The organism is Lentzea jiangxiensis (assembly GCF_900104175.1).
Taxonomy (GTDB): domain Bacteria; phylum Actinomycetota; class Actinomycetes; order Mycobacteriales; family Pseudonocardiaceae; genus Lentzea; species Lentzea jiangxiensis.
On record NZ_FNIX01000001.1, the window covers coordinates 571,975 to 629,645 of the forward strand.

A 57,671-nucleotide genomic window follows, 5' to 3' on the forward strand; every position below is an offset into this window, starting at 1 on the left:
GCCTACGAGTCGGTGGGTGATCTGGGGCGGGCGGTCCCGCTGTACGAGGCCACCCTCACCGATCGGGAGCGGGTGTTGGGGCCTGACCACCCCAGCACGCTGATGTCGCGGAACAACCTGGCTTACGCCTACCAGTCAGTGGGTGATCTGGGGCGAGCGGTCCCGCTGTACGAGGCCACCCTCACCGACTGCGAGCGGGTGTTGGGGCCTGACCACCCGACAACAGCAGGGGTCCGCTCCAATCTTCAGGCCACGACCCGCGCAGATCATTGAGTTCCTGGCTGACAGTCACGGCCGGCGGGACAGTCGCGGGACACGAAACGGCTCGGCGGATAGACCTGCAGGTCAACCACCTGAATGCTCGTGCTCGGAACGCCGCACGATGGAACTTCGTAGCTAATCCGCTGTTCGGTGTTGGAGTAAAGGCCGGGCCTGCGGGCAAGATTCTATGCGTGAGGGTGAAGACCGTAAAACGGCATCAGTGCGACTCGTTCTATTGAAGTCGATCTGAAATTCTCGCTATCTCGTTCCCGAGGCGCGTGCTCTGCTCCCGCCAATTTAGAGATGGGTTGGAAACCGAGGATTCCACCGTGCGCCACTGATTATCCAGATATGTCCGGAAATGACCTGCTCTGCGGAGCCTGTCCATGATCGAGTGTGCGTCGGAAATGAGTCTCCTGTAAGCGTCATCGACTATCGGCGTATCGACCACAACGGCATCGAGGTACGCAAACATTCCTGCGAGCACCCGAGCGGTATAGACTCCGGCCGACGTAACTCGGATGTGTTCGACTCCACTCACATTGCGTGCGCGAGGGGACCGCTCCAAGATTCCTTTGCGCACCGCCCTCTCTACGGCCCAGGCAATCTGATCGGCGCTAAACCCGCTTTGTTGACCGTATGTGTAGACATCATCGCTGGAAACAAAGCCTTCGGTTCCTGCCCTGTCGCCAGATGTCTCAACGTATGCAAGAAGAAGTAAAAGCAAGAAGTGCTCTCGCCCGTCAGGCTCAGATATATCGAAGACGTTCGCAATCGGTGACGATTCAGGCTCGTAGTGCTCGTAGTCGCCGTAGATTGTTGCCCGTAGGAACTCGTGCAGTGGGATCGTGTAGTGGCCACTCTGGCTGTAAATATCAACGATCTTCCGGGTGTCAACGTGACCACTGCCGATAAAGGACGATACGAAGCTCAATGCGAGTCTGGTATTCCCTGCGGACAAATTATCGATAAGCCTGACGAGATTCTCGTTATTCTCGAAGTTGTTCAGGAGAACTTCAAGGCAGGCGGTCAGGGAGTCGGATTCGAGTGTGACCTGAGAGTTGAAGCTTGGAAGAATCGATGGATCTTTGAGTACGTCGAGGGCGAAGCTGGTTCGCTTCTTCAGGACGACGTCCACGCGGGGCGGTGCGATCGTGAAGACGCGTGGCTGGTACGCCGAAAGCGTCCCTTCGCTCCTGGATCGATAGAATGTGTCTGGACGGAGAGAAACAAACACTGTTGCGGGCCACTCGCTAGCGAGCGATTGGGCGATAAGGAAGACCTGCTCCTGGAGTTCTGACGCGTGTTGGTCGATGTTGTCCAGGAAGATAACTATCTGCTTTTGCATGCTTCCACGAAGATGTTCCATGGAGGCTAGGAGGTGAGATGCGCTGTCCGAAGTTAGGCGTGCAAGGTGGCTGAGACGTTCGCGTCGATAGGCAACTTCATCAATTTCGCGAAGCTCTCCGTAGATTCCCTTGTCGAATCGATTTAGTGCACCGTGATGAACTGCTTCAACGAACTTTCGATCGTTGATGTCAATGTTGTACTTCTCGCGGAACTGTCGAATTACATCCTCGATGACGAATTCGCGCAAATCTGACATGAGCGCCGACTTCTGCCCAAAATCGACATAGAACACTACCGACTGCTGAAATACTTCTTTCGCGTCTACATTGACCAGATGTCGAATGAACATTGTTTTGCCGACGCCTACGTCGCCAAGGAGAATGATAGGGCGTTTGCTGAGTCCCGATGCAAGGATGTCACCTGCGAGGTTCGGGCTGATCTGCCCTCCGCGGGCTGCCGCAGGTTCGGTTTCAAAGTTAGAGTCAGATTCATGGAGCAGCGAGTATCTGTTCTCCAGGATCTGCTTACTGAGCATGGCGTATTGTGATAGGGCGCCGCTTGTGGCGTAGGTCGCCCGCAAAAACTCTTCCTCAAGCTCGGCTGCTCGCGTTAGATCCTCAAGGAAGAGTTCGGCCAGGATTTGAAGTCCTACTTGAATATCATTTCTGCGCTTTATTCCGGGGTAGTGCGGAATGGATGCAGAGAGTGGTGCAGGTGCAGACTTCTTGCCGCCCTCTTTCAGGGTGACATGCAGGTTTCGCGCCTCAATCCCCGGCTTGGAAAGATTGTCCCAAAAGAGGCGAAAGTTCTCTCTCATGGCGGAGAGGCTGGGGAATACGAGCGCATTACCTTTTAGTGGCGGAACTCCGTCCGTTCGTACGCCGAGGAAGGCGACTATTTGCAGGCCATTGCATACCACCGCGAGGGACACTCCACGGGATGCGCAGTAGCCAGCCACTTGCTCTGCGGCGGCCTTGAGCGGTTCGCCAGCCTTGCCATCGGTGAGGTTGCTTAGTCGCTGGATCGAGGAAGTCAGCCCTGCTGGGATCGAGAAGTATGAACCTTCTCGTTTGGCCTCGACAATTAGTCGAGTAAAGGGTCGGCCAATGGCGTAGTCAACGTACTTTCCTTCATACGCCGTTTCGGCTTCTATCTGTGCTCGCGGCCAAGCGAGGACCTTGGTAAGAAGCTGATCAATAAGTTGCAGCCGCGTCGTTGCTTCGTTGCGTTGGACTTCCGCAACGTTCTCGGCCGCCCAGTCGATGAGTTCATCAAGTGCGGCTTTGCCCTGATCGTACGGCGTACTCACGATCGCCTGCTCCCACCTTTAGGCCGACGCGACCCTGGCCCTTGCTGAGGGCGCTGACGAGATGGTATCCCGATCGCGCACTGTGATCATCTGCTGACTGGCGCACCTGAACGGGTCGGGCGTACGTCCGCGGTAGGGCAGTCGCACTGCGCGGTCTCAGTCGCATCACTGATCTATGCAGACGGGGAGGTCCAGGGATCGGTCTGGTTGATGTGAGCGCTTGCCGGCCATCCCGGAGACATGCCTCGGCGCGCGGCGGCGATCATCCAAATAGGACTAACTTGGGCCGTCTGGGGGCCGTCGAGCAACCCTAAAGGACGACAAACGACGCTGACCGACGAACAAGGTTTTCGCTGGTCAGCGTCGTTTACAAGGCTCTGAACTCAGCCCTGCTTGGTCTCCCAGAAGATCTTGTCGATCTGCGCGATCAGGTCCAGCAGCTGCTGGCCCGTCGCCGGGTCCATCGAGCCCTTGGTGCCCGACGCACCCGCGGCCTTGGTGGCGCGGTTGAAGAGGTCGTGCAGCTCGGGGTACTTCTCGAAGTGCGGCGGCTTGAAGTAGTCCGTCCACAGCACCCACAGGTGGTGCTTGACGAGCTCGCTGCGCTGCTCCTTGATCAGGACGGCGCGCTCCCGGAACTCCGGGTCCTCGTTGGCCTGGTACTTCTCCTGGACCGCCTTGACCGACTCGGCCTCGATGCGGGCCTGAGCGGGGTCGTAGACGCCGCAGGGCAGGTCGCAATGCGCGGTCGCCTCGACGCGCGGGCGGAGAATGCGCGACACGAGTCGCATCGTTCCTCCCAGAGTGAAAACAGTGGATGCTCCGACAGGTAGGAACACTACTCCGGCCGAGCGAAAGGTGATCGTTGAGACCGCGTCTGTCGACGGTGCTCGTCAAGGGGCCGTCCATGGTGCCTGCCCTGAGGAACGACGACATCGTGCTGGTCAGGTGGGGTGCGAAGCCTCATCCGAACGACATCGTGCTGGTCCGGTGGGACAGTCGGCCGGGGCAGTTGTCGATCAAGCGCGCCTCCCACGAAGTGGACGGGGGGTGGCACGTGGTGGGAGACAACCCGTTCGCGAGCACCGACTCCGAACACCTCGGACCTGCGAAGGTGCTCGGAGTCGTCAAAGCTCGACTATGGCCGAGGCCGACTCTCAGGCCTTGAGAGACGCGTACAAGGCGAGGCAGTCCTCGTAGCGAGGCAGCGCGCCGGCCTCGTAGGCCTCGGACAGGGTGGGGGCCGCGGTGTCCTTCTCCGAGAGCAGGAACTCGAACTCGCGCGGCCACGGCAGGTCCAGCGCCGGGTCGAGCGGGGTCAGGCCGTGCTCGCCGGACGGGGTGTAGACCGTGGAGCAGAGGTAGTTCATGGTCGTGTCGTCCTCGAGCGCGATCATCGCGTGGCCGAGGCCTTCGGCGAGGTAGACCGCGTTGCACTTCTTCGAGTCGACGAGCACCGCGTCCCACTGGCCGAAGGTGGGGGAGCCAACCCGGATGTCGACGACCACGTCGATGAACGAGCCGCGCGGGCAGAAGACGTACTTGGCCTGGGAGGGCGGCACGTCCGCGTAGTGGATGCCCCTGATCGTCCCCGCGCGGGAGACGCTGTGGTTGGTCTGCGCGACCCGCAGGGGGTGCCCGACCGCCTCGACGAAGGCGGCCTCCTGGTACGGCGAGACGAACACGCCGCGGTCGTCGGGGAACGTGCGGGGGGTGAACTCCAACGCGCCGTCAATTTTCAGCGAACTCGCCAGCATGTCGTCACTCTAAGGCGTCATTCTTTCTTGACCGATCGGGTGCTTCCTGCCAGCGGAAACTGACCGGTCGGTTCAGAAAACCGGACGGACGTCTTGCTAAATGCCCTCTGACCTGCGGAAAAAGTGTGATCCCCGCCGCAGACAGAGAGGCGGGACCCTGCCACACTTCCCGTCACCCGCAGCACTCGGACAGTTCTCCGACGCAACTCGTCGGAGGTCGTCGACCGAGTTTCAAGGCCCCGTGTACTCGGCGTGACAACGCTGGGACGGTGCGCCGTTTGGTGATGAGCCCACGTTGGGCCACTACGCCGCCCGCACCGCAGGAGGGACGCCGTGACAGCAGTGAACGAAGCCCGTACCGAGAACTCCGATCCGACGACGCTGACGGACGAGGAGATCTTCAACGCGCACCTGGGCGGGAAGCTCGAGGTCGGCGCGACCGCCTCGCTCGCTGACCCGAAGGCGCTGTCCATCGCGTACACCCCCGGTGTCGCACGAGTGAGCCAGGCCATCGCCCGCGACGCCTCCCTGGCCGCGAAGTACACGTGGGCACACCGCCTGGTCGCCGTCGTGAGCGACGGCACCGCGGTGCTCGGCCTCGGCGACATCGGCCCGAGCGCGTCGCTGCCCGTCATGGAGGGCAAGTCCGCGCTGTTCAAGACGTTCGGTGGCCTCGACTCCATCCCGCTCGTGCTGGACACGACGGACGTGGACGAGATCGTCGAGACGCTCGTCCGGCTGCGCCCGTCGTTCGGCGCGGTCAACCTCGAGGACGTCTCCGCGCCGCGCTGCTTCGAGCTGGAGAAGAAGCTGATCGAGGCGCTCGACTGCCCCGTCATGCACGACGACCAGCACGGCACGGCCGTCGTGTCGCTGGCCGCGCTCAACGGCGCGAACACCGTCCTCGGCAAGAACATCGGCGACCAGCGGGTGGTCATCTCCGGTGCGGGCGCCGCGGGCATCGCGATCGCCAAGATCCTCCTCGCCGCCGGTGCCGGTGACATCACGCTGCTCGACTCGCGCGGCATCGTCCGCGCGGGCCGCGCCGGTCTCAACCCGGTCAAGGAGGAGATCGCGGCGGTCACGAACAAGGCGAACCTCGACGGCGGCATCGACGTGGCGCTGCGGGGCGCGGACGTCTTCATCGGCGTGTCGTCCTCCCGGGTCTCCGAGGACCTGATCGCGAGCATGGCGGCCGGCTCGATCGTCTTCGCGCTGTCGAACCCGGACCCCGAGGTGCACCCGGAGGTCGCCGCCCGGCACGCCGCGATCGTGGCCACCGGCCGCAGCGACTTCCCGAACCAGATCAACAACGTGCTCGCGTTCCCCGGCATTTTCCGCGGGGCTCTCGACGCGGGTGCGCGACGGATCACGGAAGGCATGAAGCTCGCCGCCGCGGATGCCATTCTCGCCGTCGCGAAAGATGATTTGGGTCCAGACCGAATTGTTCCCTCGGCATTGGACCCGCGCGTCGGACCCGAGGTCGCGGCGGCTGTGGCCGTGGCCGCGAAGGCCGACGGAGTCGCCTGATCAGGCCCTGATCAAGGGCCTTGCATTCGCCACCCATGTGCAAGTTCGCGAGGACCGGAACCACGAACGTGGCTTTTCGTTAACCCTTGCAGGGGTGGGCGATGACGCTTCGAAGCGCTACCGTCCCTCTCCTCGGGTGAACACCCGAGGAGAGGGTTCGTGTTTGCCGCCGTTCGGGTGCCGTTGTCGTGTCCACTCGAATTGCCGCGGGCGGCTAATGCGGGAGAGGGTGGGGCGGTGCCCAAGTGGGTGGGACGCGCGACGGTGGTGAACGGCCGTGCACGGGCGGCCGACAAACCTCCGATGACACTCGACGGGCTGACAATGCCCGACGCGCCGTCGTTGCTCGTCGACGCCAAAGGCGTCGTCATGCAGGCGAACCCCGCGGCCGTGGAGCTGGCCGGAGCGCAGGGGGCCGACGACCTCGTCGGGCACCCGCTCGGTGAGCTGCTCCTCGGGAACACCTCCGACCTGCGGCTGTGCCGTGTGGACGGCAGCGAGCTGCCGGTGCGCGTGGCGCGGCACGCCGTTGCGGGAACGGGCCTGCAGGCCGTCCTGCTGATCGACGTCTCCGACCTCTCGGCCGCCGCGGACGCGTTGCGCGACGAGCAGCGCCGCCTGCGCAAGGTGCAGCGGGTCGCGGAGCTCGGCTCCTGGGAGTTCGACCCCCGCACCGGCATGACCGTCTGGTCGGACACCCACTACGAACTGCTCGGCGTGGACCGCGCCACCGTCGTGCCGGGGGCGCAGGCCGTCCTCGACGTCGTGCACCCCGACGACTACCACATGGTCGAGACGTACTGGCACGGCCGCGAGATCACCGGCGACCCGATCGACATCGAGTACCGGATCGTGCGCCCGGACGGCCAGCTGCGGTGGATCCGCGGTGTCGCCGAGGCGCGGCTGGACGACGCGGGCGCCCTGGACAAGATCACCGGCTACATCCGCGACATCACCGAGTCGAAGCGCGCGGCCACCGAGCTCGCCCAGGAACGGGCGCGGCTGCTGGAGGCGCAGCGCATCGCCCGCATCGGCAGCTGGGCGTACGAGACCGGAACGCGCGCAGTGCACCGCAGCGAAGTGCTGATGGAGATGTTCGCCGAGCTCGGCATGACGCCCGACGACGACCTGCTCAGCGGCGTGCACCCGGACGACCGCGCGGCCGTCAAGGCACTGCGCCACCAGCTGCTGCACGCCAAGGACGACGCCCCGGTCGAGGCCGAGGTCCGCAGCGAGATCGGCGAACGCGTCTACATGTGCCGCGCCCGCGCCGAGATCGCGCCGTCCGGCCGCATCGAGCGCTACCACGGCACCATCCAGGACGTCACCGAGGCGCGGGCGCTGGAACGCCAGATGCGCGAGGACCGCCGAAGACTGGCGGACGCGCAGCAGGCCGCCCGCCTCGGCATGTGGGAGTGGAACCCGTCGACGGGCGAGGTCGTCTGGTCGGACATGCTGCGCGACCTCTACGGCATCCCCGCCGACGTGGACGGCAGCTACCACTACTACCTCGACCTCGTGCACCCCGAGGACCGCGCCTGGGTCGACGACCTGTGGCGCCAGCTCGCCGTCGACGAGGTCGCCGTCCAGTGCGAACACCGCGTGGTGCGGCCGCACGACGGTTCGACGCGCATCTTCCGCTGCCACGGCATGATCGTCCACGACGCGCACGGCAAGCAGCTCGCCGTCGGCACCGCCCAGGACGTCACCGAGCAGCGCGCCGCCGAGGCCCGCATGAAGCGCTCCTCGCAGCGCTTCACCGACCTCGTCTCCGTCACCCCGGTCGGCATCGGCCTGTTCGACGAGGGCGAGCGGCTCGTCGACGCCAACGACGCGCTGTGCGACCTGCTGGGCATGGAGCTGGAGCAGCTGCGCGGGATGACCGCCGAACAGCTCACCCACCCCGAGGACACGTCGCCCGGCCTGCAGTGGGCCGCGGAGCGCACGCAGAAGATCCCGCAGCGCATCCTCGTCCGCCCCGACGGCGAGAAGGTCTACTGCGAGCTGCACATCGCGCTGTCCGTGCAGGACGACGGCCGCCGCTTCTGGCTCATCGTGTTCCTGGACATCACCGAGCGCCGCCGCGCCGCCGAGGCGTTGCGCCACCAGGCCACCCACGACGAGCTGACCGGCCTGCCGAACCGCGCCCTGGTGAAGGAGATCCTCGGCAAGGCGCTGGAGGGACCGAACCGGTCCAAGGTCGCCGTCCTCTTCTGCGACATCGACAACTTCAAGCGCGTCAACGACTCCCTCGGCCACGACGCCGGCGACGAGCTCCTCGTCGCCCTGGCGCGCCGGCTGGAGGGAGGCCTGCCCGACGGCTGCACCGCGGCACGCCTGTCCGGCGACGAGTACGTGATCATCTCCGAGGACATCGAGGCCGTGGGCGGCGTGGACGCGCTGGCCACCCGGGTGGCGTCGTTGCTGCGCACCGCCGTTCCGGTGCACGGCCAACTGGTCCGGGTCTCCGCCTCGATCGGCGCCGCCGTCCCGAACGGCTCGCGCGCCAACGGCGCCGACCTGCTGCGGTTCGCCGACGCCGCCATGTTCGAGGCGAAGCGCGCCGGCGCCGGACGGGTGTCGCTGGCCTCGGCGGCGCTGATCGCGTCCGCCGACCGCCAGGTGCACCTCGAGGGCCAGCTCCGCGACGCCCTGCAGCACGACGGCTTGGCGCTGCACTTCCAGCCGGTCGTCGGCGTGGACGGCGCCGTGCTGACCGCCGAGGCGCTGGTGCGCTGGCCGCACCCGGACCGCGGCCTGCTGCCGCCGGACGTGTTCCTGCCGGTGGCCGAACAGGGCGACCTGATGCGCGAGCTGGACCGCTGGGTGCTGCGGACGGCGCTGCGCGAGGCCTCGACGTGGCCCGCGCCGGACGGCCGCCCGGTCTCGGTGGCGGTGAACCTCGCGGGCCTCGTGCCCGGTGATCCCGAGTTCGTCGACATCGTGTCGACCGCGATCATGGAGTCCGGCGTCCCGTGGGAACGCGTGGTGCTGGAGCTCGTCGAGACCGCGTTCGTCGACCTGCCCTCCCGCGTGCGCCAGTCGATGGACGAGCTCGTGAAGCGCGGCGTGCAGTTCGCCGTGGACGACTTCGGCACCGGCTACTCGTCGCTCGCCCGCCTGAAGGACCTGCCGGCGCAGATCATCAAGGTGGACCGCCGGTTCGTCTCGGGCGTGGGCAACGACTCCTCGGACTTCGCCGTCGCCCGCGCCGTCGTGGACATGGCCAGGGCGATGGGCCGCAAGTGCGTGGCGGAGGGCGTGGAGACCGCGACCCAGTTCCACGTGCTGCGCGGTGTCGGCGTGGACGCGTACCAGGGCTGGTTGTTCTCGCGTCCGGTGCCGCCCAAGGAGTTCCGCGCCGTGCTAGCCCTCGGGCCGCTCCACATACCCCGCGCTGGCTGAGATCTCCGGCAGCAGCGCCGCGATGCGGTGCTTGGGCAGGTCGACCAGCCTCACGTCGAGGTCGTCGGACGCCACCGGGGCGTTGTCCACGATCTCGGCCGCCTGCCGCTTGGTCAGCACGCCCTGCGACGCGGTGATCAACGCCTCGCGCCACACGTTGCGCAGCTTGCCGTGCGCCTTCATGAGAACCTCGCGGACCGTGCGCTCGCCGAGCGACAGCGTGCCGGTGAGGACCTGGTCGGCGACGACGATCGTGGTCTTGCCGTCCGGGTTGTTGCGCAGGAACTTCAGCTTGAACCGGGTCGCCACCAGCTCCTGCAGTTCCTTCTGCCCCGCCTCCGACGACACCGCGGGGTGGTTGTTCGCGACCAGGCACGCCAGGCGTGCGGGCGAGGAGGCGAGCAACGTGCGCAGCAGCCACGGTCCCGGGTCCGCGGACAGGTCGACGGCGAGCGACGCCGCGCCCTTGCCGACGGGCTCGGCCCACCCGGCCGCGCGGGGCTTGGGCGGCGGCGAGGACTCGGGGCGGGGAGCCAGTTCCGACAGGGCCGCCAGGGCTTCCTTCGACGGGCCGGAGGACTCCACGGACTGCGCGCCGTGGGTGTAGATGCGCGTGCCACCGGTCACCGCGCGGCGGCCCGTGGGTCGGCAGACGTAGAGGTCCGCCGCGGAACCGATGGCCTGCGCGCCGTCGAAGCGGTGGAACGCGGGCAGGATCGCCTCGAAGACCAGCCCGAGCTTCTGCAGTTCCTGCTGGACCTTCAGGCCCAGCGCGGGGGTGCGGTCGGAGAAGCCGTAAGCGAGCAGCAAGCGGCCCGAGGCGATGTCCTCCAGCGCTTCGACGCCGCGCCCGGCGAACAGGCCCATGCCCTCCGGCGTGTAGGGAGGGTCGCTGAAGACCAGGTCGAACGACTCGAGCACCGACGTCGGCAGCCCGAAACGCATGTCGCAGTGCAGGGTCCGGACGTCGAGACCGCGCGCCCGGGCCCGTGAGTCGATGAACTCCAGCAGCCGCTCGTCGAGGTCGACCACCGTGATGGACACCTGCGGGTTGACGGCGGCGACGGCCAGCGACGTCAGGTCGTGGTCGCCCAGGCACAGCAGGCGCCTGCCCGCGAGGTCGTAGGTGGAGTTCAGCCACACCGCGCGGTTGAGAGCGGTCTCCGCCGTCGCCTGGACGTGGTCCAACGAGGACAGCGGCGGCGGGACGTCCGCGACGTCCACGAGGATCTGCCGCAGCACGTCCGTGTGGTCCCTCACACCGGAGACGCCGAACTCCGCGCGGTAGGCCGCGACCAGGCCGGGGGCGAGGCGGTGACGATCACCTGAAGTTTCGGCGTCGTCGCCCAGGGCCTTGAGCAGGTCCTGCACCGTGCGGCGGGGTACCGCGGGCAGGCGCACGAGCTCCGCCAGCGGGTGCCAGTCCTCGCTGAGCAGGGACAACACCTCGCGAAGCTTGCGGGCGTGCACACCGCGCTCCGCCACCAACTGCCGAACCTGGTCGATCGTCACAAGCGGTAAACCATACGGCCTGCCACATCGTGGAACGTTGTGCCGGGGTACGCCGAACGAGTTAAGGTCAGTGGGATCTGCATCCAGGGCGGTCCGAATCGGGGAGGCCGTCGCGACCGGAGGGATCCGAAGGGTGATCGAGTTCCGGGCCGTAACCAAGCGGTTCGAGGACGGGACCATCGCTGTGGACGAGCTCGACCTCACGGTCGAGGCGGGCACCATCACGGTGTTCGTCGGCCCCTCCGGGTGCGGCAAGACGACGTCGCTGCGCATGGTCAACCGCATGATCGACCCCACGTCGGGCACGATCCTCGTGGACGGCAGGGACGTCCTGACCGTGGACCCGCCCACGCTGCGGCGCGGCATCGGGTACGTCATCCAGCAGGCGGGCCTCTTCCCGCACCGGACGGTGCTCGACAACGTCGCGACCGTGCCGCTGCTGTCCGGTTGGGACAAGCGCAGGGCGCGCACGCGGGCGGCCGAGCTGCTGGAGATCGTCGGGCTCGACCCGGCGTTCGGCAAGCGCTACCCGGCCCAGCTCTCGGGCGGCCAGCAGCAGCGCGTCGGCGTCGCCCGCGCGCTGGCGGCGGACCCGCCGGTGCTGCTGATGGACGAGCCGTTCAGCGCCGTCGACCCCGTGGTGCGCGAGGACCTGCAGAACGAACTCCTGCGCCTGCAAGCGGAACTCGACAAGACGATCGTGTTCGTCACGCACGACATCGACGAGGCGCTCAAGCTCGGCGAGCGCGTCGCGGTGTTCCGGAAGGGCGGGCACCTCGCGCAGTACGCGAAGCCGCAGGAGCTGCTCAGCGCGCCCGCCAACGACTTCGTCGCCTCGTTCGTCGGCAGGGACCGCGGCTACCGCACCCTGACGTTCCTGCACGCCGACGTGCCCGTGCACCCCGTCGCCACGGCCAAGCTCGGTGAGCGCATCACCGTCGCCGACTGGACGCTCGTCGTCGACGAGCAGAACCGGCCGAAGGGCTGGCTGTCCGGAGTGGACGGTGAGGTCGAGGTGGGTGAGGACGACCTCGTCTCCGGTGGCTCCCTCTACGACGGCTCGTCGCTGCGGGGCGCGCTCGACGCGGCGCTCAGCTCGCCGTCCGCGCTCGGCGTGGTGGTCGACGACGCCGGCGCCGTCACCGGTGTGGTGAAGGCGGACGACGTGATCCAGGCGCTCGCGAAGGCCCGCGCGGCGGGTGAGGTCCCGAAGTGACCTGGATCCTCGAGAACTGGGAGAGGTTCTGGGAAGTCACCGCGGTGCACCTCCGGCTCTCGATCGTGCCGGTGCTGGCCGGGTTCGCGCTCTCCATCCCGCTCGGGTGGTTCGCGAGCCGGTCCGCCAAGGCGCGCGCGGTCCTCTTCCCGCTCGCCAACGTGCTGTTCACGATCCCGTCGATCGCGCTGATCGTGATCACGCCGATCCTGATCGGCGTCAAGATCCTCGACGAGATCAACGTCATCGTGCCGCTGGTGATCTACACGGTCGCGCTGATGGTCCGCTCGGTCAGCGACGCGCTGGCGGCGGTGCCGGGCAACGTGATCGCCGCCGCGAACGCGATGGGGTACCGCCCGCTGCGGCGCTTCCTCACCGTCGACTTCCCGCTGGCGCTGCCGGTCACGATCGCGGGCCTGCGGGTCGCGACCGTGTCGAACATCAGCATGGTGAGCGTCGGCGCGCTCGTCGGGCTCGGCGGCTACGGCCAGCTCTTCACCGAGGGCTACCAGACCGACCACACCGAGAAGGTCCTCGCGGGCCTCATCGGGACGGTCGTGCTGGCGGTGCTCGCGGACGGCCTGCTGCTGCTCATCGGACGACTGCTCACGCCGTGGGCACGGGCGGGGAGGTGAGCTGAATGGGCGCCTGGCTCTTCGACCCCGCGCACTGGTCCGGCCCGACCGGGATCCCGGTGCGGCTGCTGGAACACCTCGGGTACACGCTGTTGACGTTGCTCATCGCCGCGGTGATCGCGATCCCCCTCGGCGCGTTCGTCGGCCACACCGGCAGGGGCGGGTTCGCGATCGTCGGGCTCTCCAACGCCTTGCGCGCGTTGCCGACCACGGCCGTGCTGATCCTCGTCGTGCTGTGGGCGGGCCTCGGCGACTTCCCGGTCTACGTCGCACTGGTGCTGCTGGCCGTGCCGCCGATCATGGCGGGCACGTACGCCGGCGTGCGCGCGGTCGACCCGATGGCCGTCGACGCCGCGCGCGGCGTCGGCATGCGCGAGTCGGGCGTGCTGCTCAACGTGGAGATCCCGAACGCGCTTCCCCTGATCTACGGCGGTTTCCGCGGCGCCGCGCTGCAGGTCGTCGCCACCGCCACCATCGCCGCCTACACGGGCGCCGGTGGTCTCGGCAGGTTCGTCTTCGACGGCCTCGCCCTGCAGGAGTTCGGACAGATGCTCGCCGGCGCGGTGCTCGTGGCACTGCTCGCCGTTCTCGTCGACCTGGGGTTCGCCGGCCTGCAGCGGCTGACGGTCTCGCCAGGGCTGCGTCCAGCAGGAACCGGAGGAAAGAGATGAAGCGCATCGCGACAGCAGTCGCCGCGGTCATGCTTCTGTCGGCGTGCGGTGGAGATCCGCTGGCCGGGAGCGGCAACAACGAGCCGGCCCCGACGGACACGATCGTCGTGGGCTCCGCCAACTTCCCGGAGTCCCGCCTGCTCGCGGAGATCTACGCGGAAGCCCTGTCCGCCAAGGGCGTCAAGGTCTCCAAGAAGCTGAACATCGGCAACCGCGAGCTGTACTACAAGGGCGTGCAGGACGGCTCGATCGACCTGATCCCCGAGTACACGGGCGTGCTGCTCAAGCACATCAACAAGGACGCCACCGAGGTCGGTTCCGACGAGGTGTACGCGGCGCTCAAGAAGGCCCTGCCGCAGAACCTGGTCGTGCTCGACAAGTCCGCTGCGGAGGACAAGGACGCGGTCGTCGTCACCAAGCAGATCGCGGCCCAGTACAGCCTCAAGTCGCTCGACGACCTCGTGCCGTACTGCAAGGACCTGGCCTTCGGCGGCCCGCCGGAGTTCCAGAACCGCCCCGACGGCCTGTCGGGTCTCAAGGCGAAGTACAACTGCGAGTTCAAGGAGTTCAAGTCCCTCGACGTCGGCGGTCCCGTGACCGTCGCCGGGCTGAAGGACAACACGGTGCAGGCCGCCAACCTGTTCACCACGGACTACGCGATCAAGGCCAACGAGTTCGTGGTCCTGGAAGACCCGAAGAACGTCTTCGCCGCGCAGAACGTGCTGCCGCTCATCAACGAGAAGAAGGCGTCGCAGCAGGTCCGCGACACCCTCAACGCCATCTCGAGGAAGATCGACACGAAGACGCTGCTGGACCTGAACCAGAAGCTGGCCGGACCGGACAAGCCGGAGCCGGAGAAGGTCGCCAAGGAGTGGCTCGCCGGCGCGGGCATCTGACGTCGTGCGAAGGGCGGGGCGGGCACCTCCGGGTGTCCGCCCCGTCGTTGTTTCCTACAGCGCGAGATCAGCCGTGCGAGCGCACAGGTCAACGGTGGTGATCCGGTCGGTGAAGCCGAGCGAGTGGTTGATCCGCCGCATGTGCTCGTTGGTGCTGTTCGTCTCGGTCTCGACGATCTCGATGCCGGTGAGCCGGCGCAGCAGGTGCGCTTTGACCAACCGGCCGATGCCTTTGCCGCGATGGGCTGGAAGTACGCCGGTGTAGCGCTGGTGGCCAATGGAAGGCCGCGAGAGAGTGCGGTGCACAACCGTCACTCCGGCAGCCTCGTCGCCGTACAGCGCGAGGACGACCCACACGTCTACACCGGCTGCGGACAGGGTGTCCTCCTCCTGCCTCACCCGCTCCGGTGTGTACGTGGTCAGCTCGATCGCGCTGTCGCCCATGGGCTGGTCCTTCGTGGTGTTGAGCGCGTCGGCGTACGCGTCGAGCAGGGCTTCCGGAGCCCGTCCTGTCCAGTGCGCGAGGCGGTAGCCGGCCGGCACCTCACCCGGCTCGGGCAGCGGGCCGGTGAGCACCAGGTCCTGCAGGGTGAGCGAACTGACGACGGCGAAGCCCCTGGCGGTTGCCCACCGCTCGCCCTCACCGCCCCGGGGAACCCACGAGGCCTCGGCGGTGTCGCGGTCCGCCAGGCGCACGGCGTGCCGGAGCAACGCGGTGCCGATGCCTTTGCCCCGCCGCCGCTCGTCCACCACGACCTCGCCCGTGACGAGATGCGCGTTGTCGCCCGTCGGCAGGTAGCCGCGCGCGTACCCGACGACCCGTCCGCGCTCCCGCGCGACCAGGAACCGCGAACGGCCCCAGCCGATCTCCGGCGTCCGCTGCCTGCGCACCCACCCGCTGAACTCCGGCAGCTCTCGCGACGGCAGGGCGGTCGTCCACCAGGCGACCTGCAGGTCGAACAGGGCGCGCTGGTCGGCTTCGGCGGCATCGGCGATGTCGAGCTCTTCGATGTCGATTTCCCCCATGCCCACCATGAAAGCAGGCCCGTGGCGGCTCGCCGGAGCAGTTACCCCGACGCCGCGTGACCGCCGATCCGCACCGTCAGCTCCTCCGCCGCCTTGCGGACCTCCTTGGCGAGGTCGGGCCACGTCTGCCCGCACGGCGTGTCGCACAGGTGCCGGAACGTCAGGGTGATGGCCGCGATCGGCCGCTCGCCGTGGTCGAACACCGGCGCCGCCACCGACGCGAACCCGGCCGTCACGAAGCCGTCCTCGACGGCCCAGCCCTGGCGGCGTTCCCGGGTGAGCAGCCTGCGCAGCGCCGGCAGGTTGTGCGGGCCTCGGCCGGTCCGGTCGACGAACGCCGCCACCGACGGCAGCAGTGCCCTGACCTGGGCCGGGGGCAGGTGGGCCAGCATCGCGCGGCCCGAGGCGGTGAGGTGCGCGGGCAGGCGGACGCCGACGTCGGAGACGATGGACTGCGGCTGGCGGGGCTGCTCGCGCACGAGGTACAGGGCTTCGGCGCCGTGCAGCACGCCCAAGTGGGCGACCTTCTCCATGCGGTCGGCGAGCTTGCGGAGCAACGGGCGGGCCAGGCGTTCCAGCGGGTCGTGGCGCAGGTAGGCGGAGCCGAGCTCGAACGCCGCGACGCCGAGGCCGTAGCGCTTCTCCTCGGGGAAGTGGGTCGCGAAGCCCGCCTCGGTGAGTTCCGAGAGCAGGTGGTAGGTCGTCGACCTGGGCAGGTTCAGCTCCCGCGCGACCGATGCCGCGGAGACGGGCCCCGGTCTGCCCGCGAGCAGCCGGAGGACCGCCAGCCCTCGCCGGAGCGCGGGAACGTCGCTGCTGCTGCCCACGGGGTGATTTTCCCATGTGATCCAGCCCACGCCGTTCCTCCATCAGGGCACACTCAACAGAACAGCCCCGAGCTGCGTCCTAGGGGTGTGACGGTTTTGAAGGGGGTCGGGATTGACACCGAGTTTCGATGACTTCGTGGCAGACCAGGTGACCCCGTTGCTGCGCTACGCCACCGTGCTCACGTGCGACCCGCACCTGGCCCAGGACGTGGTCCAGGAAGTCCTGCTGCGCGCGCAGCAGAAGTGGGACCGCATCGGTTCAGTCGACCTCCCTCACGCCTACGTCAAGCGCATGGTGACCAACGAGTACCTCTCGTGGCGCCGGCGCAGGGCCGCCAAGGACGTCGCCCTCTGCATGACTACCCTGGAGTCCGTCACCCCGCCCGTCCGCGACACGACCCACCACTACGACGAGCGGGAAGCCATGTTGCAGCGGATCGCGAAGCTGCCCCGCAAACAGCGGGCCGCGGTCGTCCTGCGCTACTACGAGAACTACGAGGACTCGGAGATCGCACAGATGCTCGGTTGTGCCGAGGGAACCGTGCGCAGCCACATCTCACGTGCGCTGGCCACACTCCGCATGGAACACACGCCGGAGCCCGCTGGTGTCGGGTTGCGGCTCGGGGAGGGCCTGTCGTGAACGACACCGAACAGCTGATCAAGGACGCGCTCGGCAAGCTCGCCGAACGCACCCCGCACCCGGGACCGACGCTCAACGCCCTGCGGCGCAAGCACAAGCGGCAGCGGAACAACATCTTCCTGATCGCGACGGCCGGAGTCGCCGCCGTCGCGGTCCTGGTCTTCGGCGGGCTCGTCGCGAGCGACAGGTACGCGCCGCCGACGGGCGGTGACGCGGCCGCCGCGCTCGTCCCGGACGCTGCGGGAGGCATCGCCCTCGAGTACGCGCCCCACTGGCTGCCGGACGGGTTCGTCGAAGGTGCCCGCGGCGTCAGCGGGGGGCTGTCCGCGCGCGTCTGGGTGCCGTCGAACGCCCCGGTGGACGCCGGCGACGGTGGCGGCCCGTCCGTCTCGGTCGGCAGCACCCCGGACCACCCGGACACCACCGGCTGGCAGGAGGTGTCGGTTCGCGGGCTGAAGGGCCACCTGCGGGTCGAGGGCCAGACCGCCACGGTGGCGTGGAAGGCCCAGGACGTCGTCCTCGTCAGCGTGCGCGAGGTGGGGGACGTGCGGGAGACGGCGCTGCGCGTGGCCGACTCGGTGAGGGCCGACGCCAAGCTCGCCTACCAGCCCGCTTTCCGGCTGAACGGTCAGCCGGCGGCCCGGGTGGGCGGAACCGGACCGGCGGACTGGGTCGCCCGTGCGGACACCCCCGCCAGGGTGCAGGTGTCGCCGCGAACCCCGCAGCTCGGCGGTTCCCGGACGCCCGTCTCCGTCCGCGGCAAGCAGGGCTTCGTCGAGAACGGGGACGTCGTGGTGCGGGACGGCGACGTCTGGATCATCGCGACCGGTGACCTGCCCGTCGACGAGCTGGTCGCCGCCGTCAACCAGGTCGAGTTGCTCAAAGCCGACACGAGCTGGATCCGCAAGAGGTAGCTCGTCTGGCATCCCAGACGCCATCATCCGCTCCGGGGTCGCTGAGGCGGCCCCGGAGCGCTGTGATGTCTGCATGCGACAACCGGTGGAGCTGGGTCCGAAGCCTCTGACCCTCGAGGACGTTCATGCCGTCGCCCGCGACGGGGCCCCGGTGGAGATCACCGCGGCCGCCCGCGAGGCGGTCACCACCGCCCGTGGCCACATCGAACAGCTCGCCACGGCCGAACGCCCCACCTACGGCGTGTCGACCGGGTTCGGAGCGCTCGCCGTCCGGCACATCCCGCCGGACCGCCGTGCCCAGCTGCAGCGGTCGCTGATCCGCTCCCACGCCGCCGGTTCGGGGCCCGAGGTCGAGCGCGAGGTCGTGCGCGCACTGATGCTGCTGCGCCTGCGCACGCTCGCGACCGGTCACACCGGCGTTCGTCTGTCCACCGTGGAGGCGATGGCCGGGGTGCTGAACGCCGGCATCACGCCGGTCGTGCACGAGTTCGGCTCGCTGGGCTGCTCGGGCGACCTGGCGCCGTTGTCGGCGAGCGCCCTGGCGCTGATGGGTGAGGGCATGGTCCGCAACGCGCGCGACGAGCTCGTCCCCGCCGCCGAGGCGCTCGCCGAAGCCGGGATCGAACCGGTGCGGCTGGCCGAGAAGGAAGGCCTCGCGCTGATCAACGGCACCGACGGCATGCTCGGCATGCTGTCGCTGGCGATCGCCGACCTCACCCGCCTGCTCGACATCGCCGACCTCACCGCCGCGATGAGCGTCGAGGCGCTGCTCGGCACCGACCGCGTCTTCGAGCCCGAGCTGCACGCGCTGCGCCCGCACCCCGGCCAGAACGTCTCCGCCGCCCGGATGCTCGCGTTCCTGCGCGGCTCCGAGATCGTCGCCTCGCACCGCGGACCCGACTGCACCCGCGTGCAGGACGCGTACTCGCTGCGCTGCTCCCCGCAGGTGCACGGCGCGGCGCGGGACACGGTGGCCTACGCGGCGACGGTCGCCGACCGCGAGCTGTCGTCCGTGATCGACAACCCGGTGGTGCTGGCCGACGGCCGCGTCGAGTCCAACGGCAACTTCCACGGCGCGCCCGTCGCGTACGTGCTGGACTTCCTCGCCATCCCGCTCGCGGACGTGGCCTCGATCGCCGAGCGCCGCACCGACCGCATGCTCGACGTCTCGCGTTCGCACGGCCTGCCGCCGTTCCTCGCGGACGACCCCGGCGTCGACTCCGGTCACATGATCGCCCAGTACACGCAGGCGGCGATCGTGTCCGAGCTCAAGCGCCTCGCGGTGCCGGCGTCCGTCGACTCGATCCCGTCCTCCGCGATGCAGGAGGACCACGTGTCGATGGGCTGGTCCGCCGCCCGCAAGCTGCGCAAGGCCGTGGACGGGCTCACGACCGTCCTCGCGGTCGAACTGCTCACCGCCGCGCGGGCGCTCGACCTGCGCGGGCCCCTCAAGCCCGCCCCCGCGACGGCCGCCGCCGTGGCGAAGCTGCGCGAGACGGTCCCCGGCCCCGGCCCCGACCGCCACCTCGCCCCCGAGATCGCCGCCGCCGAGGCCCTGATCCGAAGTGGAGCTCTGTCATGACCACCGTGCGCGCTGACCGCGGTACCGAACTGACCGCGAAGAACTGGTCGACCGAGGCCGCCCTGCGGATGTTCCACAACAACCTCGACCCGGACGTCGCCGAGCGTCCCGAGGACCTCGTCGTCTACGGCGGCACGGGCAAGGCCGCGCGCGACTGGCCGTCGTTCGACGCCATCTCCCGCGAGCTGAGGAACCTCGAAGCCGACGAGACGCTGCTCGTGCAGTCCGGACGCCCGGTCGGCGTCATGCGCACGCACGAGTGGGCGCCGCGCGTGCTCATCGCGAACTCGAACCTGGTGCCCGACTGGGCGAACTGGCCCGAGTTCCGCCGCCTGGAGGCCGAGGGCCTCACGATGTACGGGCAGATGACCGCGGGCTCGTGGATCTACATCGGCACCCAGGGCATCCTGCAGGGCACGTTCGAGACGTTCGCCGCGGTCGCCACCAAGCGCTTCAACGGCACCCTCAAGGGCACGCTGACGGTCACCGCGGGCCTCGGCGGCATGGGTGGCGCGCAGCCGCTGGCCGTGACGATGAACGAGGGCGTCGCGCTGTGCGTCGAGGTCGACCCGCACCGCGCCCAGCGCCGTGTGGAGACCCGCTACCTCGACGAGGTCGCTCCGGACCTCGACTCCGCGATCGAGCGCGTGCTGGCCGCGAAGGCCGCCGGTGAGGCCGTGTCCGTCGGTGTCGTGGGCAACGCGGCGGAGGTCCTGCCCGAGCTGCTGCGCCGCGAGGTCGCCGTCGACATCGTCACGGACCAGACCTCGGCGCACGACCCGTTGGCGTACCTGCCGGTGGGCGTCGCGCTGGAGGACTGGCAGGAGTACGCCGCCGCGAAGCCGGAGGAGTTCACCGACCGGGCGCGGAAGTCGATGGCCGCGCACGTCGAGGCGATGGTCGGGTTCATGGACCGCGGCGCCGAGGTGTTCGACTACGGCAACTCGATCCGCGGCGAAGCGCAGCTCGGCGGCTACGACCGCGCGTTCGCGTTCCCCGGCTTCGTGCCCGCCTACATCCGGCCGCTGTTCTGCGAGGGCAAGGGCCCGTTCCGCTGGGCCGCGCTGTCCGGCGACCCGGCCGACATCGCGAAGACCGACAAGGCGATCCTCGAGCTCTTCCCGGAGAACGAGCAGCTCGCCCGCTGGATCAAGATGGCGGGGGAGCGCGTCGAGTTCCAGGGCCTGCCCGCCCGCATCTGCTGGCTCGGCTACGGCGAACGGCACCTCGCCGGCCTCAGGTTCAACGAGATGGTGGCCTCCGGCGAGCTGTCCGCGCCGATCGTCATCGGCCGCGACCACCTCGACTGCGGGTCGGTGGCGTCCCCGTACCGCGAGACCGAGGCGATGGCCGACGGCTCCGACGCGATCGCGGACTGGCCGCTGCTCAACGCCCTGGTCAACACGGCGTCGGGGGCGACGTGGGTGTCGATCCACCACGGTGGTGGCGTGGGCATCGGGCGGTCGATCCACGCGGGCCAGGTGACGGTGGCGGACGGCACCGAGCTGGCGGCGCGGAAGATCGAGCGCGTGCTGACCAACGACCCCGGCATGGGCGTCATCCGGCACGTGGACGCCGGGTACGACGAGGCGAAGACGGTGGCCGCCGACAAGGGCGTGCGCATCCCGATGGAGGGCTGATGCTCGACCAGATCGCGGACGTCGGCCGTGACCCCCGGCGCGGCGGCTACTCCCGCCACGGCTACGACAAGCCCGAGCTCGAGCTCCGGCACTGGTTCGTCGAGCAGGCCGTCGAGCGCGGCCTGGACGTCGAGACCGACCGGAACGGCAACCTCTGGGCGTGGTGGGGCGAGCGCGGCGACAACGCCCTCGTCACCGGCAGCCACCTCGACTCGGTGCCCGGCGGCGGCGCGTTCGACGGCCCGCTCGGCGTGACCAGCTCCCTGCAGGCCGTCGATCTGTTGCAGGCCAAGGGGTTCCAGCCACAACGGCCGTTCGCGATCACGGTCTTCGCGGAGGAGGAGGGCGGCCGGTTCGGCGTCGCGTGCCTCGGCAGCCGCCTCCTGACGGGCGCCATCGACGCGCGGAAGGCCCTGAACCTCAAGGACCCGGACGGCGTCACGCTCGCCGAGTCGATGAAAGCCGCGGGCTACGACCCGGACCTGGTCGGCCGCGACGAACGGGCGCTGAGGCGCATCGGGCAGTTCGTCGAGCTGCACGTCGAGCAGGGCCGGGGCCTCACCGTGCCGGTCGGGGTGGCGAGCAGCATCCTCGCGCACGGCCGGTGGCGCTTCACGTTCTCGGGTGAGGGCAACCACGCCGGAGCGACGTTGGTCGAAGACCGGCGCGACCCGATGCTCCCGGCCTCGCACCTCGTCCTGGCGGCGCGGAGAGCCGCCAGGGGCGGTGGCCGCGCGACGGTCGGCAGGATCGTCCCCAACCCCGGCGGCACGAACGTCATCGCGTCCACCGTGGACGTGTGGCTGGACGCCAGGGACAGCGACGACGCGCGCACCCGCGCGATGGTCGCGGAGATCTCCGAGGCGGCTCGTCGGGCCGCCGAGGAGGAGGGGTGCGAACTGCGGATCACCGAGGAGTCGTACGGCGACACGGTGCACTTCGACGCGGCGCTCCGGGACGACATCGCGGGAGCGCTCGGCGGCGTTCCGGCGTTGCCGACCGGCGCGGGTCACGACGCGGGCATCCTCGCCGCGCACGTGCCGACCGCGATGCTGTTCGTGCGCAACCCCACCGGGGTGAGCCACGCGCCGGAGGAGTTCGCCGAGCAGGCCGACGTCGACGAGGGCGTCCAGGCCCTCGCCGCCACGATCGAACACCTCGGCTCGTGAACTACTGGTGCGAGCGGGCCTGGCTGCCCGGCGGACTCGCGGAACGCGTGCTGATCAGGGTCGAGGGCGGCAAGATCGCCAGTGTGTCCACTGTGGACACCATTCCGCTGGGGGTGCGCAGGCTGCACGGCATCGTCGTGCCGGGTTTCGCGAACGCCCACTCGCACGCGTTCCACCGCGCGCTCAGGGGCCGGACGCACGACGGCGGAGGCACGTTCTGGACGTGGCGCGAGGGCATGTACGCCCTGGCGTCGCGCCTCACCCCGCAGTCGTACTACCGGCTGGCCCGCGCGGTGTACGGCGAGATGGCGCTCGCCGGGGTGTCGGCCGTGGGCGAGTTCCACTACCTGCACGACAGGTCCAACGAGTTCGGCCACGCCCTCGCGGAAGCCGCGAAGGACGCCGGCCTCCGGCTCACGCTGCTCGACGCGTGCTACCTGGCGGGCGGCATCGACCAGCCCGTCACCGGGGTGCAGCAGCGCTTCTCCGACGGCACGGCCGAGGCGTGGGCGAGCCGGGTCGCCGAGCTGAAGTCCGACGACGTGCTGAAGGTCGGCGCCGCCATCCACTCGGTCAGAGCGGTTCCCAGAGCCGAGCTCTCCGTGGTGGCGCAGGCTTTCCCGGAAGCACCGCTGCACGTCCACCTCTCCGAGCAGCCCGCCGAGAACGAGGCCTGCCTCGCGGCGTACGGCCTCACGCCGACCGGTCTGCTGCACGAGGCAGGCGCGCTCTCGCCCCGCACGACGGTGGTGCACGCCACGCACCTGACGCCCGAGGACATCGCGACCCTCGGAGCCACGGGCACCGGCGCGTGCTTCTGCCCGACCACCGAGGCCGACCTGGCCGACGGCATCGGCCCGGCGCGGGAGCTCGCGGACGCGGGCAGCCCGTTGTCGCTGGGCAGCGACCAGCACGCGGTGATCGACCCGTTGCTGGAGAGCCGCGCGCTCGAACACGGCGAACGCCTCCGCACGGGCCGGCGCGGCCGTTTCTCGCCGGCGGAACTGCTCGGCGCCGCCACCCGCCACTCCGCGCTCGGCTGGGACGGCGGGCGCATCGAACCCGGCGCGCCCTGCGACCTCGTGGCGATCAGCTGTTCGACGCCGCGCACCGCGGGGTCGTTGCCGCAGCAGGTTCTCCTGTCCGCGACGGCGTCCGATGTGGACACCGTGGTCGTCGGCGGGCGGGTGGTCGCCTCCGGTGGCGTGCACGAGACCCTGGGAGACGTCGGCAGGCTGCTGGCGGCCGCGATCGAGGAGCTGTGGGCATGAGCGTGCTGATCACCGGCATCGGTGAGCTGACCACGAACAGCGAGTCCGCCGGTGACGCGCTGGTCGTCGACGGCGCCGGGATCGCCTGGGTGGGCACCGCCGCGAGCGCTCCGGCCGCGGACGAACGGGTCGACGTCGGGGGCCGCGCGGTGCTGCCCGGCTGGGTCGACAGCCACACCCACCTGGTCTTCGCGGGCGACCGCACCGCCGAGTTCGGCGCGCGCATGGCCGGCAAGCCCTACACCGCGGGCGGCATCGCGGTGACCGTCGACGCGACCAGGCAGGCCACCGACGCGGAACTGTCCGAGGTCGTCCGCAGGCACGTCGCCGAGGCGCTGAAGCAGGGCACGACGTTCGTCGAGACGAAGACCGGCTACGGCCTGAACGTGGCCGATGAGGTGCGCAGCGCGCGCATCGCCGCCGAGCACGTCGATGAGGTCACGTTCCTCGGCGCCCACCTCGTCCCGCCCGGCGAGGACGCCGACACCTACGTCGACCTGGTCCGCGGCGAGATGCTCGACGCCGTCGCACCGCTCGTGCGCTGGGCGGACGTGTTCTGCGAGAAGGGCGCCTTCGACTACGAGCAGTCCAAGGCGGTGCTGGAGGCGGCCGGGGCGAAGGGGCTCGGCCTGCGCGTGCACGGCAACCAGCTCGGCGAGGGGCCCGGCGTGCGGCTGGCGGTGGAGCTCGGTGCCGCGTCCGTCGACCACTGCACCCACCTGTCAGCGGACGACGTCGACGCGCTGGCGTCGTCGGACACGGTCGCCACGCTGCTGCCGGCCTGCGACCTCTCCACCCGCCAGCCGCTGCCGCCCGCCCGCGCCCTGCTCGACGCCGGTGCGACGGTCGCGCTCGCCAGCAACTGCAACCCCGGTTCGTCGTACACCTCGTCGATGGCGTTCTGCGTGACGACGGCGGTCCTGCAGATGCGGATGACCGTCGAGGAGGCGGTGTGGGCGGCCACGGCCGGTGGCGCGCGGGCGGTGCGCCGGGACGACGTCGGCGTCATCAGGCCTGGCGCGCGAGCCGACCTGCACGTGCTGGACGCACCCTCGATCACGCATCTGGCGTACCGTCCCGGGGTTCCGTTGACGCACTCGGTGTGGCGTCGGGGCGTACGAACCAATTGAGACGGTGGTGTCGGCACCCGTCGTGTGGGCCTGTTGGCGGAAGGGGCGGGACCGTACGGTGACCCCGTGGTGGATTTCGCCGAGGCCCTGACGAAAGCCGTCGACACCAGCGGCCTCAGTCTCGAACGCATCCAGCACCACCTGGCCGCGCGCGGCATGCAGGTGAGCATCTCGACGCTCAGCTACTGGCGCCGCGGCCGCAGCCGGCCCGAGCGCCCCGAGTCGTTGAAGGTCGTCGCCGCCCTGGAGGAGCTGCTCGACCTCGGCGAGGGATTCCTGACCGACCGGCTGGGCGACAAGCGGCCGCGCGGGCGCTGGGTCGACCAGTCGATGTCCATCGAGGACATGTGGGACTCGCGGGCCACCGACCTCGGCGAGGTCATGGCGAGGATCGACCGGTTGCAGCCGACGGCGTCGACGTACCTCAGCGTGCAGGACCGGCAGTTCATCGGGCCGGACCGCCGTGAGGTCCGCAACCACTGCACCGGCGTCATCCAGGCGTTGGAGGACGGCGTCGACCGCTTCCTCGCGATCCAGCTGGCCGACGCCACGGACCTCGGGGTGCCGGCGATCGAGGCGGGCCCGCCGTGCCGGCTGGGAAGGGTGCGCAGCGAGGACTCGACGGGCTTCCTCGTCGCCGAGATCCTCTTCGACCGGATGCTCAGGGCGGGCGAGACGGCGCTGGTCGACTACACGGTCCGGATGAGGCCGGGGGCGGACAGCGAGGTCTGCGACCGGCGGTTCCTGCGGCCCGTCAACGACTACACGCTGCAGATCAGGTTCCACCCGGACGCCGTGCCGGCCCGCTGCTACGAGTTCGCGAGGCCTTCGCTGCACGAGCCGGAGACCGCCTTGAGCGACCTGTGGATCGGGACGACGGCGTCGACGCACATCCACGTGCGGAACTCGAAGCCCGGGATCTACGGAGTGCGGTGGGAGTGGGAGTAGCCGCTACTCCCACTCCCACCGCAAGCGCCCCAGGTCGAGACGATGCGCTCGGCCGAGCCGCATTCGGCCTGCTCATCAGGGGCGCCCAGGATGGCCGTCGCCGCTGCAGGGAGGCGGCGACGGCAAGTACCTAGACCTTCGGCAACGCGTTCAGCGCACTGCTGCAGGCGTGCCGGAGGGTGCGCGCGCCGTCCTCCAGGACCACGGCGCGGCTGCCGTCGGCCGCCTGTGCGCCCGCTCCGGGCAGCACCGCCTCCTCGGCGACCGCGGTGGGCGTCAGCACCGCCGTGGAAGCGATGCCCGATGCCGCCGCGACGGCGGCATGACGCCGAAGAGCCATGGGGTTCCTCCTGGCAGGGAATGAACTGGGGAACACCAAGAAACTAACGCGACATGTGCGCCGGATAACAGGTTCGAAACTTCAGACCTCAATACTGTCAAAACTGTGGTCGTGCCTACCCCGCGTGCGGTCTGGGCCGAATTCGATCACTGGTCGTAGCATTCGACCGTGTCGGAATTCGCGGAGGCGCTGACGCTGGCCGTCGAGGCGAGCGGGCTCAGCCTGGAGCGGATCCAGCACCACCTGGAGTCCCGCGGCGTGCAGGTGAGCCAGTCGACGCTGAGCTACTGGCGCCGGGGCCGCAGCCGTCCCGAACGCCCCGAGTCGCTGCAGGCCGTCTCCGCCCTGGAGGACGTCCTCCGGCTCTCGCCCGGCTCGCTGACGAGCCGCCTGGGGGACCGGCGGCCGCGCGGCCGGTGGGTCGAGCGCACCACCGCGCTGGAGGGCATCTGGCGGGACGAGGCGATCGACCTCGGCCGCGAGATCGCCCGCGTGCACAGGTTGCTCCCGGCCCCCGCGCGCTACCTCAGCGTGCGGGACCAGGCGGTGATCGGTCCCGACCGGCGCGAGGTGGAGATCCGCAGCAGCGCGGTGATCGAGGCGTTCGAGGACGGCGTCGACCGGATCCTGCTCGCGAAGACCGCCGACGACACCGACCTCTCACCGGGCGACGTCGTGGCCGAGAGGTCGTGCCGCGTCGGCAGGGTGCGCAGGGACCCCGACCGCAAGCTGCTCGTCGCGGAGATCATCCTCGACCGCGTGCTGCGCGCGGGCGACACCGCCCTCGTCGACCTGCGGCTGATCTCCGACCCCGGCGCGGACAGCTCCACGGCGGACCGCACGTTCCTCCGCACGCTGCGCAACTACGTGCTGGAGGTGGACTTCCACCCCGAGGCGGTTCCCGTCCGCTGCCACAGCTTCAGCCGCACCGCGCCGGACGCGCCCGCCGTCGACACGGGCGAGCTGTGGATCGGCACCACCTCCGCCGCCCACCTGCTGGTGCACGAGGCGCAGGCGGGTCACGTCCACGGCATCCGGTGGGAGTGGGAGTAGCTGGAGCAGCTCCACGTGGCACCGCGGCCTCCCGCGAGGCAGGGTGGAAGGCATGGAGTACACCCAGCTCGGTCGCAGTGGCCTGTCCGTCTCCCGCCTGTGCCTCGGCACGATGAACTTCGGTCCCGAGACGTCCGAGGCCGACAGCCACGCGATCATGGACCGCGCCCACGAACACGGCCTGAACTTCTTCGACACGGCCAACGTCTACGGCTGGAAGAAGGGTGAGGGCGTCACCGAGAACATCATCGGCAACTGGTTCGCCAAGGGCGGCACGCGCCGCGAGCGGACCGTCATCGCCACCAAGCTGTACGGCAGCATGGGTGACTGGCCGAACGAGACCAAGCTGTCGGCGCTGAACATCCGCCGCGCCGCCGACGCGTCGCTCCGGCGCCTGCAGACCGACTACATCGACCTGTACCAGATGCACCACGTCGACCGGGACACGCCGTGGGACGAGATCTGGGAGGCCTTCTCCGTCCTGCGCCAGCAGGGCAAGGTCATCTACTTCGGGTCGTCGAACTTCGCCGGCTGGCACATCGCCCAGGCCCAGGAGGCGGCGCGCACGCGCGGGTTCCTCGGCCTGGTGTCCGAGCAGTCGATCTACAACCTGATGACCCGCTGGGTCGAGCTGGAGGTCCTGCCGGCGGCCAAGCACTACGGCCTCGGCGTCATCCCGTGGTCGCCGCTGCACGGCGGTCTGCTGGGTGGTGTGCTGCGCAAGCAGCGCGAGGGAGGCACGTCCCGCAGCGCCTCCGGTCGGTCCGCGGACGCGTTGGAGAAGTACCGCGACACGATCGAGGCCTACGAGAAGCTCTGCGCGGAGATCGGCGAGGACCCGGCCAACGTCGGCCTCGCGTGGCTGCTGCACCAGGACGGCGTGACCGCGCCGATCATCGGGCCGCGCACCGGCGAGCAGCTCGACAACTCGTTGCGCGCCGCGGAGCTCAAGCTCGACGCGGACGTCCTGGCGAAGCTGGACGAGCTGTTCCCGGCGCCGGGTCCGAACGGGTCGAAGCCGGCGCCGGAGGCCTACGCCTGGTAGGCCGGACCCGCTGTGGCGAGACCGCCGGCGGGTGACCTGGCCGGCCTGTGCCTCGTGGCCCGAACAAGCCGTGCCGAAGCCACCGGCTGACTCGCACGGGAACGCCCGGACGTGGTCGTCACGTCCGGGCGCGCGGGTCAGTCCTCGAAGTCGTCGTCGTCGCGCGCCAGGAACGTGGCGAAGCGCTCGACGGGCGTCTCGAACTCCGGGTTGGCGTCGACGAACTCCCGCAGCTTGTCGGCGAGCCACGCGAAGGTGACCTCCTCCTCGCCGCGCCGCTTCTCGAGCTCCTCGATGCCGCGATCGGTGTGGTACATGGCAGGGACTCCTGTGGTGGCCTGGAAGAGACGAGCCGCCGGACCCAGGTGGATCCGGCGGCTCGTTCGTTCACGCGGGATCTACTCGAACGCGCGGGTGATGATCTCGCGCTGCTCGACCTCGTGCACCTTGCTCGACCCGGCCGACGGGGCGGCCATCGGGCGGCGCGACACGCGGCGGACGGTGCCCAGGTGCTCGGGCAGCAGCTCCGGCAGGGCCAGACCGTAGAACGGCCAGGCACCCTGGTTCGCCGGCTCCTCCTGCACCCAGCGGACGTCCTTCGCGTTCGGGTAGCGCTCCAGGGTCTCGGTCAGCTTGCGGGCCGGGACCGGGTAGAGCTGCTCGACGCGCACGATCGCCACGTCGCCGTTGCCGCGCTTCTCGCGCTCGGCGTGCAGCTCGTAGGAGATCTTGCCGCTGCACAGCAGGACCTTCGTGACCGCGTTCGGGTCCTTGATCGTCGGGTCGTCCATCACCGAGTGGAACCGGTCGCTGATGAACTCCTCCGTGCCGCTGACGGCGGCCTTGAGGCGCAGCATCGACTTCGGCGTGAACACCACGAGCGGCCGGTCTACGCCGTCGAGGGCGTGGCGGCGCAGCAGGTGGAAGTAGTTCGCCGGGGTCGACGGCACCGCGACGGTCATGGAGCCCTCGGCGCACAGCTGCAGCCAGCGCTCGATGCGGCCCGACGTGTGGTCGGGGCCCTGGCCCTCGTGGCCGTGCGGCAGCAGGATCACGACGTCGGAACGCTGACCCCACTTCGCCTCACCGGACGAGATGAACTCGTCGATGATCGGCTGCGCGCCGTTGACGAAGTCGCCGAACTGCGCCTCCCACAGGACCAGCGCCTGCGGGTTCGCGACCGAGTAGCCGTACTCGAAGCCGAGCGCGGCGAACTCCGACAGCACCGAGTCGTAGACCATGAACTTGCCCTGGTCCGGCGACAGGTTCTGCAGCGGCGTGTAGTCGCCGCCCGTCTTGCGGTCGATCAGGGTCGCGTGGCGCTGCACGAACGTGCCGCGGCGCGAGTCCTGGCCCGCGAGGCGGACGTTGCGGCCCTCCAGCGCGAGCGAGCCGAACGCCAGCAGCTCGGCGAACGCCCAGTCGATGCCGCCCTCGCGCGCCATCTTGGCGCGGCGCTCGAGCACCGGCTTGACGCGCGCGTGCGGCGTGAAGCCCTCCGGCAGGTTCACGTGGGCGTCGGCGATCTGCTCCAGCACCTCGCGGCTGATGCCCGTGGGCAGCTTCGCGGGGATCTGCTGCTCGGCCTCCACCGACGGGCTGACCGTCACCGGGTGCTTCTCGAGCTCGCGGACCTCGTTGAAGACGTGCTCCAGCTGGCTGGAGAAGTCCTGCAGCGCCTTCTCGGCCTCTTCGACCGTGATGTCGCCGCGGCCGATCAGGGACTCGGTGTAGGTCTTGCGGACCGAGCGCTTCTGGTCGATCACGTCGTACATCGCCGGCTGCGTCATCGAGGGGTCGTCGCCCTCGTTGTGGCCGCGGCGGCGGTAGCAGACCATGTCGATCACGACGTCCTTGTGGAACGCCTGGCGGTACTCGACGGCCAGCTTGGCGACCCAGTAGCAGGCCTCCGGGTCGTCGCCGTTCACGTGGAAGACCGGCGAGCCGATCATCTTCGCGACGTCGGTCGAGTACTTCGACGACCGCGAGTGCTCCGGCGCGGTGGTGAAGCCGACCTGGTTGTTCACGACGACGTGGACGGTGCCACCGGTGCGGTAGCCGCGCACGAGCGCCAGGTTCAGCGTCTCGGCGACGACGCCCTGGCCGGCGAACGCCGCGTCGCCGTGCAGGGCGACCGGCAGGACGGGGAAGAAGTCGCCGCCCTTGTCGATCAGGTCCTGCTTGGCGCGCACGATGCCTTCGAGCACCGGGTCGACGGCCTCGAGGTGCGACGGGTTGGCGGTCAGCGACACCTTGGTCTCGCCGTCGCCGAACATGCGGAAGTACTTGCCCTCGGCGCCGAGGTGGTACTTCACGTCGCCGGAGCCGTGCGCCTGACCGGGGTCGAGGTTGCCCTCGAACTCGCGGAAGATCTGCGAGATCGGCTTGCCGACGATGTTCGCGAGCACGTTCAGGCGGCCGCGGTGCGGCATGCCGATGACGACCTCGTCGAGCTCGTGCTCGGCGGCCTTGTCGAGCACCGCGTCGAGCAGCGGGATGACGGTCTCGCCGCCCTCCAGCGAGAAGCGCTTCTGGCCGACGTACTTCGTCTGCAGGAACGTCTCGAACGCCTCAGCCGCGTTCAGCTTGCTGAGGATGTACTTCTGCACGGTGGCCGGCGGCTTCTCGTGCGGAACCTCGACGCGCTCCTGGATCCAGCGGCGCTCTTCGGGCTCGAGGATGTGCATGTACTCGACGCCGACGGTGCGGCAGTACGAGTTGCGCAGCACGCCCAGGATGTCGCGCAGCTTCATCCGCTCGTTGCCGGCGAAGCCGCCGACGGGGAACTCGCGGTCGAGGTCCCACAACGTCAGGCCGTGGCTCAGCACGTCGAGGTCGGCGTGGCTGCGCTGGCGGTAGTTCAGCGGGTCCGTGTCGGCCATCAGGTGGCCGCGCGTGCGGAACGCGTCGATCAGCTCGATGACGCGGGCCGTCTTGTCGACCGCGCCCTCGGGGATGTCGGCGACCCAGCGGATCGGCTCGTACGGCAGCCGCAGCGACGCGAAGATGTCGTCGTAGAAGCCGTCCTCGCCGAGCAGCAGCTGGTGCACGCGCTTGAGGAACTCGCCCGACTCCGCGCCCTGGATGATGCGGTGGTCGTACGTGCTGGTCAGCGTGATGATCTTGCTGACGCCCATGTCGGTGAGCGCCTGCTCGCTGGTGCCCTGGAAGTGCGCGGGGTACTCCATGGCGCCGACGCCGATGATCGCGCCCTGGCCTGCCTGCAGACGCGGCACCGAGTGGTTCGTGCCGATCGTGCCGGGGTTGGTCAGCGAGATCGTGGTGCCGGAGAAGTCGCCCGCGGTGAGCGAGCCCGCGCGCGCCTTGCGGATCAGGTCCTCGTAGGCCTGCCAGAACTGCGTGAACGTCATGTTCTCGCAGCCCTTGACCGACGCGACGACCAGCGTGCGCTGCCCGTCCTTGCCCGGCAGGTCGATCGCGAGGCCGAAGTTCACGTGCTCCGGCGTGACGACGAACGGCTTGCCGTCGACCTCGGCGTAGTGCCGGTTCATGTTCGGGTACGCCTGCAGCGCCCGGACCACCGCGTAGCCGATGACGTGCGTGAAGGAGACCTTCCCGCCGCGCGTGCGCTTCAGGTGGTTGTTGATGACGATGCGGTTGTCGGCCAGCAGCTTGGCGGGCACGGCGCGCACGCTGGTCGCGGTCGGAACGGTGAGCGACAGCTCCATGTTCTTCGCGATCGCGGCGGAGGCACCGCGCAGCTGCTTCTGCTCGGGCTGCGCGCTCTGCGTGACCGGCTTGGCCTTGGCGGCCTGCTGCGGCGCGGGCTTGCCGGTGGACGGCAACGAGGTCGCCGGCTTCGGCTGCGCCTGCTTGGGCTGTGACTGCGCGGCAGGCTTCGGCGCGGCGGCGGGCGCGGGCTTGGCGGTGTCCGCCGCCGGCGGCGTCACGGTCGCGGTCGTGGTGGCCGTGGAGCCCCCCGCGCTGGCCGTGGCGGCACTGCCGTTGCCACCCGCACGCTTGTAGTCGGCAAAGAAGTCATGCCATGCCGGGTCTACGGACGACGGGTCCGCGAGGAACTGCTCGTACATCTCCTCGACGAGCCACTCGTTCGGCCCGAATTGTGACGCAGGACTGCTGCTGGACACGGCTGGCGCTCGCCTCTATCCATCTCGCTCTTGGTGGTGACTCATGCGGTAGTCAGGTTAGTCCCCCCGGCGTGGGCCTTCACACGCTGGAGGCACCTGGCAAGGAGTGCTCTGTCACAGGATCGATCAGGACGGGCCTGTCGTCACGCGCAGTTGAGCACTTCTTGAGGTGCGTCTCATCGTGTCACCTCCTTTTCGGGCAATGCGTTGACCTGGTGGACGGGTATACGCACCGAGCGCACCCATGAGTTCACGATAGGTACAAGTCGCGGTCTCCACGGATGGATCTTGTTCGGTCGTGGTGCGGTTCAGGGGACTGGTTCGAAGTTCAGGTCAGTGAACTCCTGATCGAGTTCGTCATCGCGTCGACGAAGTTCTTCCTCGCCTCGCCGGTCGTGCGGTCCAGTGACAGGTACGGGTTCAGGTCTTCCAGTTCGACCAGCAGCAGGCCGCCGTCTCGCGTGCGGCAGGCGTCGACGCGCTGGACGCCGTGGTCGAGGTCGTTCCAGTGCACGAACTCCCGCGCGAATTCCAGGTCTTCTCCCGACGGCGCGTAGTGCGTCAGCTCCCAGCGCTTCGCCGGGTCCGGGGCGTGCAGCGCGTACTGGAAGTCGTGGTCCACGAAGTAGAAGGAGACCTCGTACCGGAAATCGATCTTCGGCTGCACGAGGAGGTCTTCACCCGCTTTTCCGGCGAGAGTGCTTTCCAGGTCTTCCGCTTTGACGAACTCCAGGCCGTGGGAGTCGGCTCCGGCTTTGGGCTTCACCGCGTATTCGGGTGCTTCGGGGAGCCGGTCGAGGTCGGCGGCGCCGGTCGTGGGGATGACCGGGAAGCCCTCGGCGGTCAGGTCGACCAGGTACTGCTTGCCGGCCATGTCGCCTTTGCCGGTCAACGGGTTGTAGACGCGTTGGTTCGCGGCTTTCGCCCGCTCTTTGAAGGCTTCGTGGGCGGCCTGGTGGCCGAGCACCGGGCCGCTGTTCCTGACGACCACCGTGTCGAACGCCGCCATCAGGTCCGCCGCGTTCTCCGGGTGGGTGATCGCGAGGTCGAAGTGGTGCCGCAGCTGGGAGGTCAGGTGGATGTCCTCGTCGCAGTAGCGGCGGCCCTTGGCCGGGTACGCGAGGTCGGAGACGTAGAGGACGGTGGGGCGGGAACGGGACATGGCTCGCCTTCGGGGTTCGGCGATCGGGTGGTCGGTCAGGCGGCTTCCTGGGTGCCGTGGTGCCACAGGCGGGCATAGGTGCCGTGCGCCGCCAAGAGGTCGTCGTGGGTGCCTTGCTCGACGATCCGGCCGTGGGCCAGGACGACGATCCGGTCGGCCTTCGCGGCCGTCGCCAGGCGGTGGGCCACGACGAAGGTCGTCCGCGAGCCCGCCAGGCGGTCGCTGGCCGCCAGGACCGCCGACTCCGTGGCCGGGTCGAGGGCCGCGGTCGCCTCGTCGAGCAGGAGCACGTCCGGATCGACCAGCTCCGCTCTGGCGAGGGCGACGAGCTGGCGCTGACCTGCCGAGAGTTGGTTGCCGCGCTCGCCCACGGGCTGGTGGAAGCCGTTCGGGAGCGTGGCGACCACCGGGAGGGCGCCGACGGCTTCCACCGCCTGCTCGATCTCCCGCCGCGTCGCCGTGGGGCGGCCGTAGGCGACGTTCGCGGCTATGTCGCCGCCGAACAGGTGGGCCTCCTGGGGCACCACGCCCAGGCGTTGCCGGTAGGCGCTCAGGTCGTAGTCGCGGACGTCCACGCCGTCGACCAGCACGGAGCCGCCGGTGGCGTCGTAGAAGCGGGCCACGAGCTTCACCAGCGTGGACTTGCCCGCGCCCGTCTCGCCCACCAGGGCGACCGTTTCGCCCGGCGTGACGTGCAGGGTCACGTCGTCGAGGGCCGGCTGGTCCGCTCCCTCGTAGGTGAAGGACACGTTGCGGAGCTCCACCTCGCCCCGCAGGCGCGCCGGGACCCCGACCGGGGCGCGCGGTGGTTCGACCGTGCTCGGGGTGCGCAGGAGGTCGGCGATGCGGCGCAGGCCCACCCTGGCCTGCTGGTAGCCGTCGAAGACGCCGGAGAGCTGCTGGATCGGGCTGAAGAACAGGCCCAGGTACAGCAGGAACGCCAGCAGGACGCCGGGCGTGAGGCTCCCCGTCGCCACGCGGTGGGCGCCCACGGCCAGGACGACCGCCTGGGCCACTCCGGAGAGCATCGACACGAACGGGAAGTACGTGGCGATGTAGCGCTGGGCCCGCAGGCGGGTGCGGCGGTAGGCGTCGCTGCGCTCGGCGAAGGCCTCCGCCGAGCGGCGTTCGCGGGTGTAGGCCTGGGAGACGCGCAGACCGGAGACGTTCTCCTGGAGGTCGGCGTTCACCGCGCTGACGCGTTCCCGCGCCTCGGCGTAGGCGGTGGAGGAGAGGCGCTGGAAGACCACCGTCGCCACCACGAGGACCGGCAGCACCGACAGCGCGATGAGGGCCAGCGAGGTGTCGGTGAGGACCAGCGCCGCGGTGATGCCCACGACGGTGACCAGGCTGATGACCGCGGTGACGAGACCTGTCTGCAGGAACGTCGAGAGGGCGTCGACGTCCGTCGTCATCCTCGTCATGATGCGGCCGGCCATCTCGCGCTCGTAGTAGTCGAGGCCGAGGCGTTGCAGGTGGGCGTAGCTGCGGACGCGGAGCAGGTAGAGCAGGCGTTCGCCCAACCGCGCGGCGAGGACGGTGCTGCCCGCCGTCGTCAGCCAGCCGACGACCACCAGGCCGACGCCCAGCAGCACGGCCTGCCACAGCGCGGACTCCGCGCCGCCCACGACGCCGCCGTCGATGCCCAGGCGGACGAGGGACGGCAGGCCCATGCCGACCAGGGCGTCGAGCACGACCAGGGCCGCCACGCCGCCGAGGGCCCAGCGGACCGGGCGCAGCAGGCGGGCCAGGCGGAAGCCGGGGTCGGGCGCGCGCGGGTCCTCGCCGTGCAGGACGGGGACCTCGGTGGCCGGGGGGAGCGTGCGGACCTGGGCCAGCAGCTCCGGCGTGGGCGGGCCGCCCGCCAGGGCCGCCGTGCTCCCGCCACCGGGACCGCCTCCGCCACCACCGCGCCTGCCGGACGCGGCCGGTGCGGAACTGGAGGGCCTGGCCTCGGCGATCAGGCGTTCGTCGAGGTCCTCCTGCGACAGGTCCGGCCACAGCTCGCCGCCGGCCTTGACCGGCGCGGCGGACTCGATCGCCTCACCGGGGCCCGCGAGCAGGTCGCGGTAGAGGGGGCAGCGGGCCGTCAGCTCCTCGTGCGTGCCGATGTCGACCACCCGGCCCGCGTCCAGGACCGCGATCCGGTCCGCCAGCGACAGGGTGGAACGGCGGTGCGCCACCAGGACGGTCGTGCGGTTCGCCGTGACCGAGGCGAGCGTCGCGTGGATCGCGGCCTCCGTCGCGTTGTCCACCGCCGACGTCGCGTCGTCCAGCAGCAGCACGCGCGGGTCGGAGAGCAGGGCGCGGGCCAGGGCGACGCGCTGGCGCTGGCCACCGGACAGCGTGAGACCGCGCTCGCCGACCACGGTGTCGTAGCCGAGCGGCAGGGCCTCGATGAAGTCGTGGGCCTCGGCGGCCTTCGCGGCGCGCTCGACCTCCTCGCGCGACGCGTCCGGGCTGCCGTACGCGATGTTCGAGAACACCGTGTCGGAGAAGAGGAACGCCTCCTCGAAGACCACGCCGACCGCGTGCCGCAACGACTCCAGCCGCAACGTCCGCACGTCCGCGCCACCGACCCGCACCGATCCTGAGTGCACGTCGTAGAAGCGGGGGAGCAGCAACGACACCGTCGACTTGCCGGAGCCCGCGGTGCCGACCAGCGCGAGGGTCTCGCCGGGCGCGACCGTGATCGAGAAGTCCCGCAGGACCGGTTCGCTGCGCGCGTAGCCGAAGGTGACGCCGGAGAACGACAGGGAGAGCGGCCCCTCGGGCACCTCGTCGGGGCCGTCGGTGACGTCGGGCTGCGAGTCGATCAGCTCGTACACGCGCTCGACGCCCGCCCTGGCCAGCTGCGCGGACACCATCAGGCTCGACAGCAGGCGCGTCGGCCCCACGAGGTTCGCCACGTACGTCGTGAACGCGAGGAACGTGCCCAGGGTGACCTGGCCGTGCAGCGCGAGCCAGCCGCCCAGGCCCAGCACGCCGACCTGGCCGAGCAACGGCAGCGCCGTCACCGTCGCGAGGGGCTTCGACGACAGCCCGGCCGCCCGCATCCGTTCCGCGAACAGGGCCTTCGCGTGCTTCTCCAGCCGCGCGACCTCCCGCGCCTCCTGGCCGAAGCCCTTCACCACGCGGACGCCGGTGACGGTTTCCTCGACGTGCTGCGCCAGGTCGGCCGCCCGCTGCTGCGCGGACCAGGTGGCGGGGAACAGCGTCAGCCGGGTGCGCCCGGCCAGCCACGCCACCAGCGGCAGCACGACGATCGCGATGATCGTCAACGGCACCGAGAGGTAGAGCATCGCGGCGAGCGCGGCCAGGGCGAACACCACGGTGCCCACGGCCAGCGGCACCATCATCAGCAGCGACTGCACCAGCTGCAGGTCCGTGATCGAGCGCGACACGATCTGCCCGGTCCGCAGCTCGTCCTGCTTCGCGCCGTCGAGCCGCTGCACGGCCGAGAACACGCCGAGCCGCAGGTCGTGCTGCACGCCCAGCGCCAGCCGCCCGCCCAGGTAGCGGCGCAGGAACGCCGACCCGAACGTGAGCAGCTCCAGCCCGACCAGCGCCACCACGAGCGGCCACAGCCGGTCGGTGCGGCCCACCGCCGAGTCGTCGATCGCGGTCTTGAGCAGCAACGGCCCCGCCGCTTGGAAACCCACGCCGACGACCGCGGCGACCACCGACAGCACCACCAGGCGGGGGTGCTGCCAGCACGCTGCGGTCAGTCGGCGGATCCAGCCCTTCGTCACGGGACCCACCCTACGTTCGGGGTCCGACACAAAAGTGTGACGTCAGGAACCGCAGGTCAGGTGATGTCCTTGGACTGCGTGACGGCCCAGCCGCCCGCGAAGACGATCCCGGCCCAGCCCAGGAACACGAGGCCCGACCACCACCAGTCGAGCGCGCCGCCCGCGCCCGCGATCGCCCGCAGCACGTCCTCGATCTCCGGCGGCACCACGCCCGCCGTGGACAGGAAGAGGTCGACCGCGACCGACCCGGTGAGGCCGTTGATCGAGCCGTTCGGCAGGAAGCCGGCCACCGCCGGCACCTCCAGGTACACGAGCACGAAGTGCAGGACGTTCTCGATGACCAGGAAGTACAGCAACAGCAGCACGACGCTGCCCGCGACGTTCGTGACCAGCGCCCCGACGCCCACGCCGAACATCGTCATCAGGATCGACGACAGCACGCAGACCAGCGTGAGCATCGCCCAGCCGCCCGCGTCCGGCAGCTGCCCCGCGTCGCTGGTGACGACCACGCCGATGCCGACGAACAGCATGATCGCGAGGCCGTAGACCGCGCCCCACAGCACGTAGACCAGCATCTTCGCCAGCATCGCGTGCATGCGCGACGGCGCGGTCAGGAACGTCGTGGTGATCGTGCGGCGGTTGATCTCACCCGAGATCGCCATCGCGCCGAAGACCATCGGGAAGATCGTCGAGATGTTGATCGCCCGCGCGATGCCGAACAGCGAGACCTTCCACTGGTCCGGCGTGACGCCGAGGAAGTCCGACACCTCGTCGACGTCGCTGCTCGACGCGAAGTCCACGAAGAACTGCCCCAGCAGGCCGGTCGCGAGCCCCCAGCCGAGCGCCAGCACCACCGTCGGGATCAGCAGACCCCACCACAGGCCGGTCGTCGTCGTCTTGCGGAGCTCCGCCTGGACGAGATTTCCCATCAGGCCCACCCACCCTGCTGCTTGAAGGGAGCCGGAGCCGGCGCGTACCCGGCGTACTGGCCACTGGTGAGCTGGAAGAACAGCCGCTCGAGGTCGACCTGCTCCTCCTGGATGCCGTAGATCGACACACCGGCCTTCAGGGCGCTGTCCGCCACGCGCCGGGAGTCCACACCGGACACCGCGAGCCGGCCGTCCGGCAGCTGCTCGATCGCCTGCACGCCCTCGGCGCGCAGAGCGGTCGCGAGAGCATTGATGTCCGACGGCTGCACGAGAACGCGCTTCTGCTGCGACTGCCGCAACTGCTCCAACGGCCCGTAGAACATCGTCTGCCCGCGGGAGATGATCACGACCTGGTCGACGGTCTGCTCGACCTCGGCCAGCAGGTGGCTGGAGATGAGCACCGTGCGGCCCATGCGCGCGTACGACTGCAGGAACGTGCGCAGCCACGCGATGCCCTCGGGGTCGAGGCCGTTGGCCGGCTCGTCCAGCACGAGGACCTGCGGGTCGCCGAGCAGCGCCGTGGCCAGCGCCAGCCTCTGCTTCATGCCGAGCGAGAACCCGCCCACCTTGCGGTCGGCGGCGCTGCCCAGGCCGACCAGGCCGATGACCTGGTCGGCCTGCGCGTCCGGCACGCCGATGGCCGCCGCGTACACGCGCAGGTGGTCGCGGGCCGAGCGCGCGGGGTGGAACCCCTGCGCCTCCAGCACCGCGCCCACCACGCGGCCGGGCTGGCCGAGCTGGTGGAACGGTCGTCCGTTGATCGTCGCCGTGCCGCCCGTGGGCCTCACGAGACCCAGCAACATCCGCAGGGTCGTCGTCTTGCCCGCGCCGTTCGGGCCGAGGAAGCCCGTAACGCTGCCGGGTGACACGGTGAAGCTCAGGTTCTGCACCGCGACCACCGGACCGAACTGCTTGGTCAGGTTCTGGACCGCGATGAGGCCGCTGCCGTCATGCATGCGGCCCATCCTGCCTGAAAGGTCACTCCGGCAAGGCGTGCTTCGGCAGGGACACGACGGGCGCCCGGTGCACCGGCGGTGGTTCGGGGGTCGGGACCGGCGGTTCGGTGGTCATCCCGGTGGGGGCCTCCGCCGGAATCTCGATCACGCCTGATCGGGTGAAAGAACTGCGCAGCGGCCGGCGCCGCTCGCGGTGCGGCAGATCCTCGCCGATCAGGTGCTGGTGCGTCGTGGCCCAGACCCGGCACGGCCACCGGCGGCGGCGCGGCCAGCCGGGACACGCCCGGCAGCGGCCGTCCTCGTCGGGCTGGTGCAGCGTGAGCAGCAGCCGCCAGCCGTCCGCCAGGCGGTGGATCTCCGCGCGGACCAGCGCTTCCGCCTCTCCGTGCCCGGCGACCTCGTCCAGCAGTGCCAGGCGGTGCAGCACCGCGTCGCGCAGGACCTCGTCCATCACATCTTCGCCGTGGCCTGGTCGAGCAGGGAGCCCAGCCGCCGGGTCTGGGTGGCGGACATCACAGCGGTCTCGCCGGGTGGCGTGACCAGCAGCACCCGGTCTTTCTCCACCAGAACGGTCATCGACCTGTCGCGACCGAACGGGTCGTGGCAGTGGATCCATCCCTGTGGTTCAGCCATGGAATCTCCTATCGAGCGACACCCGACTCCGTGTTCATCGGCCGTAGGCCCTGCTCGCCGCACCGCGCACCGGGGAATTCACTCGTTTGCCAGCCGGGTGGGAGACGGGCAGTGGTCCAGCCGGGAAACTTTTGGATCGCGATTCGGTGGGGTCGCTGGGCGCGGAGCGCGGAAGCCCGCTATATTTGGCGACGGCGGCCCCGCTCCCAGTGACCCCCAGGCTGGTTGAGCGCGGCCGCCCTTTACGTTCGCGGGCTCCGGCGCACTCGGCATTCGGCCGGTTCGCCGGAGCCCGCAGTGCTGTTCGGGGTATCCCCCGGCTCATTTCTGAAATTCCTTCATTTCCAGAAAACCGACTTGCGCTCGGCCCACTCGTACGCTGTAAGTTTCTCGTACACCGTAAGGGGGACGAGATGACTTCGACGACCGGGGAGGTCGGGGTGCACCCGCACCCGCAGCGCTGGGCCGTGCTCGGCGTGCTGTGCCTGTCCGTGATGGTCGTGGTGCTGGACAACACCGTGCTCAACGTGGCGATCCCGTCGATCTCCACCGGTCTGGGCGCGAGCACCGCGGACATCCAGTGGATGATCAACGCCTACTCGCTCGCGCTGGCGGGCCTGCTGCTCACGACCGGTTCGCTGAGCGACAGGTTCGGCCGCAAGCGCGCGCTCCTGGCCGGACTCGTGCTGTTCGGCACGGGTAGCGCCGTCGCGGCCTACGCGAACTCGTCCGAGGCGTTGATCGCGGCCCGCGGCTTCATGGGGATCGGCGCCGCCGTGCTGATGCCGGGCACGCTCGCCGTGCTCATGCAGTTGTTCGACGACAGGGAACGCCCGAAGGCCATCGGCATCTGGGCCGCCGTCACGAGCCTCGGCTTCGCGGCGGGTCCGGTGATCGGCGGCGCGCTCATCAAGCACTTCTGGTGGGGTTCGGTGTTCCTGATCAACGTGCCGGTGGCGGTCCTCGCGATCGCGGCCGTCGCGGTGCTCGTGCCGGAGTCGAAGGACCCGGCCGTGCGCAGGCCGGACGTGGCCGGCTCGATCCTGTCGATCATCGGCATGGTGTCGGTCGTCTACGCCGTGATCGAGGTGCCGGAGCACGGGTTCGCGTCGGCCGAGTTCGGCGTTCCGATCGCGATCGGCCTGGTGACCATGACCGGCTTCGCGTTGTGGGAACGGCACACCACCGACCCGATGCTCGACCTCGCGTTCTTCTCCGACCGCCGCTTCACCGGCGCGGTGGCGTCGGGCGTGCTGGCGGCGTTCGGCATGGCGGGCTCGCTCTTCCTGCTGACGCAACACCTCCAGGGCGTGCTCGGCTACAGCCCGCTGGAAGCGGGCGTGCGCGTCGCACCCATGGCGATCGCGCTGCTGATCACCAGCAACACGCTGGGGCAGCTCGTGGTGAAGCTCGGCGCGGGCAGGGCGATGCTGCTCGGCATGACCATCGTCGCGAGCGGCGTGGCACTGCTGTCGGTCGGCACCACCTACCCGCCGACGCTCGCCGGCCTGGTCCTCATCGGCGTCGGAGTCGGTGTGTCGCAACCGGTCGCGGTCAACGCGCTGATGGGCTCGATCCCGCCGGAACGCGCCGGCATCGCGTCCGGGCTCTCGGGAACGCTGACGGAACTGGGGTCCTCGTTCGGCATCGCCGTGCTCGGCGCGCTGCTGTCGGCGCGGTTCGTGGCCTCGCTGCCCGACGGCGTTCCGGGACGGTCCCTGAGCGAGGCGCTGCACAGCGGTGCGGACATCGCGGTCGTGCGCGAGGCGTTCTCGAACGGCATGACCGTGAGCCTTCTGACCGGTGCCGCGGCCGTCTTCCTGGGAGGTGTTGTGGCCAGCGTGTTGCTGCGGCGTGCTTAGGATCGTCGACGTGGACAGCGTGTGGTTCAGCAAACCCAGGCCCAGCAGCGGGCAGCCCCTCGGCCTGAGCCGTGAGGCGATCGTCCGCAAGGCCCTGGAGCTGCTGGACCGGCACGGTCTGCAGAAGCTGTCGATGCGCAAGCTGGCCGCGGAACTCGGCGCGGCCCCGATGTCGCTGTACTGGCACGTGCCGACGAAGGACGCGCTGATCGAGCTGTGCCTCGACGAGGTCTACGGCGAGTTCACCCTCCCCGATCCCGAGTCCGACTGGGAGACCGCGGTGCGCGGGATGATGCACGAGCTGCGCCAGCTCGCGCTCAAGCACCCGTGGTGGATCCGCGGGATCGGGGAGTTCAACACCATCGGCCCGAACGCCGTGGCCTACGCGGACGCCATGTTCGGGCCGATGTTGCGCGCCGGGCTGTCGACCGTCGCGGCCGCCCAGTCGATCGCCACGGTGGGCAGCTTCGTCAACGGGTACGCGATCGCCGAGGTCAACTTCATCGCTCGCGGCGGGATGGACTCGCCACCGCCGGACATGGACAAGATCGCCGACCTGTACCGGGACAAGCACCCCCGGTACGTCGCGATGCTGGACGAGGGCGAGCTGTGGTCGCTGGAGCGCCAGTTCGAGTTCGGGCTGGACTGCGTGATCGAAGGCGTCAAGGCCCGCGTCGAAGCCCTCAGGTAGGCGAAACCCCCGCAGCGGTTCACGCGTGCGGGGGCCTCATTCATCAGGTTGGCTCTCAGATCACGGACTCCAGCGGCGTGTGCGCGAGGCCGGTCGCCTCCGCCACCGGGCCGTTGGTCAGCTTGCCGGCGTGGGCGTTGAGGCCCAGCGCGAGCGAACGGTCGTCCTTCAGCGCCTTCTCCCAGCCCTTGTCGGCCAGCGCGACGGCGTAGGGCAAGGTCACGTTGGTCAGCGCGTAGGTCGAGGTGCGCGGGACGGCGCCCGGCATGTTCGCGACGCAGTAGAACACCGAGTCGTGGACCTCGTAGGTCGGCTCGGCGTGCGTGGTGGCGCGCGAGTCCTCGAAGCAGCCGCCCTGGTCGATCGCGATGTCGACGAGCACCGAGCCCGGCTTCATCTCGGCGACCAGCGCGTTCGAGACGAGCTTCGGCGCGGCGGCACCGGGGACGAGCACGGCGCCGATGACCAGGTCGGCCTCGCGGACGGCCTGCTCGACGGCGAACGAGTTCGAGGCGAGCGTGCGCAGGCGGCCGGAGAACTGGGCGTCGATCTGGCGCAGCCGGTCGACGTTGGTGTCGAGGATCTGCACGTCCGCGCCCATGCCCACGGCGATGGTCGCGGCGTTGAGGCCGGCCACACCGCCGCCGATCACGACCACGCGGGCCGGGGCGACACCGGGGACGCCACCGGGCAGCACGCCGCGGCCGCCGGAGGGCTTCATCAGCGAGAACGCGCCGACCTGCGGGGCCAGGCGGCCCGCGACCTCGGACATCGGGGCGAGCAGCGGCAGCGCGCGGTTCGGCAGCTGCACGGTCTCGTAGGCGATGGCCGTGGTGCCGGACGCCAGCAGCGCCTCGGTCAGCGGCTTGTCGGCGGCGAGGTGCAGGTACGTGAAGAGGGTCTGGCCGGCGCGCAGGCGGGGGTACTCCTCGGCGATCGGCTCCTTGACCTTGAGGACCAGGTCGCCCTCGGCCCAGACGTCGTCGGCGGTCGCGAGGACCTTGGCACCCGCGGCGAGGTACTCCTCGTCGGTGATCGCGGAGCCCAGACCGGCGCCCTGCTCGACGAACACGTCGTGCCCGCGGCTCGTCAGCTCGTGCGCACCGGCAGGGGTGAGAGCGACGCGGTACTCGTGGTTCTTGATCTCGCGGGGAACTGCGATCCGCACGATGACTCCTCCGTTCGGTGGCCGACATCTCACAATGTGGGGCAGTGGGAAGGTCATGTCACTGTGCGAATCGCACTATCGAGCACGTGTGCGGTTGTGCACTTGGGACAGACCGACCTGGTTTGCGCTCGCGTGTGACTCGACCCGTCCGCGTTGACACCCGGCGGGGGCCGCACATAGCGTCGCCCCGAGAACTGAAGACCGGCCGCGGCGCGACAGCGCCAGAACCCGAGTGGGAGAGACCCCGACGAACGTCGGTCGGGGCGCCGAAGGGGCAAGCTCCCGCACACTCTCAGGCAGCAAGACCACTCGGGGTAGGCAACTCTGCACGGCGGAGGGGGCGCAAGTGTCCTGACCCGTCACAGCCAGAGGAGTCGCGCCGTGCAGTTCCCCGAGAACCTGCTCTACACCGCCGAGCACGAGTGGGTCGACTGGACGCCGGGTACCCAGGACCCGCTGACCTGCGGGATCACCGAGTACGCGGCGGACGCCCTGGGCGACATCGTCTTCGTGCAGCTGCCCGAGGTCGGCGCGAAGGTCGTCACCAACGAGGTGTGCGGCGAGCTCGAGTCCACCAAGTCCGTCAGCGACCTGTTCTCGCCCGTCACCGGTGAGGTGATCGAGGTCAACAGCGCCGTCGTCGACGACCCGGCGATCGTGAACAACGACCCGTACGGCGCCGGCTGGCTGTTCAAGGTCCGCGTCGAGTCGGCCGAGAACCTGCTCACGGCGGCCAAGTACGCCGAACTCACCCAGACCGGCTGACATGGGCCCGACTGACCGCTCCACCACCACGAAGGACTGATCAGTGGCGATCAGCGTTTTCGACCTGTTCTCCGTCGGCATCGGACCGTCGAGCTCCCACACCGTCGGCCCGATGCGCGCGGCGGCGATGTTCGTCGAGAAGCTCGGTGCGCGTGCGTCCGAAGTGGACCGCGTGCACGTCGAGCTGTTCGGCTCGCTCGGCGCGACCGGCCACGGCCACGGCAGCCCCAAGGCCGTCTTCCTCGGACTCGAGGGCAACCTCCCCGAGGAGGTCGACCCCGCCGTCGCCGCCCACCGCGTCGAGGAGATCGTCGGCGGCGGACGGCTCCGGCTCGGCGGCACGCACGAGATCGAGTTCGTGCACGACCGCGACCTGGTCATGCACCGCCGCAAGTCACTTCCGTTGCACCCCAACGGGATGAGCTTCGAGGCGTTCAGCGGCGGCAAGTCCGTCGAGCACGCCGTCTACTACTCGATCGGCGGCGGGTTCGTCGTCGACGAGAACGCCTCCGGCACCGACCGCATCAAGCCCGACTCGACGCCGCTGCCCCACCCGTTCCTCACCGGCGACCAGCTGCTCGCGCGCTGCCGCGAGACCGGCCTGTCGATCAGCGAGATCATGATGGCCAACGAGCTGTCGTGGCGGACAGAAGAAGAGGTGCGGTCGGGACTGCTGCACATCTGGCACGTCATGCAGGAGTGCGTCGAACGCGGCTGCACCGAGCACGGCGTCCTGCCCGGCGGCCTGAAGGTCCGCCGCCGCGCCGCCGAGATGCGCAAACGCCTGGAGGGCGAGCACTTCGTCACCGACCCGCTGCGCGTCATGGACTGGGTCACGCTCTTCGCGCTGGCGGTCAACGAGGAGAACGCGGCGGGCGGCCGCGTCGTCACCGCGCCGACCAACGGCGCGGCCGGCATCGTCCCCGCGGTCCTGCACTACTACACGAAGTTCGTGCCGGGAGCCTCGGACGACGGCGTGGTCCGCTTCCTGCTGACCGCCGGTGCGATCGGCGTGCTGTTCAAGGAGAACGCGTCGATCTCCGGCGCCGAGGTCGGCTGCCAGGGCGAGGTCGGCTCCGCGTGCTCGATGGCGGCCGGCGGCCTCGCGGAGGTGCTCGGAGGCACCCCCGAACAGGTCGAGAACGCGGCCGAGATCGCGATGGAGCACAACCTCGGCCTCACCTGCGACCCGATCGGCGGCCTGGTGCAGATCCCGTGCATCGAACGCAACGCCGTCGCGTCCATCAAGGCCATCACGGCCGTGCGCATGGCTTTGCGCGGAGACGGTTCGCACTTCGTGTCGCTCGACAAGGTCATCAAGACCATGCGGGACACCGGCAAGGACATGTCGGTGAAGTACAAGGAGACCGCGCGCGGCGGTCTCGCCGTGAACGTGATCGAGTGCTGACTCAGCGGGCGTCGTAGGCCTGCTGGGCCTCGAGCACGTCGGGCATCCGCGCTTCCAGCAGGTGGATCAGCGACAACAGCCGCTCCGCCGTCTCGCGCCCGAGCGGTGTGAGGCTGTAGTCGACTCGCGGCGGGTTCGTGTGCTGGGCCTCCCGGTGCACGAGCCCGTCGCGCTCCAGCGCCTGCAACGTCTGCGACAGCATCTTCTCGCTGATCCCGTCGACGCGGCGGCGCAGCTCGTTGAAGCGCAGCGGGCCGTCCACGAGCACGCCCAGCGTCAGGCCGCCCCACCTGCCGGTGACGTGCTCCAGCAAGGGACGTGACGGGCACGCCTTCGCGAACACGTTGTACTCCATGTCCGCATCATAGCTGGTCAAGGCGCTAACTGATAGTAAGTGGGAGAGCTCTCCGCGTCAGGGGGAGCTCTCCTGCCTCAGAACGGCCAGGCGGCGTTCCGGCCTGCTTCGAGCAGGGGCACCATGCGGAAGGTCGCGTCCGTCAGACCCCCGAACTCGTGACGGCCGGCCCCACCGGTCGCGAACGCCGCGTGCCGGTACCCGTTCAGGTTGAACCCGTAGACCGGCACGTGCCGCGGCACGACGTCCGGGACGCCCTCCCCGTGCGGCGCGCTGATCGTCTGCATGTCCGAGATGACGAACACGCGGTCGTGCCGCCGGTAGGTGCGCTTCAGCGAACCGATGATGTCCGTGCCGTGCCCGACCTCGCCGATGCGCTCCAGGAACCGGCCGACCTCCCGGATGACCGACGCCCCGCGCGGGACCTCGTGCCGGAACGTGCCGTCCGCGAACCCGACGACGTCGACCTGCTCGCCCTTCGCGCCGAGCGCGACGCCGAAGACCGCCGCGGCCTTGGCCGGGGTGACCTTCGACCGGGCCGAGATCGTGCCGTGCGTCATCGACGCCGAGGTGTCGATGAGGACCAGCGACCGGCCCGGCAGCGCGGGCAGGTTGCTCAGCGACGCCTGCAGCGCCTGGTCCAGGGCGTGGCCCCAGCGCAGGCTCGGCGCCGCCTCGTAGGCGGACAGGAAGCGGAACGGGAACTGGCGCGAGCGGGCGACCTGGCCGGGGTCGGCCAGACGGGTCGCCACGGCCGCGGCGGCCTCGTCGGACATGCCGGCCTCGTCGAAGTTCCTGAGGTTCCGCAGGCAGTTGCCCGTGACCACGCCTGCCGCCACGAACAGGTTCGACGGTTCGACGGTCACGCAGTAGGTCGGGCGCTCGCCTCCATCCTCGATCGACACGATGCGGTCCATCGCGACCGCCTCGTCGTATCCGTGCATTTCGCTGCAAGCAGGCCGAACGTGCGCCAGGAGTTCCGCGAGTCGAGCGAGCTTCGCAGCCTTGTACCCGATCCGGAGATCCAGCAGTTCTGCAAGCCGTACCAACGCGGTCGCCCGGTTCACCTCCACGACGTGGACCGGGTACCTGCTCTGGATGGGACCGGCGCTCATACGTACCGCGTGCTCCCGGACGAGGTTGGTGACGCCGAGCCGGAGCAGTGCGTCCGAGACCTGGTCGGCCAGCCTGCGCGACACCGTCGCGTACTCGACTGAACCGTGCGCCGTGCCCCTCGGGTTGACGCGCTCACGGACGCAACCATCCGTGTCGATCAGGCCGGACAGCGCCCCGATCCAGAACTCCCTGCTGAAGGGCTTGTTCGGCAGCGCCTTTACCTCGCAGCGCTTGCCCCACACCTCGTAGCCGCGCAGAACCTCGGTGAGGGGGTTGCGCTTCCACTGCTTGAACGGGAACCGCATGCGAACGATTCGGCCGTTCGCGGTCTCGGTCGTGCTGCACCCGTGCTTCGCCGCGTACTCGCGCATGAACGCCGCCGCGCCGTCGTCGGGATCGCAGTAGAACTCGGGCGTGAGTGCCGTCATTCCGCCGTCGCCCAGCATCGCACCGACGAAGTACCCGTCCCACGCATCGCCTTCGTCCCCGAAGTAGCCGGCGGTGAGGGGGACCGGAATGTGATCGCCTGGACGGAGCTCGGCGGTGGTGGTCCATTCCCACGCCTGGCGCCCGGCACGACGCCGGCGGATCCAGCGGTGGTCGGTCGTCGCATCTACCGCACGGCCGGACGCGAACCGGATGGTCGTCACCGGCCGGATGCCCGTCTCGAGCCAGGCGGAAGGGACGGTCGGGACGAGGTTGCCCACCGAGTGGTCGCGAGGGCCCTGGTTCGCGCCGTACTTGACCGATCGCGTGTCCCAGCTCTTGTCGTAGGAGAGAACCGGCAGACGACGGGCCACCACGTCTTCGATCGGAGCCGAGGTGCCGTCGGCGAGCCACACCGGGGTGCCTTCGGCCAGGCACGCCATGTACCCCATCGACGGTGCCAGCGCCTCCCACACCTCGCGCGTCAGCGGACCCTGCAGCCACCCGGCCACCGACTCCCACGTCATCCCGGCCCGGCGCAGCACGTCGGCCGCGTCCGGACGCGAGAACAGCGCGCGCCGCTGCTCCACCGGCCACGCCATCAGCTCGCGGCGTGCCGCGATCACGCGCAGCTCCCGCGGAACCGCGGTGTCGGCGGAGCGGCGGCTGTCCAGCACGTACTGGAACAGCGAGCCCTGCCAGGCAGCGGCGGGGGACGGGTGGGCGAGGTTCAGGACGTCGGCCATGCGGAAGCCGCGGGCGTCGCTGTCCCACTTCAGGACGGCGCGCTCGTCGTAGAGGCGCGCGACGGCGTCGGCGATGCCCCGCTTGATCGGCTTCGGGACGCGGCGGCCGTGCGTGCCGGTCCAGTGGGCGAGGAGCTCGCCCGGCTCGTCGGCTCGCTGGAGCACCGAGTCGACGACGGCGCGGTTGGTGACGCCGGCGTCCGAGGAGGCGGTCAGTCGTGCCTGGACGAACTCGGCCGCGCCCACGAGCGACGCGGTGCGCATGTTGGCCTCGCTGCGCAGCCACCCGAGCAGGCGTGCCGTCCACTCGGGATCGGTGAGCGCGGCGGCGTGCACGAGCTGGGCGAAGCGGGTGTCGCGCCGGGTGCCGGACTCGTAGAAGGTGGCCTCGCCGCCCATGTTCGACACGGCGAGCAGGAACAGCTCGGACTTCGTGTCGCGCTCGTGGCCCGCGCCGCCCTCGTGGGTGAGTGCGGTCGGTCCGGGCGCCGCGGCGACCGGGCTGGTGCCCGCCGGACGTGCGCGGAAGATGTTGAACTTCGCCATCGGCTCTTCCCCCTCGGGACAAAAGAAGGGGAGCACACGAACGCCACACGTGTCCGAGGTCAAAGGCGCGGAAGGTACGTCGCCGCTCTACCAGTTGAGCTACGGCCGGTTTCCCGGCCGACGGGACTCGAACCCGCAACCAGCCCATCCCGAATGGAAGTAACCCTCTGCTTCGCACCGGACACGTGTGGAGTTGTGCGCTCCCGAGATCAAGCCGCCGACGGCACATTTGCGTTGTGAAGACGAAGTAACCGTCGGCTTCGCACCGGGTGCGATTTCAATGCAACCACACCGCGCCAGCGAATTTTCCCGGCGGATGCGGGGTGTGGACGCCCGAGATCAAATCGCGGAAGGTGACGTGCTCACCGAGGTGAGCGAGACCGGCCGGGGCCGGCCTCAGGAATCGAACCTGAGTATCACCAGAAGTAACCCTCCGCTGCGCACCGGGCGCCCATTCATGCAACCACGACGCGCAAACCGTTTTCCTAGGGCGCCACCTTCACGAGCCGGCGCAGCAGGTAGAACAGCCCGACGGTCAGCAGGAACCCGACGGCGCTGATCATCACGATTTGTTCGACGGTGTCGGCCTGCGCTCCCGCGAACACGTAGGCGGCGCAAATCGGCACGGTGCCGACGAGCGTGAACGCCATGAAAGTCCGGAACGACACCCTGGACACGCCCGCGGAGACCGACACCGTTTCCGCCATCATCGGGATGCCGCGCGCGACCCCGAAGAACCAGGGCCCGAACTGGCGGCCCCACCGACGCATCTCGGTCAGCTCCTCGATGGTCACCACGCGGCGCACGAGCACCGGGCCCGCGAACCGGCCGAGGGCGTACCCCGCGGCGGAGGAACCCAGGGAGCCGACGACCGCGAGTGCCAGCCCGAAGGGCAGGCCGAGCGCCGTTCCCGCCAGCACGATGAGCGGGGTGGACGGCACGGGCAGCAGCACGTCCACGACGAGCAGGGCGAAGATCGCCACCGCCGCCCACGCGGGGTCGATGCCGCGCACCCACGTCACGACCCCGTCGAAGTCGATGAGGTCGAGAGCCTCGAACACGATCCAGCTCAGCAACACGAAGCCGAGCACGACGGCCGGTATCCACTTCCACCGGACGCCCGTCTCATAACTCATCGGGTGATGGTCGCCCACGTCGATGCGCCGGACAATCCTCCAGTGGCGCAGGTTCCGCGAAGGAACTCACATGAGTGAAGATCTCGTGTCGTTTCGGGGGCACTGGGTGCTCGATCCGGCCCGTTCGGCACACGCGGGCGGCACGCCTCCCCGCTGTGGTCACCACGACCTGCGCCTCGACGGCGACCGGCTGGTGGTGAGCATCGAGAGCGTGCTCGGGTCCGGTGATCCCGTCCGGACGGAGTTCGTCTTGGACCTGTGGCAGGACACGCCGATGGCCGTCGGCAAGGTCGACCGCGTGCGCACGGTCATCGAGCCGCAGCGGTTCTGCACGATCGCATACGCGGGCTCGCAAGCGGTTGCGCGGGCGTGGCGGATCCTCGGCCACCTCGACGAGATGACGATCGTCCAGTCCGCACCGGACCAGCTCGGCGTGTGACGCGACGACGTGTCGGTCCACCGCGGCAGTCCTAGGACCGGGGCCGGAACACCGCGACCACCACGCGCAGGCCGAGCAGCACGCTGATGATCAGCAGGTTGTAGCCCAGCACCTGGTAGAGGCCGATGTCCTGCGAGATCCGCGGCCCGCCGGAGGAGCCGAGCAGCAGCACCGCCATGACACCCGCGGTCGCGCCCAGCGCGGTCAGCATGACCTGGTGCAGCAGGCTCGTGACGAACATCCGGTCGCGTTCGTCCGCGAACAGCCTCATCGACATGCTCAGGCGTCCCTGCTCCATCGCGCCGGTGATCCGGTCGACGCGCCTCGGCAGGCGGCGCAGCATCGGCAGCACCGCTTGGAGCTCCTCGGCCATCGTCCGCCGCACCGACTCCGGCGTGAGCCGTTCGGAGATCTGCTCGGCGGCGAACGACCGCGACTCGACCACGATGTTGAAGTCCGGCGCGAGCACCGCCAGGGTGCCCTCCAGGGTGGCGAGGGCCCGGAAGACCGCCGCGATCTCCGGCGGGATGCTCAGGCCGAACCGCGACACGATCAGGAACAGGTCGCCGAACATCTCCACGTCCGGACGCATGCCCGCGCCGAGGTGCCGGGCCATGAACTGGCCGAGCGCGCGCTCCAGCCGTTGCTCGTCGATGTCCTCGGGCCGTGAGGTCAGCTCCAGCAGCGCGTCGGTGAGGCTCGCCGGATCGCCGCGGTCGATCGCGAGCAGCAGGCGTTGCAACGCCGAGCGCAGCGCGGAGTCGATCCGCCCGACCGAGCCGAAGTCGAGCAGGCCGAGCCGTCCGTCGGCCAGCAGCAGGACGTTGCCGGGGTGCGGGTCGGCGTGGAAGACGCCGTCGAGCATCACCTGGCGCAGCACGAACCGCAGCAACGTCCGCGCGAGGCCCTCGTCCTCGGCGGCGCCGCGCAACGGCACGCCGTCGAGCCGGTCCATGACGAGCACGCGGGAGGTCGACAGGTGCACGTGGGGGAGTCCGACCGACGAGTCCGAGGCCGCCGCGACGGCCGTGATGTTGCGAGCCTCGATCTTGAAGTCGAGCTCCTCGCGCAACGCGGCCGCGAAGCCCGCCGCCAGGTCCCGCACGCCGAGCGCCGAGCCCCAGCGCGTGCGGTGCAGCGTCTCGGCCAGTCGGGACACGATGTCCAGGTCGCCCTCGGCCGTAGCGCGCACATCAGGCCTTTGCACCTTCACGACGACCTCGGCGCCGGACTTCAGCACGGCCCGGTGCACCTGCGCGATCGACGCCGCCGCCAGCGGTTCCGGATCGACCTCGAGGAACGCGTCGAGCCCGACCTCGGCGTCGAGCACCGCCCTGACGTCGTCCCACCCGGCCGGCGGCACCTTGTCCTGCAACAGGCTCAGCTCGTCGACGAAGTCCTGGGGCAGCAGGTCGGCGCGAGTGGACAGCACCTGCCCGAGCTTCACGAACGTCACGCCCGCGTCCTGCAACGCGAGCCGCAGCGAGCGGGAGAGCCCCGTGGCGGTCCGTTCGCGGCCCCGCAGGTAGGGACCCAGGCCGTGGCGGAACGCGATCGCGGTGATCCGCGAGTACCGCCGGGTCCGCGCGATCCGGCGCCGCGCCATGCCCCACCACTCGGTGGGAGGCGGGATCGAGCCGGTCGGGACGATGATCTCCGCGAACGCCAGCAGGGCGATCACGGCGAGGATGGACAGTCCGAGTTGGAGCGTCACCAGCCCCGCGGACGGCTCGGTGCTCGTCTCGCCGAAGGCGCTGCGGGCGGCGGACATGGCCAGCAGGCAGGCCAGCGCCGTGCGGACCAGGCCGATGCGCAGGCCGAGGATCCTGCGGGCCGCCAGGGCCATTCCCAGGACGAGCAGCACGAACGTGACCGGAACACCGATCGTGTAGATCAAGAAGTCCCCCATGCTCCGCAGCCTAGGTGCTGGAAGCTGGGCGTCACCGGTGTTCCGGCGCGACGGCGGTGCGCCGGAACACCGGTGACGCGGTCAGGGGGTCAGAAGTCGAAGACCTTGCCGGTGTTCGCGCGCAGCACGCACGGGTTCGAGTACACCTGCTGGAAGTCGATCCTCTTGGCGCGCCACTTGCCGCGCAGCGTCGCCTTCGTCGGGTTGAGCTCCATCGTGCACATCGCGCCGGCCTCCCGCAGCTTGCGGAAGTCGCCTTCGACGGGCATGAGCTGGTCGCACGCCTGCCGGGCGTGGCGGTGCGCGCCGCCTGCGGGCTCGCAGTTCAGCTGCGTGGTGCTGGGGGTGCCCCTCTCCGGCTGCACCGACAGCGTCAGGCCGGAGGCGGGGAGCAGTGCTGTCAGGGGTGCCGCCTGGGCCGTCGCGGGGACGAGCGGTGCGGCGAGCGCGAGACAGGCAAACAGAAGTCGGGTCCTTGCCATGCCACCACTGTGGCGCGGCGAGGACCCGCGGTTCCATTCAACCGAGCGGTAACACCGGATCGTGTAAACCGTCGGAACTGCGTGCAACTAGACGCCCGCGGACTCCGTCCCGGCGAGCGCCTTCGCCACCTGGTCACCGACCGCGGCCATGCCCTTGGCGTTCGGGTGAACCGGGAACGCGGGGCTCGTCGGGATGATGCCCTCGACCCACTTGTCCCACGGCGCCGCGCACGTGTCGCGACCGAGGCTGATGTCGTAGGGGTTCACGAACGTGGCACCGGCGGCCTGCGCCTGGGCGCCGAGCATCCCGTTGAGCCGCTGCTGCACGGCGTCGAGGTACGGCACGTCGCCCCGCGAGATCGGCACGACCGGCCAGCAGCCGCCGGACGGCGGCAGGATGCGCAGGTAGCCGACGACCACGACCTTCGCCCCGGGGCTGCGCTGCTTGATGCCGGCGAGCACGGCGGCCACCTTGGCGGCGGTGGCGTCGACGCGCTGGGCGAGCTCGTCGCCGTAGCTCGCCTTGCAGGGAGCGCCGTTCGGGTCGAGCACGCTCTTGCCCGCGCAGGTCAGGATGATGTCGGAGAAGCCGATGTCGTTGCCGCCGATGGAGATGGTGACGAGGTCGGTGTCGGCTTTCAGGGCGGAGAACTGCGGCACGGACTGGCCGGGGAAGCCGCTCTGCACGCCTGCCATGTCCTTGGTCTGGGCGCCACCGCAGGAGATGTCGGTGAAGCTCGCGATGCCGAGCCTCTTCGCGAGGACGGACGGGTAGTTCTGCGTGGACTTGAAGCAGCTCAACGGGTCGAGCCGCTGCAACGGGATGAACGGACCGGACACGAACGAGTCCCCGAGCGAGACGTAGTTCCGGTACTGCGGGGCGGCTGCGGCGTGCGGAGCCAGCAGGGCCGCGAACAGGGCCGTGAGCAGGGAAACAACAGTCACTCGGCGCGTCATTGCTACCTCGTTACCGAAGAGTAGGAACGTAGGACGAAGGGTGACCGGACCACTGCGCAGTGTCAATCCCTCGACCAGGCTGGAACGATGACGGGCAGCGTGAAGCGGCGGGCTTGTCATTGGCTCGAACGGGTGCCCTGCCGGCCCCGGCGCGGGTCAGCGCACGAGGCGGAGCCGGCGCGCGGCGAGCCCGATGCTCAGCCGCTGGCCCCAGCCCAGCCGCAGCGCGTCGCTCTCGATGCCGTCGCCGAACACCACCAGTCCGTCGGACTCGACCTCGACGTCGAGCGGCCGGTCGGTGATCTCGCCCTCGGTGTGCTCGATGCCGGTGCTCGGCGACGGCCAGGCTTCCCGCACGAACCAGACGAGCCTGCGTTCCGCCGGGCCCGGCAGCGCGAGCGGGCTCCTCCGCTCGCGGTGGGCCGAACTGCACCAGCCCGTCGCGCCCGTGCCGGTGCCGACGAGGATGCCGGACGAGGCCTGGCGTTCGCCCAGGACGCGGTAGCGGCTCGTCTGGTGGCCGGGGTGACCGACGTAGACCTCGTTGAGCGCGTGGAGGGTCTGCCCGTCGTCCGACCGCGCCTCGACCATCGTGCGGTCCTCGGTGTTCCCGGTGCTGCGCAACAGTTCCGCGGCATCCGCGGGTGAGTGCTTCGCGAGCACGCCCCGGTCCGGGTTGATGCCGATCACGGGCTGGCCGTCGAGGTACTTGGCGACGTTCGCGACCAGCCCGTCCTGCCCGACGACGACGACTACGTCCTCGGGCGCGAACAGGAACCGCGACAGGTCTTCCCTTTCGACCACGCCGCGGCGCCAGTCCAACGGGATCGCGGAGCTGACGTCTCCCAACGCCTTGCGGGTCTGCTGGTCACGGTCCACCACCTCGTCCAGGGTCCTGCCGCGGGACCTCAGGAAGAACTCCACCTGCCCCCGCGTGCCATGTCGTGCCAGCAACTCTGTCAGTTCGGTGCGCCGGTGCACCAGCACGATTCGCGGAGCGAGGCTCATCGCGCGAGCCGCTGCAGGATCGGCTGGACGATGTCCGGGGTCAGCGTGATGCTGCCTATCTCGGGCAGGTTGCCGGCGAGCTCCTTGACGGCCAGCGCGTACAGCGTCTCCTGCGGGACGTCCCGGTAGGCGTCGAGACGTGCCTTCTCGCCGGCGGCCTCGGCCTCGGCGAGCTTGCGGATGCCCTCGGCCTTGGCGTCGTCGGCGATGCGGCTCGCCCTGGCGTTGTCCTCCGCCTTCCTGAGCGCGTTCGCACCTCGTTGCACCACAAGCAGTTCCTCGCGCTTGGCGAGCTCGATCTGGTTCTGCAGCTCGTTCTCGCTGATCGACCGCTCCCGCTCGACCGCCATCGCCCGGCGCTCGTAGGTGGCCTTGTCCGCCTCCTGCTGGACCTTCTCGCGGACGGTGGTCCGGAGCGCCTTCTCGAGGTCGGCGTCCGGCCGGATGGCGACCACGCGGACGTCGATGATCTCCAGGCCGATGTGGTGCGCGGTCAGGTTCTCGGCGACGCTGAGCTTGACGCGTTCGACACCGGTGCGGATGGCGGTGTCGAGGTCCAGCGTGCCGAGGATCTCGAGGGCGTGCTGCTGGGTGCTCTCGGTGAGGGTGTTCGCGATCTGGCTCAACGGGTCCTGCCGCCAGGTGCCGGTGTCGGGGTCGATCGAGAAGTCGATCCTGCTGGTCGCGACCTCCGGGTTGGTGCAGCGGTAGGTGATGGTCAGCTGGACCGTGACGTCCTGGTAGTCGTGCGTCCTGGCGTGGAAGAGCATCGGGAGCTCCCGGTCGTCCACCGGGACCTCGCTCAGGACGGCGGTCCTGGGGCGGAACCAGAAGCTCAGTCCGGTGCCCTCGTGGACGACCTGGCCGTTCTTCACGTGTCTGATGTGGACGGTGGGGGCTCCTCTGAGGTGGCGGAGTCCGGGGTAGGTGCTGATGTCGGCCATGTGGAGTGGGCTCCTGTTCGCGTCCGGTCCGGTCGGGGACCGGTCGCCGGGTGGGCTCGTCGGGTTTCGCCGGGCTTCGTCCGGCTTGTCGTCGATCTGACGATAAGCCTATGCTCTGTGTCGTGTACTCGCCAAGTGATTTCCCTCCCTTCGCGGTCACGGTCGACCTCGTGGTGCTGACCGTGCGGGCGGACGCGCTGTGCGCGCTGCTGGTCAGGAGGGGGGAGGCGCCGTTCCGGGGGCGGTGGGCGCTACCCGGCGGGTTCGTGCAGGTCACCGAGTCGGTGGATGCCGCCGCCGCCCGCGAGCTGGTCGAGGAGACCGGGGTGTCCGGGCTGCACCTCGAGCAGCTGGGGACCTACGGGGAACCTCGGCGGGATCCCCGGATGCGGGTCGTCTCCGTCGCCTACCTGGCGTTGGCGCCTGACCTGCCCGTGCCGGTGGCCGGGACCGATGCCGCCGCGGCGTCCTGGGTTCCGGTGGCGGAGGTGTCGTCGCTGGCCTTCGATCACTCGGTGATCCTGGGGGACGGGGTGGAGCGGGCCCGGGCCAAGCTGGAGTACACGTCGCTGGGGACCGAGTTCTGCCCCGCCGAGTTCACGGTGGCCGAACTGCGGCGGGTCTACGAGGTGGTCTGGGGCGTGTCGCTGGACGCCCGGAACTTCCACCGGAAGGTGACGGGGGTGGAGGGGCTGCTGGAGGCGACCGGGAGGAGCACCTCCCGGGACGGGGGACGGCCGGCTGCTCTGTACCGGCGAGGGGCGGCTTCGGTGTTGCACCCGCCGTTGGTTCGGGGGGTTGGGGCGTGAGGTTGGGGGCTTCGGGTCGTCGGGTCGGTTTGCGTTGGTGGGGTGGCTTCGCCACCAGTCGAGTCAGGAGTGGGCCACCTCTGAGAAGGGGTGTCACGACTCGTGACGAAGCCACCCCACCCGAGGTGTCCGGAAAAGACGGCTCGGCTTCGTCTTCGCGGTGGTCCGGCCTCAGCGCTGCTCGCCTGCGGCCTCGTCCCGCCCCCGTCGCGCGTCAGCCTCGCCCCGGCCCCACCTCGCGTCGGCTCTCGGCCTTCGCTCTCGGGTTCGCCGGAGTGTCAGACCTCGTCGCTGAGTTGGGTCGCGGGGGTCCCGGGTCCAAAGGGGACCCCCGCGCGAGCGTGCGCGGGGGTCAGAGGCGGACGGAGTCGCCTGTCGCGGCGGACTGCTTGGCTGCCTCGATGATCTCCAGGCCCGTGACGGCGTCCTGTGGTGAGACGGGGGCCTCGCCTGCGGCTACTGCGGCGTAGAAGGCTTGGTAGGCGCCTGGTTCTGTGCGGTGGGGTTTGCCGCCGAGGGTGCCCCAGGCCGACTCGGGTTCTTCGCCCCAGCCCGGGCCGGCCGGGGTGTCGCCCGCTTTGAGGCGGTCTTCCTGGGGGTCCATGCCGTACTTCACGTAGGCGGCGTCGTGGCCCAGCACGCGGAAGCGCGGGCCGAGGTCTGCCGCCAGCGCGCTCATCCAGAGGTGGGAGCGGACGCCGCCCTCGTGCTGCAGGGAGAGGAAGACGTCGTCGTCCGCCTTGGCGCGGGGACGGACGGTGGCGATTTCCGCGTGGACCGACGTCGGGCGGCCGAAGAGGGCCACGGACTGGTCCACGAGGTGGGTGCCGAGGTCGAAGAGGATGCTGCCGAGGTCGGCCGGGTCGCCGGATTCCTTCCACGAGGACTTGATCTCCGGGCGGTAGCGCTCGAAGCGGGACTCGAACCTGTGGACCGTGCCCAGGGCGTTGTCGGCGAGGAGGCGGCGGACCGTCAGGAAGTCGCCGTCCCAGCGGCGGTTGTGGAACGGGACGAGCATCAGGCCGCGTGCGGCTGCGATCGAGGCCAGGGCTCTCGCTTCCATCGCCGAGCCCGCGAAGGGCTTGTCGACCACGACGTTGAGGCCGTGTTCGAGGACCTGGCGGGCGTGGGTCGCGTGGAAGCGGTTCGGGGTCGTGATGACGACCAGGTCGAAGTCGCCGGCCCAGACCTCGTCGAGGGAGGACAGCAGGCGGGCCGCGGGGTAGCGCTCGGCCA

At 69.8% G+C, this 57,671-nt stretch carries 49 protein-coding genes and 1 riboswitch (1 of these 50 running past the window's edge); of the genes, 24 read left to right on the forward strand and 25 right to left on the reverse strand.

Annotation, left to right across the window (positions count from 1 at the left end):
* On the forward strand, positions 1 to 273 hold a 273-nt coding region (locus tag BLQ91_RS03030), incomplete at its 5' end, for a tetratricopeptide repeat protein (RefSeq protein WP_143022556.1).
* Positions 274 to 493: 220 nt separating this feature from the next.
* Here BLQ91_RS03030 and BLQ91_RS40070 read toward each other — a convergent pair.
* Positions 494 to 2,920 carry an ATP-binding protein gene (locus BLQ91_RS40070; protein WP_143022500.1) on the reverse strand — a complete coding sequence of 809 codons (2,427 nt, stop codon included), beginning with the start codon at positions 2,918 to 2,920 and terminating at the stop codon, positions 494 to 496.
* Positions 2,921 to 3,303: 383 nt separating this feature from the next.
* Positions 3,304 to 3,711, reverse strand: a complete 408-nt coding sequence (gene sodN, locus BLQ91_RS03035; RefSeq protein ID WP_065916284.1) for a superoxide dismutase, Ni — start codon at positions 3,709 to 3,711, stop codon at positions 3,304 to 3,306.
* A 95-nt stretch (positions 3,712 to 3,806) separates the two neighbouring features.
* Here sodN and BLQ91_RS03040 point away from each other — a divergent pair, with 95 nt between their 5' ends.
* On the forward strand, positions 3,807 to 4,088 hold the full coding sequence (locus BLQ91_RS03040; protein ID WP_281199302.1) for a S24 family peptidase: 282 nt from the start codon (positions 3,807 to 3,809) through the stop codon (positions 4,086 to 4,088).
* On the opposite strand, the gene BLQ91_RS03045 is transcribed toward BLQ91_RS03040, so the two are convergent.
* Complete coding sequence (locus BLQ91_RS03045) at positions 4,078 to 4,677, reverse strand: dTDP-4-dehydrorhamnose 3,5-epimerase family protein (protein WP_090094994.1); 600 nt, start codon at positions 4,675 to 4,677, stop codon at positions 4,078 to 4,080. The two genes, BLQ91_RS03040 and BLQ91_RS03045, sit on opposite strands and share 11 nt — an antisense overlap.
* Before the next feature lie 333 nt (positions 4,678 to 5,010).
* Here BLQ91_RS03045 and BLQ91_RS03050 point away from each other — a divergent pair, with 333 nt between their 5' ends.
* On the forward strand, positions 5,011 to 6,207 hold the full coding sequence (locus tag BLQ91_RS03050; RefSeq protein WP_425412404.1) for an NAD(P)-dependent malic enzyme: 1,197 nt from the start codon (positions 5,011 to 5,013) through the stop codon (positions 6,205 to 6,207).
* 237 nt (positions 6,208 to 6,444) lie between these two features.
* A complete protein-coding gene (locus tag BLQ91_RS03055) occupies positions 6,445 to 9,612 on the forward strand; it encodes a bifunctional diguanylate cyclase/phosphodiesterase (protein WP_245733044.1) in 3,168 nt (1,055 codons plus the stop codon).
* On the opposite strand, the gene BLQ91_RS03060 is transcribed toward BLQ91_RS03055, so the two are convergent.
* Positions 9,574 to 11,124 (reverse strand): bis-aminopropyl spermidine synthase family protein, encoded by a 1,551-nt coding sequence (locus BLQ91_RS03060; RefSeq protein ID WP_245733046.1) that lies wholly within the window; start codon positions 11,122 to 11,124, stop codon positions 9,574 to 9,576. The two genes, BLQ91_RS03055 and BLQ91_RS03060, sit on opposite strands and share 39 nt — an antisense overlap.
* Before the next feature lie 133 nt (positions 11,125 to 11,257).
* On the opposite strand from BLQ91_RS03060, the gene BLQ91_RS03065 reads away from it, so the two are divergent.
* Genes BLQ91_RS03065 through BLQ91_RS03080 form a run of 4 tightly spaced genes read left to right on the forward strand, consistent with a single transcriptional unit; the run spans position 11,258 to position 14,542 of the window.
* Entirely contained in the window at positions 11,258 to 12,340 is a 1,083-nt protein-coding gene (locus BLQ91_RS03065; RefSeq protein ID WP_090094997.1) for an ABC transporter ATP-binding protein, read from the forward strand.
* Positions 12,337 to 12,975 carry an ABC transporter permease gene (locus BLQ91_RS03070; protein WP_090094998.1) on the forward strand — a complete coding sequence of 213 codons (639 nt, stop codon included), beginning with the start codon at positions 12,337 to 12,339 and terminating at the stop codon, positions 12,973 to 12,975. Before BLQ91_RS03065 ends, BLQ91_RS03070 begins: the two co-directional genes overlap by 4 nt.
* Positions 12,976 to 12,980: 5 nt before the next feature.
* The gene (locus BLQ91_RS03075; RefSeq protein ID WP_090094999.1) at positions 12,981 to 13,646 is read left to right on the forward strand and encodes an ABC transporter permease; all 666 of its coding nucleotides are present in this window, start codon (positions 12,981 to 12,983) and stop codon (positions 13,644 to 13,646) included.
* The gene (locus BLQ91_RS03080; RefSeq protein ID WP_090095000.1) at positions 13,643 to 14,542 is read left to right on the forward strand and encodes an ABC transporter substrate-binding protein; all 900 of its coding nucleotides are present in this window, start codon (positions 13,643 to 13,645) and stop codon (positions 14,540 to 14,542) included. Before BLQ91_RS03075 ends, BLQ91_RS03080 begins: the two co-directional genes overlap by 4 nt.
* A 54-nt stretch (positions 14,543 to 14,596) precedes the next feature.
* Here the strand turns inward: BLQ91_RS03080 and BLQ91_RS03085 are convergent, their stop codons facing one another.
* Both BLQ91_RS03085 and BLQ91_RS03090 read right to left on the reverse strand, forming a co-directional pair.
* Complete coding sequence (locus BLQ91_RS03085) at positions 14,597 to 15,568, reverse strand: GNAT family N-acetyltransferase (RefSeq protein ID WP_176959543.1); 972 nt, start codon at positions 15,566 to 15,568, stop codon at positions 14,597 to 14,599.
* 41 nt (positions 15,569 to 15,609) lie between these two features.
* Complete coding sequence (locus tag BLQ91_RS03090; protein ID WP_090095002.1) at positions 15,610 to 16,395, reverse strand: IclR family transcriptional regulator; 786 nt, start codon at positions 16,393 to 16,395, stop codon at positions 15,610 to 15,612.
* A gap of 112 nt (positions 16,396 to 16,507) precedes the next feature.
* On the opposite strand from BLQ91_RS03090, the gene BLQ91_RS03095 reads away from it, so the two are divergent.
* From BLQ91_RS03095 to BLQ91_RS03130, 8 genes are all read left to right on the forward strand, one after another.
* Complete coding sequence (locus BLQ91_RS03095; RefSeq protein WP_090095003.1) at positions 16,508 to 17,035, forward strand: SigE family RNA polymerase sigma factor; 528 nt, start codon at positions 16,508 to 16,510, stop codon at positions 17,033 to 17,035.
* Positions 17,032 to 17,949: a hypothetical protein gene (locus BLQ91_RS03100; protein WP_090095004.1), complete on the forward strand. Its 918-nt coding sequence runs from the start codon at positions 17,032 to 17,034 to the stop codon at positions 17,947 to 17,949. The genes BLQ91_RS03095 and BLQ91_RS03100 overlap by 4 nt, the downstream gene beginning before the upstream one ends.
* Before the next feature lie 73 nt (positions 17,950 to 18,022).
* Positions 18,023 to 19,531 carry a histidine ammonia-lyase gene (gene hutH / locus BLQ91_RS03105; RefSeq protein ID WP_090095005.1) on the forward strand — a complete coding sequence of 503 codons (1,509 nt, stop codon included), beginning with the start codon at positions 18,023 to 18,025 and terminating at the stop codon, positions 19,529 to 19,531.
* On the forward strand, positions 19,528 to 21,171 hold the full coding sequence (gene hutU / locus BLQ91_RS03110; protein ID WP_090095006.1) for a urocanate hydratase: 1,644 nt from the start codon (positions 19,528 to 19,530) through the stop codon (positions 21,169 to 21,171). Before hutH ends, hutU begins: the two co-directional genes overlap by 4 nt.
* Positions 21,171 to 22,340, forward strand: coding sequence for an allantoate amidohydrolase (locus BLQ91_RS03115; protein WP_090095007.1), 1,170 nt, complete (start codon positions 21,171 to 21,173; stop codon positions 22,338 to 22,340). Before hutU ends, BLQ91_RS03115 begins: the two co-directional genes overlap by 1 nt.
* Positions 22,337 to 23,611, forward strand: coding sequence for a formimidoylglutamate deiminase (locus BLQ91_RS03120; RefSeq protein ID WP_090095008.1), 1,275 nt, complete (start codon positions 22,337 to 22,339; stop codon positions 23,609 to 23,611). Before BLQ91_RS03115 ends, BLQ91_RS03120 begins: the two co-directional genes overlap by 4 nt.
* The gene (gene hutI, locus BLQ91_RS03125; protein ID WP_090095948.1) at positions 23,608 to 24,741 is read left to right on the forward strand and encodes an imidazolonepropionase; all 1,134 of its coding nucleotides are present in this window, start codon (positions 23,608 to 23,610) and stop codon (positions 24,739 to 24,741) included. The genes BLQ91_RS03120 and hutI overlap by 4 nt, the downstream gene beginning before the upstream one ends.
* 66 nt (positions 24,742 to 24,807) lie before the next feature.
* Positions 24,808 to 25,689: a hypothetical protein gene (locus BLQ91_RS03130; protein WP_143022501.1), complete on the forward strand. Its 882-nt coding sequence runs from the start codon at positions 24,808 to 24,810 to the stop codon at positions 25,687 to 25,689.
* 130 nt (positions 25,690 to 25,819) lie between these two features.
* Here BLQ91_RS03130 and BLQ91_RS41020 read toward each other — a convergent pair whose 3' ends face one another.
* Entirely contained in the window at positions 25,820 to 26,029 is a 210-nt protein-coding gene (locus tag BLQ91_RS41020; RefSeq protein ID WP_176959544.1) for a hypothetical protein, read from the reverse strand.
* Positions 26,030 to 26,197: 168 nt separating this feature from the next.
* On the opposite strand from BLQ91_RS41020, the gene BLQ91_RS03135 reads away from it, so the two are divergent.
* Both BLQ91_RS03135 and BLQ91_RS03140 read left to right on the forward strand, forming a co-directional pair.
* Entirely contained in the window at positions 26,198 to 27,082 is an 885-nt protein-coding gene (locus tag BLQ91_RS03135; RefSeq protein WP_090095010.1) for a hypothetical protein, read from the forward strand.
* 52 nt (positions 27,083 to 27,134) lie between these two features.
* Positions 27,135 to 28,127 (forward strand): aldo/keto reductase, encoded by a 993-nt coding sequence (locus tag BLQ91_RS03140; protein WP_090095011.1) that lies wholly within the window; start codon positions 27,135 to 27,137, stop codon positions 28,125 to 28,127.
* A gap of 137 nt (positions 28,128 to 28,264) precedes the next feature.
* On the opposite strand, the gene BLQ91_RS03145 is transcribed toward BLQ91_RS03140, so the two are convergent.
* From BLQ91_RS03145 to BLQ91_RS03180, 8 genes are all read right to left on the reverse strand, one after another.
* Entirely contained in the window at positions 28,265 to 28,444 is a 180-nt protein-coding gene (locus BLQ91_RS03145; protein ID WP_090095012.1) for a DUF6104 family protein, read from the reverse strand.
* An 81-nt stretch (positions 28,445 to 28,525) separates the two neighbouring features.
* Positions 28,526 to 32,236, reverse strand: a complete 3,711-nt coding sequence (locus BLQ91_RS03150) for a multifunctional oxoglutarate decarboxylase/oxoglutarate dehydrogenase thiamine pyrophosphate-binding subunit/dihydrolipoyllysine-residue succinyltransferase subunit (protein ID WP_090095013.1) — start codon at positions 32,234 to 32,236, stop codon at positions 28,526 to 28,528.
* A 328-nt stretch (positions 32,237 to 32,564) separates the two neighbouring features.
* Entirely contained in the window at positions 32,565 to 33,398 is an 834-nt protein-coding gene (locus BLQ91_RS03155) for an ATP-grasp domain-containing protein (protein ID WP_090095014.1), read from the reverse strand.
* Between the two features lie 35 nt (positions 33,399 to 33,433).
* The gene (locus BLQ91_RS03160) at positions 33,434 to 37,159 is read right to left on the reverse strand and encodes an ABC transporter ATP-binding protein (protein WP_090095015.1); all 3,726 of its coding nucleotides are present in this window, start codon (positions 37,157 to 37,159) and stop codon (positions 33,434 to 33,436) included.
* A gap of 47 nt (positions 37,160 to 37,206) precedes the next feature.
* A complete protein-coding gene (locus tag BLQ91_RS03165) occupies positions 37,207 to 38,079 on the reverse strand; it encodes a hypothetical protein (protein WP_090095949.1) in 873 nt (290 codons plus the stop codon).
* Positions 38,079 to 39,035 carry an ABC transporter ATP-binding protein gene (locus BLQ91_RS03170; RefSeq protein ID WP_090095950.1) on the reverse strand — a complete coding sequence of 319 codons (957 nt, stop codon included), beginning with the start codon at positions 39,033 to 39,035 and terminating at the stop codon, positions 38,079 to 38,081. The genes BLQ91_RS03165 and BLQ91_RS03170 overlap by 1 nt, the downstream gene beginning before the upstream one ends.
* A 22-nt stretch (positions 39,036 to 39,057) precedes the next feature.
* Positions 39,058 to 39,486 (reverse strand): hypothetical protein, encoded by a 429-nt coding sequence (locus BLQ91_RS03175; protein ID WP_176959545.1) that lies wholly within the window; start codon positions 39,484 to 39,486, stop codon positions 39,058 to 39,060.
* Positions 39,486 to 39,668, reverse strand: coding sequence for a hypothetical protein (locus BLQ91_RS03180; RefSeq protein ID WP_090095016.1), 183 nt, complete (start codon positions 39,666 to 39,668; stop codon positions 39,486 to 39,488). Before BLQ91_RS03180 ends, BLQ91_RS03175 begins: the two co-directional genes overlap by 1 nt.
* Positions 39,669 to 40,081: 413 nt before the next feature.
* Between BLQ91_RS03180 and BLQ91_RS03185 the strand changes: the two genes are divergently transcribed.
* Positions 40,082 to 41,530 (forward strand): MFS transporter, encoded by a 1,449-nt coding sequence (locus BLQ91_RS03185; RefSeq protein ID WP_090095017.1) that lies wholly within the window; start codon positions 40,082 to 40,084, stop codon positions 41,528 to 41,530.
* A gap of 10 nt (positions 41,531 to 41,540) precedes the next feature.
* The gene (locus tag BLQ91_RS03190; RefSeq protein WP_176959546.1) at positions 41,541 to 42,221 is read left to right on the forward strand and encodes a TetR/AcrR family transcriptional regulator; all 681 of its coding nucleotides are present in this window, start codon (positions 41,541 to 41,543) and stop codon (positions 42,219 to 42,221) included.
* Between the two features lie 55 nt (positions 42,222 to 42,276).
* On the opposite strand, the gene ald is transcribed toward BLQ91_RS03190, so the two are convergent.
* Positions 42,277 to 43,389 carry an alanine dehydrogenase gene (gene ald, locus BLQ91_RS03195; RefSeq protein WP_090095019.1) on the reverse strand — a complete coding sequence of 371 codons (1,113 nt, stop codon included), beginning with the start codon at positions 43,387 to 43,389 and terminating at the stop codon, positions 42,277 to 42,279.
* A gap of 223 nt (positions 43,390 to 43,612) precedes the next feature.
* Positions 43,613 to 43,707, forward strand: a riboswitch (glycine riboswitch).
* 63 nt (positions 43,708 to 43,770) lie between these two features.
* Here ald and gcvH point away from each other — a divergent pair.
* Together gcvH and BLQ91_RS03205 are read left to right on the forward strand one after the other, a co-directional pair.
* Entirely contained in the window at positions 43,771 to 44,154 is a 384-nt protein-coding gene (gene gcvH, locus BLQ91_RS03200; protein ID WP_090095020.1) for a glycine cleavage system protein GcvH, read from the forward strand.
* A 43-nt stretch (positions 44,155 to 44,197) separates the two neighbouring features.
* Entirely contained in the window at positions 44,198 to 45,562 is a 1,365-nt protein-coding gene (locus tag BLQ91_RS03205) for an L-serine ammonia-lyase (protein ID WP_090095021.1), read from the forward strand.
* A 1-nt stretch (position 45,563) separates the two neighbouring features.
* Here the strand turns inward: BLQ91_RS03205 and BLQ91_RS03210 are convergent, their stop codons facing one another.
* The 3 genes from BLQ91_RS03210 to BLQ91_RS03220 form a co-directional block, all read right to left on the reverse strand.
* Positions 45,564 to 45,917, reverse strand: a complete 354-nt coding sequence (locus BLQ91_RS03210; RefSeq protein WP_090095022.1) for a winged helix-turn-helix transcriptional regulator — start codon at positions 45,915 to 45,917, stop codon at positions 45,564 to 45,566.
* A 77-nt stretch (positions 45,918 to 45,994) separates the two neighbouring features.
* Complete coding sequence (locus BLQ91_RS41980; RefSeq protein WP_143022503.1) at positions 45,995 to 48,751, reverse strand: LAGLIDADG family homing endonuclease; 2,757 nt, start codon at positions 48,749 to 48,751, stop codon at positions 45,995 to 45,997.
* Between the two features lie 485 nt (positions 48,752 to 49,236).
* Positions 49,237 to 49,887, reverse strand: coding sequence for a TVP38/TMEM64 family protein (locus BLQ91_RS03220; RefSeq protein ID WP_090095023.1), 651 nt, complete (start codon positions 49,885 to 49,887; stop codon positions 49,237 to 49,239).
* A gap of 70 nt (positions 49,888 to 49,957) precedes the next feature.
* On the opposite strand from BLQ91_RS03220, the gene BLQ91_RS03225 reads away from it, so the two are divergent.
* Entirely contained in the window at positions 49,958 to 50,326 is a 369-nt protein-coding gene (locus BLQ91_RS03225; protein WP_143022504.1) for a hypothetical protein, read from the forward strand.
* A 31-nt stretch (positions 50,327 to 50,357) separates the two neighbouring features.
* Here the strand turns inward: BLQ91_RS03225 and BLQ91_RS03230 are convergent, their stop codons facing one another.
* The 5 genes from BLQ91_RS03230 to BLQ91_RS03250 all read right to left on the reverse strand — a co-directional run bounded on the left by BLQ91_RS03230 (position 50,358) and on the right by BLQ91_RS03250 (position 55,626).
* On the reverse strand, positions 50,358 to 52,235 hold the full coding sequence (locus BLQ91_RS03230) for an ABC1 kinase family protein (protein ID WP_090095025.1): 1,878 nt from the start codon (positions 52,233 to 52,235) through the stop codon (positions 50,358 to 50,360).
* A gap of 89 nt (positions 52,236 to 52,324) precedes the next feature.
* Positions 52,325 to 52,717: an SSI family serine proteinase inhibitor gene (locus BLQ91_RS03235; RefSeq protein WP_090095026.1), complete on the reverse strand. Its 393-nt coding sequence runs from the start codon at positions 52,715 to 52,717 to the stop codon at positions 52,325 to 52,327.
* 87 nt (positions 52,718 to 52,804) lie between these two features.
* Complete coding sequence (locus BLQ91_RS03240; protein ID WP_090095027.1) at positions 52,805 to 53,674, reverse strand: SGNH/GDSL hydrolase family protein; 870 nt, start codon at positions 53,672 to 53,674, stop codon at positions 52,805 to 52,807.
* 156 nt (positions 53,675 to 53,830) lie between these two features.
* The gene (locus tag BLQ91_RS03245) at positions 53,831 to 54,682 is read right to left on the reverse strand and encodes an NAD(+)/NADH kinase (RefSeq protein WP_090095028.1); all 852 of its coding nucleotides are present in this window, start codon (positions 54,680 to 54,682) and stop codon (positions 53,831 to 53,833) included.
* Positions 54,679 to 55,626: an SPFH domain-containing protein gene (locus tag BLQ91_RS03250; protein ID WP_090095029.1), complete on the reverse strand. Its 948-nt coding sequence runs from the start codon at positions 55,624 to 55,626 to the stop codon at positions 54,679 to 54,681. The genes BLQ91_RS03245 and BLQ91_RS03250 overlap by 4 nt, the downstream gene beginning before the upstream one ends.
* A gap of 122 nt (positions 55,627 to 55,748) precedes the next feature.
* Between BLQ91_RS03250 and BLQ91_RS03255 the strand changes: the two genes are divergently transcribed.
* A complete protein-coding gene (locus BLQ91_RS03255) occupies positions 55,749 to 56,435 on the forward strand; it encodes an NUDIX hydrolase (RefSeq protein ID WP_245733047.1) in 687 nt (228 codons plus the stop codon).
* A gap of 352 nt (positions 56,436 to 56,787) precedes the next feature.
* On the opposite strand, the gene BLQ91_RS03260 is transcribed toward BLQ91_RS03255, so the two are convergent.
* Positions 56,788 to 57,671, reverse strand: partial view of a Gfo/Idh/MocA family protein gene (locus BLQ91_RS03260; protein WP_090095031.1) — the 3' portion only. The gene runs 124 nt beyond the window's last position; 884 of the gene's 1,008 nt are visible here — the last part of the coding sequence; its start codon lies off the right edge, out of view; the stop codon is at positions 56,788 to 56,790.

Bases quoted from the DNA above. Each gene is read 5' to 3' on its own strand.
- BLQ91_RS03170 (WP_090095950.1), bottom strand. From the start codon at position 39,035: ATGCATGACGGCAGCGGCCTCATCGCGGTCCAGAACCTGACCAAGCAG.
- BLQ91_RS03235 (WP_090095026.1), bottom strand. From the start codon at position 52,717: ATGGCAAGGACCCGACTTCTGTTTGCCTGTCTCGCGCTCGCCGCACCG.
- BLQ91_RS03210 (WP_090095022.1), bottom strand. From the start codon at position 45,917: ATGGAGTACAACGTGTTCGCGAAGGCGTGCCCGTCACGTCCCTTGCTG.
- BLQ91_RS03185 (WP_090095017.1), top strand. From the start codon at position 40,082: ATGACTTCGACGACCGGGGAGGTCGGGGTGCACCCGCACCCGCAGCGC.
- BLQ91_RS03115 (WP_090095007.1), top strand. From the start codon at position 21,171: ATGCTCGACCAGATCGCGGACGTCGGCCGTGACCCCCGGCGCGGCGGC.
- BLQ91_RS03080 (WP_090095000.1), top strand. From the start codon at position 13,643: ATGAAGCGCATCGCGACAGCAGTCGCCGCGGTCATGCTTCTGTCGGCG.
- BLQ91_RS03155 (WP_090095014.1), bottom strand. From the start codon at position 33,398: ATGTCCCGTTCCCGCCCCACCGTCCTCTACGTCTCCGACCTCGCGTAC.
- BLQ91_RS03240 (WP_090095027.1), bottom strand. From the start codon at position 53,674: ATGACGCGCCGAGTGACTGTTGTTTCCCTGCTCACGGCCCTGTTCGCG.
- BLQ91_RS03045 (WP_090094994.1), bottom strand. From the start codon at position 4,677: ATGCTGGCGAGTTCGCTGAAAATTGACGGCGCGTTGGAGTTCACCCCC.
- BLQ91_RS41020 (WP_176959544.1), bottom strand. From the start codon at position 26,029: ATGGCTCTTCGGCGTCATGCCGCCGTCGCGGCGGCATCGGGCATCGCT.
- BLQ91_RS03250 (WP_090095029.1), bottom strand. From the start codon at position 55,626: ATGGCCGACATCAGCACCTACCCCGGACTCCGCCACCTCAGAGGAGCC.
- BLQ91_RS03175 (WP_176959545.1), bottom strand. From the start codon at position 39,486: ATGGACGAGGTCCTGCGCGACGCGGTGCTGCACCGCCTGGCACTGCTG.
- BLQ91_RS03220 (WP_090095023.1), bottom strand. From the start codon at position 49,887: ATGAGTTATGAGACGGGCGTCCGGTGGAAGTGGATACCGGCCGTCGTG.
- hutU (WP_090095006.1), top strand. From the start codon at position 19,528: ATGACCACCGTGCGCGCTGACCGCGGTACCGAACTGACCGCGAAGAAC.
- hutH (WP_090095005.1), top strand. From the start codon at position 18,023: ATGCGACAACCGGTGGAGCTGGGTCCGAAGCCTCTGACCCTCGAGGAC.
- BLQ91_RS41980 (WP_143022503.1), bottom strand. From the start codon at position 48,751: ATGGCGAAGTTCAACATCTTCCGCGCACGTCCGGCGGGCACCAGCCCG.
- BLQ91_RS03225 (WP_143022504.1), top strand. From the start codon at position 49,958: ATGAGTGAAGATCTCGTGTCGTTTCGGGGGCACTGGGTGCTCGATCCG.
- BLQ91_RS03075 (WP_090094999.1), top strand. From the start codon at position 12,981: ATGGGCGCCTGGCTCTTCGACCCCGCGCACTGGTCCGGCCCGACCGGG.
- BLQ91_RS03165 (WP_090095949.1), bottom strand. From the start codon at position 38,079: ATGGGAAATCTCGTCCAGGCGGAGCTCCGCAAGACGACGACGACCGGC.
- BLQ91_RS03245 (WP_090095028.1), bottom strand. From the start codon at position 54,682: ATGAGCCTCGCTCCGCGAATCGTGCTGGTGCACCGGCGCACCGAACTG.
- hutI (WP_090095948.1), top strand. From the start codon at position 23,608: ATGAGCGTGCTGATCACCGGCATCGGTGAGCTGACCACGAACAGCGAG.
- sodN (WP_065916284.1), bottom strand. From the start codon at position 3,711: ATGCGACTCGTGTCGCGCATTCTCCGCCCGCGCGTCGAGGCGACCGCG.
- BLQ91_RS03230 (WP_090095025.1), bottom strand. From the start codon at position 52,235: ATGGGGGACTTCTTGATCTACACGATCGGTGTTCCGGTCACGTTCGTG.
- BLQ91_RS03140 (WP_090095011.1), top strand. From the start codon at position 27,135: ATGGAGTACACCCAGCTCGGTCGCAGTGGCCTGTCCGTCTCCCGCCTG.
- BLQ91_RS03145 (WP_090095012.1), bottom strand. From the start codon at position 28,444: ATGTACCACACCGATCGCGGCATCGAGGAGCTCGAGAAGCGGCGCGGC.
- BLQ91_RS03085 (WP_176959543.1), bottom strand. From the start codon at position 15,568: ATGGGGGAAATCGACATCGAAGAGCTCGACATCGCCGATGCCGCCGAA.
- BLQ91_RS03180 (WP_090095016.1), bottom strand. From the start codon at position 39,668: ATGGCTGAACCACAGGGATGGATCCACTGCCACGACCCGTTCGGTCGC.